General features: G+C 39.8%; 46 protein-coding genes, 6 pseudogenes and 1 other annotated feature. Of the genes and pseudogenes, 29 read left to right on the top strand and 23 right to left on the bottom strand.

Going from position 1 to position 56,672, the window contains the following annotated elements; all coding sequences use genetic code 11:
* Both H5058_RS18500 and H5058_RS18495 read right to left on the bottom strand, forming a co-directional pair.
* Positions 1 to 158 (bottom strand): annotated as a pseudogene (locus tag H5058_RS18500) (group II intron reverse transcriptase/maturase); the annotation flags it as partial.
* 650 nt (positions 159 to 808) lie between these two features.
* Positions 809 to 1,509 (bottom strand): annotated as a pseudogene (locus H5058_RS18495) (IS3 family transposase); the annotation flags it as partial.
* Positions 1,510 to 1,572: 63 nt separating this feature from the next.
* Here H5058_RS18495 and H5058_RS11910 point away from each other — a divergent pair.
* The 7 genes and pseudogenes from H5058_RS11910 to H5058_RS11880 all read left to right on the top strand — a co-directional run.
* A pseudogene (locus H5058_RS11910) lies at positions 1,573 to 2,655 on the top strand (cellulose synthase subunit BcsC-related outer membrane protein); the annotation flags it as partial.
* A 256-nt stretch (positions 2,656 to 2,911) separates the two neighbouring features.
* Complete coding sequence (locus H5058_RS11905; RefSeq protein WP_182678376.1) at positions 2,912 to 4,402, top strand: peptide MFS transporter; 1,491 nt, start codon at positions 2,912 to 2,914, stop codon at positions 4,400 to 4,402.
* Positions 4,403 to 4,577: 175 nt separating this feature from the next.
* Positions 4,578 to 7,318 (top strand): annotated as a pseudogene (locus tag H5058_RS11900) (metallophosphoesterase).
* Positions 7,319 to 7,637: 319 nt separating this feature from the next.
* On the top strand, positions 7,638 to 8,684 hold the full coding sequence (hppD, locus tag H5058_RS11895) for a 4-hydroxyphenylpyruvate dioxygenase (protein WP_011328825.1): 1,047 nt from the start codon (positions 7,638 to 7,640) through the stop codon (positions 8,682 to 8,684).
* A 212-nt stretch (positions 8,685 to 8,896) separates the two neighbouring features.
* Entirely contained in the window at positions 8,897 to 10,210 is a 1,314-nt protein-coding gene (gene fahA, locus H5058_RS11890) for a fumarylacetoacetase (protein WP_089368605.1), read from the top strand.
* A gap of 142 nt (positions 10,211 to 10,352) precedes the next feature.
* The gene (locus tag H5058_RS11885; protein ID WP_182678374.1) at positions 10,353 to 11,516 is read left to right on the top strand and encodes a M23 family metallopeptidase; all 1,164 of its coding nucleotides are present in this window, start codon (positions 10,353 to 10,355) and stop codon (positions 11,514 to 11,516) included.
* Positions 11,506 to 11,988 carry a polymer-forming cytoskeletal protein gene (locus tag H5058_RS11880; RefSeq protein WP_182678372.1) on the top strand — a complete coding sequence of 161 codons (483 nt, stop codon included), beginning with the start codon at positions 11,506 to 11,508 and terminating at the stop codon, positions 11,986 to 11,988. Before H5058_RS11885 ends, H5058_RS11880 begins: the two co-directional genes overlap by 11 nt.
* On the opposite strand, the gene H5058_RS11875 is transcribed toward H5058_RS11880, so the two are convergent.
* On the bottom strand, positions 11,989 to 12,462 hold the full coding sequence (locus H5058_RS11875; protein WP_058373868.1) for a hotdog fold domain-containing protein: 474 nt from the start codon (positions 12,460 to 12,462) through the stop codon (positions 11,989 to 11,991). It lies immediately after the preceding gene.
* 380 nt (positions 12,463 to 12,842) lie between these two features.
* On the opposite strand from H5058_RS11875, the gene H5058_RS11870 reads away from it, so the two are divergent.
* The 3 genes from H5058_RS11870 to H5058_RS11860 are packed head-to-tail and all read left to right on the top strand — an operon-like array spanning position 12,843 to position 15,154.
* The gene (locus H5058_RS11870) at positions 12,843 to 14,036 is read left to right on the top strand and encodes a multidrug effflux MFS transporter (protein WP_182678370.1); all 1,194 of its coding nucleotides are present in this window, start codon (positions 12,843 to 12,845) and stop codon (positions 14,034 to 14,036) included.
* 2 nt (positions 14,037 to 14,038) lie between these two features.
* Positions 14,039 to 14,671: a LysE family translocator gene (locus H5058_RS11865; RefSeq protein ID WP_011328831.1), complete on the top strand. Its 633-nt coding sequence runs from the start codon at positions 14,039 to 14,041 to the stop codon at positions 14,669 to 14,671.
* An 18-nt stretch (positions 14,672 to 14,689) separates the two neighbouring features.
* Positions 14,690 to 15,154, top strand: coding sequence for a methylglyoxal synthase (locus H5058_RS11860; RefSeq protein WP_011328832.1), 465 nt, complete (start codon positions 14,690 to 14,692; stop codon positions 15,152 to 15,154).
* An 11-nt stretch (positions 15,155 to 15,165) separates the two neighbouring features.
* Here the strand turns inward: H5058_RS11860 and yegD are convergent, their stop codons facing one another.
* From yegD to H5058_RS11835, 5 genes are all read right to left on the bottom strand, one after another.
* Positions 15,166 to 16,530, bottom strand: a complete 1,365-nt coding sequence (gene yegD / locus H5058_RS11855; protein ID WP_182678368.1) for a molecular chaperone — start codon at positions 16,528 to 16,530, stop codon at positions 15,166 to 15,168.
* A gap of 82 nt (positions 16,531 to 16,612) precedes the next feature.
* On the bottom strand, positions 16,613 to 17,455 hold the full coding sequence (locus H5058_RS11850) for a DNA ligase (protein ID WP_182678366.1): 843 nt from the start codon (positions 17,453 to 17,455) through the stop codon (positions 16,613 to 16,615).
* Positions 17,456 to 17,487: 32 nt separating this feature from the next.
* Positions 17,488 to 18,144: an HAD family phosphatase gene (locus H5058_RS11845; RefSeq protein WP_182678363.1), complete on the bottom strand. Its 657-nt coding sequence runs from the start codon at positions 18,142 to 18,144 to the stop codon at positions 17,488 to 17,490.
* 59 nt (positions 18,145 to 18,203) lie between these two features.
* Positions 18,204 to 18,503, bottom strand: a complete 300-nt coding sequence (locus H5058_RS11840; RefSeq protein ID WP_011328836.1) for a hypothetical protein — start codon at positions 18,501 to 18,503, stop codon at positions 18,204 to 18,206.
* Between the two features lie 63 nt (positions 18,504 to 18,566).
* Positions 18,567 to 18,661 (bottom strand) — a sequence feature (Trp leader region).
* On the bottom strand, positions 18,625 to 20,859 hold the full coding sequence (locus H5058_RS11835) for a TonB-dependent receptor (protein WP_182678361.1): 2,235 nt from the start codon (positions 20,857 to 20,859) through the stop codon (positions 18,625 to 18,627). Its footprint overlaps the feature before it by 37 nt.
* A gap of 391 nt (positions 20,860 to 21,250) precedes the next feature.
* Between H5058_RS11835 and H5058_RS11830 the strand changes: the two genes are divergently transcribed.
* Entirely contained in the window at positions 21,251 to 21,799 is a 549-nt protein-coding gene (locus tag H5058_RS11830) for an HdeD family acid-resistance protein (RefSeq protein WP_182678359.1), read from the top strand.
* A 59-nt stretch (positions 21,800 to 21,858) separates the two neighbouring features.
* Here H5058_RS11830 and H5058_RS11825 read toward each other — a convergent pair whose 3' ends face one another.
* Entirely contained in the window at positions 21,859 to 22,719 is an 861-nt protein-coding gene (locus H5058_RS11825) for a mechanosensitive ion channel family protein (RefSeq protein WP_011328839.1), read from the bottom strand.
* 189 nt (positions 22,720 to 22,908) lie between these two features.
* Between H5058_RS11825 and H5058_RS11820 the strand changes: the two genes are divergently transcribed.
* The 6 genes from H5058_RS11820 to H5058_RS11795 all read left to right on the top strand — a co-directional run bounded on the left by H5058_RS11820 (position 22,909) and on the right by H5058_RS11795 (position 30,071).
* Complete coding sequence (locus H5058_RS11820; protein ID WP_011328840.1) at positions 22,909 to 23,118, top strand: hypothetical protein; 210 nt, start codon at positions 22,909 to 22,911, stop codon at positions 23,116 to 23,118.
* 218 nt (positions 23,119 to 23,336) lie between these two features.
* Entirely contained in the window at positions 23,337 to 25,472 is a 2,136-nt protein-coding gene (locus H5058_RS11815) for a M3 family metallopeptidase (protein WP_182678357.1), read from the top strand.
* Between the two features lie 147 nt (positions 25,473 to 25,619).
* On the top strand, positions 25,620 to 27,047 hold the full coding sequence (locus H5058_RS11810; protein ID WP_086998837.1) for an amidohydrolase family protein: 1,428 nt from the start codon (positions 25,620 to 25,622) through the stop codon (positions 27,045 to 27,047).
* A 92-nt stretch (positions 27,048 to 27,139) separates the two neighbouring features.
* On the top strand, positions 27,140 to 27,994 hold the full coding sequence (locus H5058_RS11805; RefSeq protein WP_011328843.1) for a carboxylate/amino acid/amine transporter: 855 nt from the start codon (positions 27,140 to 27,142) through the stop codon (positions 27,992 to 27,994).
* A 41-nt stretch (positions 27,995 to 28,035) separates the two neighbouring features.
* Positions 28,036 to 29,277 (top strand): glycerophosphodiester phosphodiesterase family protein, encoded by a 1,242-nt coding sequence (locus H5058_RS11800; RefSeq protein WP_182678355.1) that lies wholly within the window; start codon positions 28,036 to 28,038, stop codon positions 29,275 to 29,277.
* A 59-nt stretch (positions 29,278 to 29,336) separates the two neighbouring features.
* A complete protein-coding gene (locus H5058_RS11795; RefSeq protein ID WP_182678353.1) occupies positions 29,337 to 30,071 on the top strand; it encodes a dienelactone hydrolase family protein in 735 nt (244 codons plus the stop codon).
* 58 nt (positions 30,072 to 30,129) lie between these two features.
* Here H5058_RS11795 and H5058_RS11790 read toward each other — a convergent pair whose 3' ends face one another.
* Positions 30,130 to 31,053: a LysR family transcriptional regulator gene (locus H5058_RS11790; protein ID WP_182678351.1), complete on the bottom strand. Its 924-nt coding sequence runs from the start codon at positions 31,051 to 31,053 to the stop codon at positions 30,130 to 30,132.
* Positions 31,054 to 31,196: 143 nt separating this feature from the next.
* Here H5058_RS11790 and H5058_RS11785 point away from each other — a divergent pair, with 143 nt between their 5' ends.
* The 6 genes from H5058_RS11785 to H5058_RS11760 all read left to right on the top strand — a co-directional run bounded on the left by H5058_RS11785 (position 31,197) and on the right by H5058_RS11760 (position 36,017).
* Positions 31,197 to 31,880 (top strand): type 1 glutamine amidotransferase domain-containing protein, encoded by a 684-nt coding sequence (locus H5058_RS11785; RefSeq protein WP_182678349.1) that lies wholly within the window; start codon positions 31,197 to 31,199, stop codon positions 31,878 to 31,880.
* 113 nt (positions 31,881 to 31,993) lie between these two features.
* Complete coding sequence (locus H5058_RS11780; RefSeq protein WP_011328848.1) at positions 31,994 to 32,587, top strand: rhomboid family intramembrane serine protease; 594 nt, start codon at positions 31,994 to 31,996, stop codon at positions 32,585 to 32,587.
* 72 nt (positions 32,588 to 32,659) lie between these two features.
* Positions 32,660 to 33,499: a glutathione-dependent disulfide-bond oxidoreductase gene (gene yghU, locus H5058_RS11775; protein ID WP_011328849.1), complete on the top strand. Its 840-nt coding sequence runs from the start codon at positions 32,660 to 32,662 to the stop codon at positions 33,497 to 33,499.
* A gap of 308 nt (positions 33,500 to 33,807) precedes the next feature.
* Positions 33,808 to 35,337: a cryptochrome/deoxyribodipyrimidine photo-lyase family protein gene (locus H5058_RS11770; RefSeq protein WP_182678347.1), complete on the top strand. Its 1,530-nt coding sequence runs from the start codon at positions 33,808 to 33,810 to the stop codon at positions 35,335 to 35,337.
* A complete protein-coding gene (locus H5058_RS11765; RefSeq protein ID WP_182678345.1) occupies positions 35,327 to 35,464 on the top strand; it encodes a DUF2256 domain-containing protein in 138 nt (45 codons plus the stop codon). Before H5058_RS11770 ends, H5058_RS11765 begins: the two co-directional genes overlap by 11 nt.
* Positions 35,465 to 35,588: 124 nt before the next feature.
* Positions 35,589 to 36,017, top strand: coding sequence for an OsmC family protein (locus H5058_RS11760; protein ID WP_089368627.1), 429 nt, complete (start codon positions 35,589 to 35,591; stop codon positions 36,015 to 36,017).
* A 62-nt stretch (positions 36,018 to 36,079) separates the two neighbouring features.
* Here the strand turns inward: H5058_RS11760 and H5058_RS11755 are convergent, their stop codons facing one another.
* Positions 36,080 to 37,573: a dipeptidase gene (locus H5058_RS11755; RefSeq protein ID WP_182678343.1), complete on the bottom strand. Its 1,494-nt coding sequence runs from the start codon at positions 37,571 to 37,573 to the stop codon at positions 36,080 to 36,082.
* Positions 37,574 to 37,748: 175 nt separating this feature from the next.
* Here H5058_RS11755 and H5058_RS11750 point away from each other — a divergent pair, with 175 nt between their 5' ends.
* Positions 37,749 to 37,919 carry a DUF2986 domain-containing protein gene (locus H5058_RS11750; protein WP_182678341.1) on the top strand — a complete coding sequence of 57 codons (171 nt, stop codon included), beginning with the start codon at positions 37,749 to 37,751 and terminating at the stop codon, positions 37,917 to 37,919.
* Between the two features lie 29 nt (positions 37,920 to 37,948).
* Here H5058_RS11750 and H5058_RS11745 read toward each other — a convergent pair whose 3' ends face one another.
* On the bottom strand, positions 37,949 to 38,905 hold the full coding sequence (locus tag H5058_RS11745; RefSeq protein ID WP_182678339.1) for a TDT family transporter: 957 nt from the start codon (positions 38,903 to 38,905) through the stop codon (positions 37,949 to 37,951).
* Between the two features lie 120 nt (positions 38,906 to 39,025).
* Between H5058_RS11745 and H5058_RS11740 the strand changes: the two genes are divergently transcribed.
* Positions 39,026 to 39,910 carry a LysR family transcriptional regulator gene (locus H5058_RS11740; protein ID WP_182678337.1) on the top strand — a complete coding sequence of 295 codons (885 nt, stop codon included), beginning with the start codon at positions 39,026 to 39,028 and terminating at the stop codon, positions 39,908 to 39,910.
* A gap of 61 nt (positions 39,911 to 39,971) precedes the next feature.
* Here H5058_RS11740 and H5058_RS11735 read toward each other — a convergent pair whose 3' ends face one another.
* Positions 39,972 to 42,098 (bottom strand): TonB-dependent siderophore receptor, encoded by a 2,127-nt coding sequence (locus H5058_RS11735; RefSeq protein ID WP_182678335.1) that lies wholly within the window; start codon positions 42,096 to 42,098, stop codon positions 39,972 to 39,974.
* Between the two features lie 366 nt (positions 42,099 to 42,464).
* Here H5058_RS11735 and H5058_RS11730 point away from each other — a divergent pair, with 366 nt between their 5' ends.
* Positions 42,465 to 43,667 (top strand): MFS transporter, encoded by a 1,203-nt coding sequence (locus H5058_RS11730; protein WP_179807885.1) that lies wholly within the window; start codon positions 42,465 to 42,467, stop codon positions 43,665 to 43,667.
* A gap of 60 nt (positions 43,668 to 43,727) precedes the next feature.
* On the opposite strand, the gene H5058_RS11725 is transcribed toward H5058_RS11730, so the two are convergent.
* The 4 genes from H5058_RS11725 to H5058_RS11710 form a co-directional block, all read right to left on the bottom strand.
* Positions 43,728 to 44,774, bottom strand: a complete 1,047-nt coding sequence (locus H5058_RS11725; RefSeq protein ID WP_179807884.1) for an NAD(P)-dependent alcohol dehydrogenase — start codon at positions 44,772 to 44,774, stop codon at positions 43,728 to 43,730.
* A 158-nt stretch (positions 44,775 to 44,932) separates the two neighbouring features.
* On the bottom strand, positions 44,933 to 45,646 hold the full coding sequence (locus tag H5058_RS11720; protein ID WP_182678333.1) for a DUF1499 domain-containing protein: 714 nt from the start codon (positions 45,644 to 45,646) through the stop codon (positions 44,933 to 44,935).
* A gap of 83 nt (positions 45,647 to 45,729) precedes the next feature.
* A complete protein-coding gene (locus tag H5058_RS11715) occupies positions 45,730 to 47,070 on the bottom strand; it encodes a DUF1501 domain-containing protein (protein ID WP_182678331.1) in 1,341 nt (446 codons plus the stop codon).
* 10 nt (positions 47,071 to 47,080) lie between these two features.
* A complete protein-coding gene (locus tag H5058_RS11710; RefSeq protein WP_182678329.1) occupies positions 47,081 to 48,988 on the bottom strand; it encodes a DUF1800 family protein in 1,908 nt (635 codons plus the stop codon).
* Positions 48,989 to 49,158: 170 nt separating this feature from the next.
* On the opposite strand from H5058_RS11710, the gene H5058_RS11705 reads away from it, so the two are divergent.
* Positions 49,159 to 49,374: a hypothetical protein gene (locus H5058_RS11705; RefSeq protein ID WP_182678328.1), complete on the top strand. Its 216-nt coding sequence runs from the start codon at positions 49,159 to 49,161 to the stop codon at positions 49,372 to 49,374.
* Positions 49,375 to 49,510: 136 nt separating this feature from the next.
* On the opposite strand, the gene H5058_RS11700 is transcribed toward H5058_RS11705, so the two are convergent.
* Positions 49,511 to 50,641 (bottom strand): S-(hydroxymethyl)glutathione dehydrogenase/class III alcohol dehydrogenase, encoded by a 1,131-nt coding sequence (locus H5058_RS11700; RefSeq protein WP_220485822.1) that lies wholly within the window; start codon positions 50,639 to 50,641, stop codon positions 49,511 to 49,513.
* 135 nt (positions 50,642 to 50,776) lie between these two features.
* Positions 50,777 to 51,103, bottom strand: coding sequence for a multidrug efflux SMR transporter (locus H5058_RS11695; protein WP_179807881.1), 327 nt, complete (start codon positions 51,101 to 51,103; stop codon positions 50,777 to 50,779).
* 167 nt (positions 51,104 to 51,270) lie between these two features.
* On the opposite strand from H5058_RS11695, the gene H5058_RS11690 reads away from it, so the two are divergent.
* Positions 51,271 to 52,137, top strand: a complete 867-nt coding sequence (locus H5058_RS11690) for a LysR family transcriptional regulator (RefSeq protein WP_011328872.1) — start codon at positions 51,271 to 51,273, stop codon at positions 52,135 to 52,137.
* Positions 52,138 to 52,212: 75 nt separating this feature from the next.
* Here the strand turns inward: H5058_RS11690 and hrpB are convergent, their stop codons facing one another.
* Both hrpB and H5058_RS11680 read right to left on the bottom strand, forming a co-directional pair.
* A complete protein-coding gene (gene hrpB / locus H5058_RS11685; protein WP_182678326.1) occupies positions 52,213 to 54,639 on the bottom strand; it encodes an ATP-dependent helicase HrpB in 2,427 nt (808 codons plus the stop codon).
* 149 nt (positions 54,640 to 54,788) lie between these two features.
* Positions 54,789 to 55,202 carry a group II truncated hemoglobin gene (locus tag H5058_RS11680; RefSeq protein ID WP_011328874.1) on the bottom strand — a complete coding sequence of 138 codons (414 nt, stop codon included), beginning with the start codon at positions 55,200 to 55,202 and terminating at the stop codon, positions 54,789 to 54,791.
* A gap of 265 nt (positions 55,203 to 55,467) precedes the next feature.
* Between H5058_RS11680 and H5058_RS11675 the strand changes: the two genes are divergently transcribed.
* Positions 55,468 to 55,665, top strand: a complete 198-nt coding sequence (locus H5058_RS11675) for a CsbD family protein (protein WP_011328875.1) — start codon at positions 55,468 to 55,470, stop codon at positions 55,663 to 55,665.
* A 72-nt stretch (positions 55,666 to 55,737) separates the two neighbouring features.
* On the opposite strand, the pseudogene H5058_RS18700 reads toward H5058_RS11675, so the two are convergent.
* Together H5058_RS18700 and H5058_RS11670 are read right to left on the bottom strand one after the other, a co-directional pair.
* Positions 55,738 to 55,863 (bottom strand): annotated as a pseudogene (locus H5058_RS18700) (IS256 family transposase); the annotation flags it as partial.
* A pseudogene (locus tag H5058_RS11670) lies at positions 55,842 to 56,339 on the bottom strand (hypothetical protein); the annotation flags it as partial. The pseudogenes H5058_RS11670 and H5058_RS18700, both read right to left, overlap by 22 nt.
* Positions 56,340 to 56,672 lie beyond the last annotated feature (333 nt).

Genomic DNA, 56,672 nt, shown 5'->3' with positions numbered 1-56,672 from the left:
ACGCCAGGTGTTTTGGCACCTTTTGAAGAAAGCGTTACTTCAGCCGCTTGGCAAAGCCATTGTGGGTGACTGATAAGGCGCAGTAATCGATTAACGCGACGCGCTTTATCGGTTGCTGTCCATGTTGCTAATTTACGTTGCAGTTCGCTGATTATCAAAGGTCTTCACCTCATTAAGGTCAGGTAATTTGCTTGCGCAAATCAATTAAACTGCGCCCCTTCGCCATGTAATGGGCTTTCCCCATCTCAGAATACTACGAACGCTCCGCCAGCTTGTTTGTCATCGGGGTCGTGCTCCCTTAGCATTCAAACAAACCTTCCCCGGTTTACCTATCTGAACTCGAACATATTGGGGTGGATGCCGATCGCAGTCTTTAACCTTATCGTGCTGTAAGGTGATAATACTTAAACGCTGAATTGTGATTTAGCGTTTATCCATTGATAAATACCTACGTGTGATTTATCAAGTCGGCAATAATACTCATACATTTAGTATTATTGCCTGTTAATTCGTGTAGGCAATGGCGACGTTTCAGCCCATAGATGCGGGTTAATCGGTTCATGTACTTCATCCGTCCAATACTTAGTCTAGAAGAGCATCTTGGCGTAACGAATTCGCCTCACTCCCCGTTGTCAGCGAGTTCCATCACCTTATCAGCATACGATAAGTCACTGCCGCTCAGACTCAACTATCTGCACAACCAGATAGTGCCATAAACAATTTGGCTCCTACCGTATTGCTCATGTATTTCAGATAGACTCGTGGTTCATTAAAGCATTCCTTGCTAGTGCTGAACTCCGGGCACACTGTAAGTAATATCACCTACCCAATGCGTGTTATGTGTCTTCGGGTTGAATTGTCGTTTTAAAAGGTTTTGTGCATAGTGATGCTCATCACCTGAGTTTGGGTAATAATGTTTTTTCTTTGGCACAATGGCGTGTATATTCAATTTGTTCATCAATGACGCCGTTTTATATACTCCTATTGTGTGATCAAGTGCATTCAGTTCAGCGTGTATTCTACGCCTGCCATACGTATTACCCGAGTCCTCAGCTATCGATTCAATTAAATCCAAAAGCACCTGCTCTTGTTCATCGGGTTTGGCAGGTTCATAGTAATAGCTACTCATACTAACCTCTAAAACACGACACAATTCAGTGATAGTGTAATCTGCGTTTGCTTTCTTCAATTCTTTCATTACTTTAAATTTTGATTGTCGCGAATGAAGAAAGCGGTGGCTTTTTTTAATATGTCATTATCCTTTAAAGCACGCTTCAGCTGCTTCTCTAGTAATTGAATACGCTGCTGTTCAGGTGTAAGTGCTTGTACATTTTCAGGGCTCTTACCATCTAGTTCAGATAAATATTGTTGCTTCCAACGTGATACTGCTGACTTTCCAGCGCCAGACATTTCTTCAATTTGTTTATTAGTATAGCCTTCTTCTAACATTAATTTGGCATATTCGAGTTTCTGCTGTGCACTGAGTATTACTTTTGATTTTCTGGTCATATTGATACCTTTTCGGTTTAGCTCATTTTACGCTATAAACCTCTCCAGTTTCATTAGACCATTACACTGGGAGCTGGCTTAATGCCTATGGAAGCTTATTTTCCGCTTTGGCAAGGCCAAGGGTTTATTAAAGTCGACCCTACAACTATAAGCGCACAAACAACACGATTTGATGAGCAATTTGCAGGTAGTCGCTATGGACAAGGTGCATTGTGTATTTTTACCTGTGCATTAGATGAAGTAAGCCCTGAGGAAAGTGGCGTTGATATTGGTATAGGTTGGCAAAATGAAAACTGGCGTGTTGATATTGGCACTACCCCACTTGGTTTTTTAATTGAAGACATTGTGTGGGGCATAAACTACGCAGACGATTTTGGCGACTTTGGATACAGCCTAGAACTTGAAAAACGTCCTGTTACCAGCTCGGTACTCTCCTATGCTGGTTTAACCGATATAAACTCAGGTAAAGTTTGGGGTGGCGTGCGCTCAACTGGCCTAACCGCCAATTTATCGCACGACTTGGGTGGTAATTGGGGGTTTTGGTCAAGTGCCGACTTTCAATTATATAAAGGTCAAAACGTAAAAGACAATCAACGTTATCGGCTAATGGGTGGCAGTTACTATCGCGTTATTAGTAACCAAGAGCGTGAATTTACCGCAGGTGTCAGTTTATTGCATTGGTCTTATAAGTTTAATTTAAGCGAAGAAACCTATGGTCATGGCGGATATTACAGCCCGCAAAACTATATAGGTATTTCATTACCATTAAGTTATGACGCACGTTGGGGAGATGATTTTGTTTATCGAATTAAAACCGGTATTTCTTACTCACAAACTAAATCGAACGCGATTGACTTTTTCCCAAACGATCTCAACTTACAAGCCCAAGCATTCGCAAGCCAGCTTGAAACAGGCGTCGTTCCTGCTTTTAACGGTGATACTAGCGCCGGTGTTTCGTATAACTTAGAAGGCAGTTTTGAGCACCGAGTAACCCCGCATTGGTTTTTTGGAGGCTACTTAGCAATTGACCGCTCTGACTTTTATGAGCCTAACTTTGGACAACTTTATGTACGTTACTATTTCAATCCTGTTTACGGCACATTAGCATTCCCAGGTAAACCTATAATACCTTATGCTGACTTTTAACAAGGTTTATTGTGTTTAAACCATAAAGCTTAACACTTCCCCTCGCACTAAGGTCTATGTATACTAATGCGCAATTGTAGCTAGGATAAGGGTGTGACTCTTACCTACAGCTTTACTACCTTAACGGCAAACCATTACCTTAGCTGCATTAAACAATACTGATGGTCGAGCATTTAGCGTGTAATACATGGCGCTAAATAGCTAAAGCAAAAATATATAAGGCCATTACAACAATACTTAAAGTTAGGAAGTAAATATGAGTTCAGCTCCAGATAGTGGTTGGTTTGGCCACCCTAAAGGACTTTCAACCTTGTTTTTCACCGAAATGTGGGAACGAATGAGTTATTACGGTATGCGAGCTATGCTCGTATTATTCATGACAGCAAGCTTACAACAAGAAGGCCTTGCTTTTACTGTTGCTTCAGCTGCTGCTATTTACGGTTTGTACACAGGCGCAGTATACTTTTTAGGCTTACCTGGTGGTTGGCTAGCTGATAGATTATTCGGCGGTCAAAAAGCTGTTTGGTATGGCGGTATTATTATTATGTGTGGCCACATTATTTTGGCTATTCCACATGATTACTCATTTTTTATTGGTTTAATTTTTGTAGCAACGGGTACCGGCTTACTAAAACCAAATATCAGCGCCATGGTTGGACAACTATACAGTGATGCTGATGAACGTCGTGATGGCGGGTATGCTATTTACTACATGGGTATTAACTTAGGTTCATTAATTGGTTATTACGTTTGTGGTTACTTTATGGAAAATTTAGGTTGGCACTGGGCGTTTGGTGCTGCAGCTGTTGGTATGGCTATTGGTTTAGTGCAATACAAGCGCTCACTTAAAAACTTACCTGAGCATAGTGCTCTACCAGCTAATCCATTAGGTCCTAAAGGTACTGCTCGCGCATGGGGCAGTATTGCTATATTTATCATTATAGCGGCTGCAATCACTCTAGCCGCGATGACTGGCGCTATTATTATTAATCCAACGGTAGTTGCAGGTTATACTGCGATTGCATTCACTATTATTTTCTTTGTTTATTTTGGTCTTATCTACTTTAAAGGTAAGTTAACCGATGCTGAAAAACAAAGAATGTGGGCACTGTTTTTAGTATGTATAGCTTCAGCCTGTTTTTGGTCTGGCTTTGAGCAAGCAGGTTCATCATTAAACTTATTTGCACGTGATTATACTGACCGTCTTATTGGTACTTTTGAAATCCCTACAACTTGGTTTCAGTCATTAAACTCGCTGTTTATTATTGCGCTATCACCATTTTTTGCAGCGCTTTGGATCAATATGTCAAAGCGTCTTGTTTCACCATCTTATAGTGCAAAATGTGCTGTTGGTTTAATTATAATGGCAACAGGTTTCTTAGTTATGTTTATGGCAGCGCATTATGCGGCTGAAGGGCTAAAAGTAGCACCTTACTGGCTTGTTACTACCTACTTTTTACACACTGTGGGTGAGCTTTGTTTGAGCCCTGTGGCATTAAGTGCTGTAAGTAAGTTATCGCCTCGTCGCTACACAGGCCAAATGATGGGCGTATTTGTATTAACTTATTCTATCGGTAATATCATTGCAGGATTACTTGCTGGTAACTTCGATCCAAATAATGTTGATGAAATACCTAACTTATACCTACAAATAGCATTATTTAGTATTGGTGTTGGTGTTATTTTAGTACTAATGACCTTTAAATCTAAAGTGTGGGAAAGACAGGGACTAAGTGAGGAAGCCTAGTAGTTAAAGTATTTAATTAAAATATTTGTTAATTAAATATCTATTACCCAACTTTTAATTACTTCCCCATAGCAGTATGGGGAAGTTTCCTCTTGATAATCTTTTATTGCTTAGTTGTTAACTGGTATTATTTAGCCAATTGATTACTGATTAGATTTTTAGGGATAGCGGGTAGATGCAATTGTTCACTTTGTATAAAGTAATTTTAGTTGTTTTTTTCATTGGTTTTTTATCTGCTTGTGGTGGCGCTGGCGATCAAGTCACTCCTAATCCTAATAACCCTTCCACTCCCCAAGCTAACGTATTACTTATTACTGGTGCAGGTTTATCTGCCACTATTAACGATAACTTTAAAATTGAAATTCCTGCCAATAGTGTTAACTCTGATACAGAGCTTACTTATATTAGTATTGAGCAAGACGAAACGCCGCAAACGCAAAATATTATTTCTAATCTACATAGCTTAACTCCCGCAGGGCTTTCACTTAGTAATCCTTTTACAATTTCCTTAAAAATCCCTGACGATTACGCATTAGGCGGCCAACTTTATATTGCCCGTTTAAACGCTACAACTTGGGAAACTATAGAGAACTCTCGTGTTTTAAATGGTTTTGTTACAGCTCAAGTTAATCAGTTAATCAGTTAGGCACATATGCCATAAAAATGCAGCGTAAAGAACGCACTGCCAGTATAGGCCCTACCTGTGATGTAAACAGCACTGAGCAATCTATTCGCTTTGTACATATTGCCGACTTACATGCTCGATTTGGTTATCAAGAGCAATTTTTTAGCCGAATTAAGGCATATCATAAAAAGGCTTTAAGCGAATCACCTTATACTTTATTTACCGATGGTGGAGATGATTACGAAAAAGGCACTGTAGCTGAGCAAATATCACAAGGTTTAGCGACCGATGAAGCCGTAAAAGCAATGAAGTTCGATCTTCGTGTAATAGGTAACCATGACTATGCTTGGGGGCCTGAAAAATTATTAGGCTTCTCAAAGGATGACAATGCCATTGTACTTGCCAGTAATACACGCTACGAAGGCGAACAAACACAAGATTTTGCAGCAGTAGGTTTTGCTAAAGTACAAGTAGGCTGCATTACACTCGGTGTATTTGGTATGACATCGGTCCCGTGGAACGAGCTAGATAGACCACTACAAGATGACCCTATTCCTGATTTTATCAAACAATTTAAAATGAGCTGGCAATGGCAACAAATAGCACAAAGTATTGTTAGTCAGTACAGTGATGAAGTAGATTATATGCTGATGTTAAGCCATTTAGGTGAAGGCCTTGATACTAAAATCGCACAAAGTGTGAGTGGTATTGATTTGGTTTTAGGCGGTCATACCCATGGCGGTGAGAGCTTTAATACCCTTGATAATGGCGCTATTGTTATTCAACCTAACTTTTACGCTAAGGGCATAACCGACTTAAACTTAACGTTCGACACTAGTAATAAAACGCTCAAAAATGTTGACTACAAAACAGTAAAAACCGACACCATTACTGAGCGAGACACAACCACACAACAAGCCATCGACACAATTATGGGCCATTATGCTCCCGATGCACAAACTGAAATTGCAATATCAGAAAACTACTTAAATGCAATGCAATTAGCAGCAGTAACCGCTGCAGCCGCTCAGCACTCAAGCAGCACTATTTCAGCAGCTTTACTCAACCCTGAGTTAGTGCAAAAACGTTGGACCCCTGGCGCCCTAACACAAGAGGACTTTCATAAAGCTTACTACGTAGAAAGGCAGCCATCTAACACCCCAGGCTTTAACTCTTTATATAAAGTCACGGTTAGCGGCAATGATTTAAATGCTATGTTAGCCAATCAACCTGATTGGTTTTTACTAGCGCCTGAAAATATTCAAGCATCAAATAACTACAGTGTCGCACTTTTTAAAGGGGCAGCTCTTAATCCTGATTTATTTTTTAATGGGGTTACTTTTAATGATGTAGCACCGATAGCCGAGGCTTGGTGGCTTCTGGATCAATACGCACGTCATAGAACCACTCAATGCTTACATATTGATACAAATACGCCACTCAATGCCTGCCAAGACATTGCTAATATCACTATTTGGAACTTTGATGATGTTAGCGATCCGCTTAAAGCCGACTTAGGCCCATCAACTCTTAGTTACTTTGATCCTGACAATAAAGGCTGGGGTCCTAAAAAGACCACCTTTGCTAGTACTAGCACATTTAATATTAGTGATTTAGCTGATGGCGCATCAACTGTAATGGCATTTACCGATCACTCTCCTAACGAAGGGCTAAAGATTGAGTTAAATACCGCGCCAAATGGGGATTTTGCAAACCAAGGAATGGTGTCTGACTACACTTTAGTGATGGACATTTATTGGCCTTTTGCAGCAAAAGAAATATACAGAGCACTAGTTCAAACCGATGCAACAAATGATTTGAATAACGACGCCGACATATTTATTAATCCTATTGGTGGGTTAGGTGCATCAACCAGCGACAGTGGTTATTTTGGCACATCTGAGCCTGATACCTGGCACCGTATAGCTTTTGTATTTTATACCGCACCAAGCAATGGCGTATTTGAAGTGTATATTGATGGTGAATTTGCGGGTGTTAAAAGAGACGGTGAAATAGGTAAACGCTGGGCACTCGATCAAGCCGTATTATTATTAACCGATAATAACTACGAAACCGAACCGGGTTATTTAAACGCACTGCTTTATGCTGGTCGCGCAATGACTCGCAGTGAAATAAAAAGTATGGGTAACGCGCAACAAAAGCTGACTTTTAAGCAAACAACCCGAGAGCTCAATCAAAGTGTTGAACGCCATTACCAACTTGCACCCACAATAAAACCTAATTTATGGTTAGAGCAACGTAGCAAGTTCTTTAACAATAGCAAACCGTAAACAATTAAATACAAAAAACCTTGTTTTTACTACAGTAAAAAAAGAGATTTAAGTTAGCTTAAATCTCTTTATAAAAAATAAACAACAACAAAATCAATAGCTAAAACTTAAAATGCCGCACTTATTCAAACGTTTTCATACATACGCGTATTTAAAGCACTCAGCAAAAAAGTAACTTACTGCTAACCGTCCTATAAAATTTACACACGCGCTGTTTACTAAATAACAACGCCCCCTTCCCCAAAGTACAAATTTAGTTAATCATCTACAGCAATACGACAACAAATAATCGCAGTGCTTAATTGCGGGAGTAATGATAATGAGTGAAGTAAATAACCCTTTAGGTTTAGTTGGTATCGAATTTACCGAGTATGCGACACCTGATGCAGATTACATGGATAAAGTATTTACCGACTTTGGCTTTTCAAAGCTAAAAAAATTCAAAGGTAAAGACATTGTTTATTACAATCAAAACGATATTCATTTTTTATTAAATAACGAGCGTGATGGCTTTTCGGCACAGTTTGCTAAAGATCATGGCCCGGCTATTTGTTCTATGGGTTGGCGAGTAGAGAATGCACAAAAAGCATTTGAAGCAGCGGTAGAGCGCGGTGCAAAACCAGCAACCGACTCGGCAAATAAAGATTTACCTTACCCTGCAATTTATGGCATTGGCGACAGCTTAATTTACTTTATTGAGCAATTTGGCGAAAAAGGCTCTATTTACGCACAAGACTTTGAAGATCTAGCCGAGCAAAACGTGGTTGACGATAAAGGCTTTATTCGCATCGACCATTTAACTAATAATGTTTATAAAGGCACCATGGAAAAATGGGCTAACTTTTATAAAGATGTATTTGGTTTTACAGAAGTTCGCTACTTCGACATTAAAGGCCAAAAAACAGCGTTAATTTCGTATGCGCTTAAATCGCCTTGTGGCACTTTCTCTATTCCTATTAACGAAGGTAAAGGCAACGATAATAACCAAATCGATGAATACCTTGGTGAATACAATGGCCCTGGCGTACAGCATTTAGCATTTTTAACTGACGACTTAGTAAGCTCACTTGATAAGCTTGATAAATCGACTATTGCAACTTTGGATATTATTCCTGAGTACTACGATACTATTTTTGACCGTGTACCTTGGGTTGCTGAAGACAAAGAAAAAATTCGTGAGCATCAAATTCTAGTAGATAGCCAAAGTGAAAACTGTTACTTACTACAAATTTTCTCTAAAAACCTATTTGGTCCTATTTTTATTGAAATGATTCAGCGAGTTGACGATGGTGGCTTTGGTGAAGGTAACTTCCAAGCACTATTTGAATCAATTGAACGCGACCAAGAGCGCCGTGGCGTTTTATAAGTAGTTAGCATTTATATTTTAAAAGCAGCGTAACTCGCTGCTTTTTGTCGTTTTACGCTGATATTGAGTAACAATTCTACTCTGTCTGTTTAAATCGTGCTATTCATCACCATATAAGCTGTTAATAATAGATGTTTTTAATCTTTATATGCTTATTTAATAAATTGATATTTATACTGATTAGCACGACCAACTAAACCAAAGGAAATGTAATGAGTTTAATTAACGAAACCCATGATATAAATTTAACAAGCTGGGTAGCCTCTGCAAACGTTGCAGATTGCGACTTCCCTATTCAAAATCTACCTTTTGCTGAAGTTCGTCGTAAAAATAGCAACGAAGCTTTTCGTGGCGCTGTCGCTATTGGCGATCAGGTTATCGATTTAGCAAAACTAAATGAACTCGCTATTTTTAGTGGTGATGCGCAAACAGCCATTGCTGCTGCAAGTAACACAACATTAAATGAATTTATGAGCCTTGGGCAGCAATATTGGTCAGCACTGCGTTTAGCATTATCTAAAGCGCTGCGTGAAGGCTCTGAGCATCAGACTAAATTAAGCGAAGCGCTTATTGCACAGGCTGATATTGAGTTTGCATTGCCGTGTCGCATTGGTGATTACACCGACTTTTACACCTCTATTTACCATGCAACTGCTGTGGGTAGCTTGTTTCGCCCAGACAACCCACTACTACCTAACTATAAATGGGTACCTATTGGTTATCATGGTCGCTCATCATCTATTGGTGTATCGGGCCAACAATTTCATCGCCCTAAAGGCCAAACCAAAGCGCCAGATGCTGAAGTACCATCGTTTGGCCCGTGTAAACGCCTTGATTATGAACTAGAAGTAGGTATTTACTTAGGTAAAGGTAACGCGTTAGGTGATGCTATAGCGATTGAAAATGCTGAAAACCATGTATTTGGCTTTTGTGTCTTTAACGATTGGTCAGCACGTGATTTACAAGCGTGGGAATATCAGCCGTTAGGGCCGTTTTTAGCTAAAAACTTTGCATCAACGGTATCTCCTTGGATAGTGACAACTGAAGCGCTAGCACCATTTAGAACAAGCTGGACACGAGATGAAAACGATCCACAACCATTGGATTATTTAGAATCTAAAGCGAACCGTGAACAAGGCGCGTTTGATATTCAAATGGATGTAAAAATTCAAACTCAGCAAATGCGTGATGAAGGTCATACACCAACGCGTGTATCAACCTCAAGCTTTAAGCACTCATACTGGACAGTTGCGCAAATGGTAACGCACCATACTGTGAATGGTTGTAACTTTATGCCAGGTGATATGCTGGGCTCGGGTACGCAATCTGGCCCAACCCATGAAGAAGCGGGTTCGTTACTTGAGCTTTCTCGTGGTGGTAAAGAAAAAATCACGCTGAGCAATGGCCAACAACGTAGCTTTTTAGAAGACGGCGATAACGTTATTATGCGTGGCTGGTGTGAAAAAGAAGGTTACGCACGCATTGGTTTTGGCTGTGTAGAGAGTACTGTACTCGCTGCAAAATAATTTAAAGAATAAATTTTTTTGCTAAAAAGGATGGCATTTATTGCCGTCCCTTTTTATTAATTCAGTCATAGTTACAATTTTTTCTAGCTTTTTAAACTCAAATTGCTATCTTAGCTTGGTTAATAGCCAGTATTTATGTGTCATGCCTATATTTATAAAGTCTTTTTTTGAACAGTTTTTTCCCTCTCGTCAACTACTTATTCGCCAAAATGGTGAAGTTAAGCATGTAGTTTTGGCGCCTTGGCTGCAAGTTTTTATCGTATTACTTGTATTAGTTACTCTTAGTTGGGTAAGTATTTCGAGCTTTCGGGTTTACTCACAAACTACAAAAATATCAGATATTGAGCAAACTCAACTCGATGAGCAAAAACAATGGCAACAGCAAGTCAGCGAGCAAAAAACACGCCATGACGAACAAATAGCACAATTAGCTGAGCTTGAACAAAAACAAGCTTTACTCCAAAGCATGATCGAATCTCTTCCTGCTTCTCTTAGTAAAGATGTTATAAAGCTGGGTGACGAACTTGAATCTCCTATTGAAGAAGAGCAAAGCGAGTTTCATGAACCTTTAGTCGATGACAGCGCTCAAAGTAAACAGGTGCAAAATACGCTCCCTAGTACATTCGCTGCTCGCTATGCACAGCTAAATCAATACTACGAGCAAAATTTTTTATCGCTTGAAAGTCAAATTACCCAACGTCATAACGCCATTTTAGCCATGCTTAAAGGTGCAGGGCTAGAGTCTGCATTAGCGCAACATTTAGCATTAAGCGAGCAAACAACCGCTCAAGGTGGTCCGTTAGATGTATTCGATGAAGCAAAAATTCCTGGCACATTTTTAGCTATTGCCGATAAATTATTACTACTAAATAATTTAGAAAACTTTTTAAATGAACTGCCTAATACCTTACCGCTGCCAGCTGCAAAGTATTATATTTCTAGCAACTTTGGATTGCGAAAAGATCCAATGAACAGTCGCCGCGCCTTTCATAAGGGCGTTGATTTAGCCGGCTGGCATAAAACTGAAATATTTGCTCCTGCCGACGGTACTGTACTGCGCGCTGGGCGCAATGGCGGTTATGGTAACTTTATAGAACTTGAACATAAAAATGGCTTAGTCACTCGCTTTGGTCATTTAAATAAAGTTAAAGTAAAAAAAGGCCAAGCAGTCACTAAGCACGATGTAATAGGCTTAATGGGCAGCACCGGCAGAAGTACCAGCACTCACTTACATTATGAAGTGCTTATTGATGGCAAGCATGTCAATCCTCTTAAAATAACAAAGGCGCTCTCTCGTGTTTGGTAAAAAAAAGCAAGTAACAAATAACGCTTCATTAAAACGCGTTAATCACGCTCCTTCTATTATTTCAGAAGATATGCGCCTTACCGGGTCAATAATAAGCCAAGGTGAAGTGCAACTTGATGGCCGCATTGATGGCGACATTAAAGCTACTCATTTAGTAATTGGCACTACAGGCGTAGTTGAGGGTATTGTTGAAGCGACAAGCGTGATTGTTAAGGGCAAAATAATTGGTTCATTAAATGCCAGTGAAGTTAACATTAAAAATAACGCTCATGTGCATGGTGATATTTTTCACGATACGCTTAGTATAGAAGCTGGTGCAATTATTGAAGGTAATTTAAAACAGCGCTTTGAAAAAGAAAACTTAACACTCATTAATGATGAGTCAAAGCCGGTGAGCGATGTAAAACCATTAATTAACGAGGACGATATCGGCTTGTCATTCGTAAATAAACAAGCCCCTAATAAAAGCTAGTTACTTTTTAGCTGTAATGTACATAGTAATATCTGCAGTGAATACTAGTTCATTGCGGGTATTATATAATTTTACTGGCACCACTAAGTCTTCTTTATCTAGCCACTGGTGCGGTAAATCAATCTCTGCAATAGCGGTTACATCGGTATCTACTTTAGCTAAATACCGTACCGTCATACCTTTTGGGATCCAACGGTGAGTTTTAACCGGTACCGTGGCATCCACCATCACTCCAGCACATAACTCGGCCAAATTACACTGCGCTATTGCATGTATTGTACCTATGTGATTATGAACCCTACGCCGGTTTTTAACCCGCGCACTACAATGTCCTGCTTTTAAATTAAGTATGTAAGGCTTCATCGAGCCAAAGTATGGCGCTTTAAAACAGACTATTTTAGTAAATAGCCAGTGCCCAAAGGGTAGCTTTTTAACAATGCGCCATGCTGTTAAAACTGAAGATTTATTGCTCATTATTATTTTCCATCGTTTATTCTTTTGTAAAAGTAACACATCAGACCAGTTTGAGGTAGTGTCTTTAAAAGTCCCTTTTAGCTATTTAACCTTAACTTTGGTGAAGAGATTTACTAACGTATTGAATCATAGTTATATTTAAATTTATTTTTTCTAACCAGTGATTTTCAGTGACAATAAGGCGAATTTACGCGTCAACTGCTGATCTATTGCAAGTAAATTCAGCGCAGTTAGCGCTGAAAATATCTGCTTGAGATAAATTTATTACCCAGAGTTCATGTTATTTAAATTAAAAAATATCAATGTCGACGATACTAAGGGTCATAAGCCCTTTCTTTTTTATTAGTCCCCCCCTAAAATACGCGACAAAAGGAGAACTAATGCAAACACAGCCCGCTAAACCAAACTTAACTTTATTACTTATATTAGCGTTACTCGTTATTTTTTGCCCTATGGCTATTGATATTTACCTACCTGCATTTCCAACTATTGCTGATCAATTTGCTGTTTCAGAGCAGCAAGTACAACAAAGTGTTGCTATTTTTATGCTCACTGTAGGCTTAGGGCAATTAATTGCAGGCCCCCTTGCTGATAAGTTTGGTCGTAAACCGGTCGCTGTCATTGGTATTAGCCTGTATGCGGGCTCTGCCTTGTTAGCCTATTATGCTCCTTCATTTAATATATTGCTGCTCGCGCGTGCTTTACAAGGATTAGGAGCATGTGCCACTTTTGTGGTTGCTTTTGCCATAGTACGTGATAAATACGGTGCACAGCGAAGTGGGCAAATGATCACTTATTTAAATGGTATTATTTGTTTTATTCCAGCATTAGCGCCCATTTTAGGGGCATGGTTAACCGTGCAGTTTGGCTGGCGGATGAATTTTTTATTTTTAACTTTTTTTGCTATTTTTGGCTTAGTTATAACCTTATTATTTTTTAAAGAAACACGCCCAGCAGACAGCTACTATCAAGGCCATATTTTAGATTTACGCCGTTTTATGCCCATTATTAGCACTCCTATATTTTTATTTAATAGCTTACTTTGTATGGTCGCAATGTCGGCAATACTGGTGTACGTAACACTTGCGCCGGGTTGGTTAATTACTCACTTAGGCGGTACAGTTGCTGACTTTACTTTTTGGTTTACACTCAATGCGGTATGTAGCATTGTGGCGAGTTTTATAGCGCCTATGTATATTAAAAATAATAGCCAGCGTGCTTTGCGTCTTGGGGTTGGTTTATTGATTTTTTCGGGGTTATTAATGCTTGCGCTTAGCACCATACAAACCGCGCTGGCACTTATGTTACCTATGCTTATTGCTGCACTTGGTTTTGCTTTAAGTTTAGGCTCTGCAGCTGGTATGGCACTTTCTCGCTTTGCAAAACAAGCCGGAACCGCTTCAGCGCTACTTGGCGCAATGCAAATGAGTGGTGCGAGTATATTAGTGTTTGCAACACAGTTTTTAGGGTTAACTACACCATGGCTAATAGCCTTTCATTTACTATTGTTACTTCCTCTTTGGCTTATTTTAATAAGTAAAAAAGGACATGCTTTACACCCAACTCAAGGCTGATCATGATAAACCCTGATTTTTTAGTTTCTTTTTTACTGGCTAGCTTTTTAATTGCGGTGGCCCCAGGGCCTTCTAATGCCTTTTTAATGGCACAAACCTTTGCTAATGGCCGTACGGCAGGAATGCAAAGTGCGTTTGGTTTTGCCCTCGGTGGAGTAGTACATACATTTTTTGCTGTTGTTGGCTTAACCGCCATACTTAAAGCCTCTGAGGTAGCTTATAGTGCAGTGCAATATGCAGGCGCTGCTTATTTGTGCTACTTAGGGATAATGATGCTTAAAAGCACTTTTATAAAAGAGCCTATTGAGCAATCAGACAAACCACATATAACTACGAAGAAAAGTAAAAATGTAATGTTTCAAGCCATGATGACCGAAGTACTTAACCCTAAAGTAGCATTATTTTTTATCGCGTTTATTCCACAATTTGTTGATCCAGCACTTTCTTCGGCTACTTTTCAGCTCGCCTTTTTTGGTTTGCTGTATCCGCTTTTTGCTTTTCCGATTGATTGCGCTTATATTTATTTTGGCGATAAAATTGCGCGCTTTTTTAGAGATAACCCAAATAGCCAAACTTGGATAGATAGGATCACCGGCATTGTTTTCATTGCCCTTGCTATTAACTTATTACTTTAACAATAAAAAGAATTTTTTATGGACCAAAAAATACAATCGCTACCGGCTAAAAAAAATATTGCACTAGTAGCGCACGATGGTAAAAAAGCGGCTTTAAAATTATGGTGTATAAAACACCTAAACGCACTGAGCGAGCATACATTATATGCCACAGGCACCACAGGGCATTTAATCAATAAAACCACAGGGCTAGATGTAATTCAATTGCTTAGCGGCCCAATGGGTGGCGATCAGCAATTAGGGGCTAAAATTGCTGAGCATGAAATACATATGCTGGTGTTTTTTTGGGACCCGCTGGCATCGCAACCCCACGACCCAGATGTAAAAGCACTACTACGCTTAGCGGCAGTGTGGAACATACCAGTAGCCTGTAATGAAGTAAGTGCTGACATGCTCCTAAGCTCGCCATTAATGAATGTTGAGCTTGAACGCACCTTGCCAGATTACGAAAAGTATTTAGCAACCCGACAAATAGATATTTAATATTTAATGGCTTAGCTGTAAAGCATGCTAGCCCATTTAGTTAAGCCGGCGGTTACACTACCAAAGTGATCGCCATTAACCATTTTAATATCACCTAAATGTTGGCTAAGCGCCGCTTTAATAAGAGGCGACTGTGCACTTCCACCGGTTAAATAAATAACATCGGGCGTAGTATCTGCATCATTTATAGCTTGCTTCGCTAAAGTGACTATTTGGCTAATGCTATCATCTACCGCTAATGCTAAATCACTGACTGAAACATCTTTACTTAATGACGCATCTAAAAAGCTAAGATCGCAGTTATAATTAGTGGCTGAAGTTAATGCTATTTTAGCAGCCTCAGCTTGTTGTACTAATTGATGCCCTTGCCTATTTTGCTGCAAATGTATTAATCGTTTAAATAGCTCTGGCGCGCTTACATCACGCAATTGTGCGCTAAGTTCTCTATAATGGTTAGCACTATAAAATTGGCTTTGTAAGTTTACATCGTTAATTTTACAGGCTTGCCAAAAAGCTTGATTAGGCAAAGGTAGCCCTGATTTAAACGTACTGCCTAAGCCTAAAAGCGGCATCAAGCCATAGTAACTTAAAGCTATGTCTAAATCGTTTCCACCAATACGCTTACCGCTGTGAGCTAAAAAGTCAGCGTCACGGTCACTTTTATCCCGAAAGCTTGGCCCCATTTGCACAAACGAGCAATCGCTGGTACCGCCACCAATATCAATAACCAGTACTTTTTGGTTTTGTGTTAAGTTGCTCTCGTAATCAATACCGGCCGCCAGTGGCTCGTATAAAAATGCGACTTCTTTAAAGCCGGCACGTTTTGCAGCGCGCTCTAAAATACCAATTGCTTGCTGATTTGACTCCTCACCGCCTACCGCCTGAAAGTTAACCGGACGACCAATAACGGTTTGGGTTAACGTTTTGCTTAGTGATTGCTCAGCACGTTGTTTTATTTTTAAAATCATTGCGGTGGCAATGTCTTCAAAAAAGTTAATTTGTCCTTGTTTTAAACCTGTAGCGCCAAAAAATGATTTTGGTGATTTAACAAAATAACCCTCTTCAGGAAATTGCACATACTCGCTAATTGCTTCGCGACCAACAAATAAGGTTTCGTCTGTGGGGTGTAAATCTAAGTCAGATTTAATTCGTGGTAATGAATTTAGCAATGCTTGGCGCTGGGTTTTAAACGCAAGCTCATCGCTGCTACCTTGTAAATGCTTGGCAACATAGTCAACTACCAACGCACTATGGTGGGTATAAAGTGTTGAAGGTAGGTAATGTTTTCCTTGCTCTAACGGCACTAATTGAACGTTACCCTCGTTCATTACACCCATAGCACAATTAGAACTACCATAATCAAAACCAACAAACATATATCACCATACATCACTAAAAAGGCCGCGCAATTTAGCATACCTAGCAATAAATATATACTCATATAGGGCTGAATAACTGTTAGAGTGACTCTCTCACGCGTAAAAAACTAGCAAAACGAGGTAAGCCATTTTTTGTTAAACCATGGAATCGATAAGTAATGGTGCTACCCAATGCTGGCGGGCTTTCGCGCTCGGCATCGCTAAATCCGGTGCCAATTGAAAACAGTTGCCCTTGCGCTGTTTTTACTCTTAACGCTCCTAACATGCCTTGGTATTTACCTTTACCCGGTAGGTATGCAATCACTATTGCTTCAGCATCTAAGTAGGGCTTTAATTTTAATAGCGCATCGCTGCGCCCATCGGCATGTTTTGCGCTTGCTAAATGCAGCATAACGCCTTCGCCACCTTGCGCTGTTATATTTTTAAAATAGTTAGTTAATAATTGGTTATTAGTAAACTGATGCTGCTTTATAGCTTTTATATGAGGTGAATTTAAACCAGCAACAAGGTGGCTGTAATTGCTGTAGCGCTGGCTAAAAGGCACGTTTGCATCAGGCATATCAAATACTTGATACGTAATACTTTGCCAATCATGATTATTGGGAGTTTTAGTGCGCACAATGCCACTGAGCACCGCAAAGTGCTGATATTTAGTCCACAGTTCACCATCAAGCCATACTTTAGGTAAGGGTGCTGTAAACCATTCAGGCGCGTTTATTACATTACCTTGTCGGGTAACAAACTGTTTGCCTGTCCAAATAGCCCTTACACCATCAAACTTTTCACTAACTAAATAGTTACTTACATCGCTGTGCTTAGTTTCATCATACACTTTAGCAAGCAGCACCTTGGGCAATGTTGCATTCACAATAGAGCTAAAAAGTACTGCTGTGATTAAAGTAATTAATTTTATATAAAACATCAGCGCGTCCAAGCAAGGTAATGTGGCTTAAACTATAGTTGAGATTGCAGCCATTGCCAAAACTCTTGCAGATCATCCATACGGTAACTGGCTTGGCTAAAGTCATGGTTTTGCGTATGGCTATTAGCAATCGCCACAACACTTACAGCGGCGTTGTTTGCTGCAGTTACTCCGGTAAAGGTATCTTCTACTGCAATGGCATCTTTAGCAGCTACATTTATCTGCTTGAGTGCTAATAAGTAAGGATCTCCGGCTGGCTTTGGATTAATAACATCATCTTTAGTGACTACTGCGTCAAATAGATCATAAAAGCCAAGCCCTTTTAATATTGGTTCTGCTTCGTGGCGAGCGCTGCCTGTTACTAACGCCATTTTTAAGCCGCTGCTTTTAACCGCTATTAATGCTTGTTCTGCAAAAGGCATTAGTGCTGGTAAATTGGTTTTTACATATTGTGCAAATAAACGGTATTTTTCATCGGCTAAATAGTCACTGCTAACCGATAAGTTATGCTGTTGCTTTATTTCACTTGCAGCTTCGAGCGTTGGCCGCCCCGAAAAACGCTGACAAAACTCACCCTCTTCGTAGTTTACATTAAATGGCGCAAGTACCTGGCTCCAACATGCAAAGTGCATGCTTTCAGAATCGACTAACGTGCCATCCATATCAAATAATACTGCTTTTAAAGTCATTTTTATTCCTTATCACAGCGCTAAAAAAGACGCCTAAGCGCCTTTAATATGTTTATAAATTACTCCGTTAAACCCGCCGGTGGCTCACCAGTGGCCTCTTCACCTGTTTCAACATCAACCAACTCATAACCACGCGCTTTACGCGCCACTTTTAAAACAGGTTTTTCAAACGCTGTTTTTAATCGCTCAGAATCAGCTTTTAATTCATCAAGCGATGTACCAAAAGGAGCAGCTCCGGTTTCAGACCAATTAGTTACTTTACCATTAAGGTTATATTCTACTTCATGTATTTGATACTGCGCTGCTTCATCTTTTGTGGCTTCACAAAAAATCACTCGGTAGTTCCAAAATCCAGCCATTTTTCATCTCTTTATTTTGCAAATCAATTAACGCTACTTTAGCAGTAATATTAATGAATATAAACGAAAAAGCCCGCTATAAAAGCGGGCTCTGTAGTATTTTTACTATTAGTGTTTAAGCTTAAAAGAAGTTAACTTTAAACTCTACACCAACGTAACGCTCTTCATTAACCATTACAGTATTATTGTTGAAGTCTACGCCACCAATAGATTGTTGCTCGTCAAATAAGTTACGCACAAATGCTGACACTTGGTATTCATAGTCACCATCTGCCCATGCGTAACCGGCACGTAAGCCAGTTTCAACAAGCGGCTTACCTTCAAACTCAACTGATTCATATAAGAAAAAGTTAATTTTGCTACGATAAGAAACATCGCCATAAGCAAAGAATTCACCATCAGCTAGCTCTTTGGTATAACGTAATGTGAAGTTAGAAATCCACTCTGGAGCATGCGGTAAGCTGTTACCATTTAACACAGCAAGACCTGAACCATTGATAGGGTCAGTTACCGTACATTGTGCACACACAGCTACAGCTAAATCGTTATCTTTAAGCTCAGTTTTGTTATAACTTAAGTTGAATGTAGCATTTAGTTCATCACTTAACACCCACTCAGAATCTAGCTCAAAACCATAACCTGTGGTTTTATCAACATTTAACAAACGGTTAAAGTTAGCGCCACCACCTACAGCTGTTAACTGTTGGTCATTCATTGTGTAGTAAAAAACAGTGGCGTTAACACGGCCTTGACCGTCTAGTACGTCTGATTTAATACCTGTTTCGTATGAAGTTACTGTTTCTGATTTAGCTGTGGTTACTTCATCACCAAATAAAATACGCCCTTGTAAGCTAGGTGCACGGAAGCTATTAGCAATACGTGTGTACCAGTTTACGTCATCATTTACTTTATAGCTTGTTGAAATATCCCAGCTAATATGGTCATCACTTACATTGATGAGTCCACTAGATAGCGGACCAGCACCAATTGGGCTTTGAGTACGGTTTGCAGAAAATTCTTTTTCATCGTCTGAATAACGCAGACCTGCAGTTACTTTTAAATCATCGCTAATCGTGTAATCAACTGAGCCAAATACCGCCCATGCTTTTGTATCTTGTTGCTGTATTACATAACCGGTTTGATTACCTGCAGGTGATGAAAACGTATCATAGCTGAAATTTTCAATTGTCAGCGCTTCATCAAAGTAAAACACACCTACTTGGTAGTTTATATCGCCAGCAAAGTTGCTTGATAAGCGTAACTCTTGGGTATACTGATCATGATCTGGAATACCATCAGCACTTTCTGCTGAGCTAAAACCTGTCTCATAAGCGCCGTCAATGTCTGCACGAGAATATATTTCTGCACTTTCCCACGCCGAAATAGAGGTTAATGTGTGATTATTAAAATCCCACTCAAGCTTTAAGCTCGCACCTTCTGACTCAACTTGCTGCGTCGCACGTGATGCCGCATCGTGGTAAACCACGTCATTTTCAAAGCCATCAACTAAATCGTTAGTACCTGGCTTGATAGAATTACCAAAGAAGGCAATTGGTTTACCGTCCATATCACGCACGTGGTAGTTAAATAAACCAGTGAAGTCATCGCCTTCGTATAAAAACTGAATACGGGCTGCTTTATCTGTGTAGCCGCCTAGCGCGTCTTTTTGTTCAAACCCTGGAGCACGACTATCAATGTAATCGTCTTTATCTTGCCACAGTACTGATACACGCGTTGATAAACGGTCAGTTAAACCACCGCCTACCGCACCTTCAAAATCTACAGCGCCACGGCTACCGTAAGATACCGAGCCGTAACCTTCAAATTCTTGGCTTGGTTTTACTGAATCAAATTTAACAAGGCCCGCAGGCGTGTTACGCCCAAACAAAGTACCTTGTGGTCCACGTAGTACTTCTACACGTGAAACGTCAAATACTGGAAAGCCTTTTAAAATAGCGTTTTCTTGTACTACTTCATCTACAACCAATGATACCGGTTGTGATGCGTTTAAATCGAAATCTGTATTACCTAAACCACGTACATAAAAGCGTGGGAATGAACGACCAAATGAAGACTCAATTGATAAACTTGGGATTTTCGCATTCATAAAACGAATATCCATACCAGCAGAGCTGTAAGCATCCAAGCTATCGCCTTGCAGTGCAGAAACAGCTACTGGTACTTCTTGTGCATTTTCTACACGTTTACGAGCAGTAACTTGAATAACTTCTAATTGATTTTTCTTTACCGCTGGCGCTTGCTCAGCAGCAATAGTAGAAAATGAAGTGCCTGCTACGGCAGAGAGTAACGCTGCATTTACTAGGGTTGCTAACGTAGATCTTTTCATTGCTTTCATGTCGGGGATTAACCTTTTTAGTGCACTCTTGTTCAACGGTTGATGTGTTGCGCCACTTACAATAGCGGACTCAGGCAATTTTTCGCGATACGCTACGCGGACCTCTTTCTCGAGAGTGCAAAACGAATTAAAGAGGCTGAATGAGTGGTTAATATTATAACACCCTGACGCTCTTTTACTGCATAAAAGAAACATAAAAAAAACAATTTGTGCAAAAAATACATCTCTTAAAATAATTAAAAATAAACCCTTTAAAAAACAAAAATAGCGGACATTTGACCTGTTTCAAATTAAAGTTATGCTATATAGACTTGATATTAAACTTGTTTGACCCTGCTAATAACAATAGCTACCTTATCTGGGCGCTCATACTATTTACTTAAGGATTAAAATGAATCTTACGAATACACTCACCAAAAACTGGTCGTTACTTTTACTTCGTGGTGTTATAGCCATACTGTTTGGTTTAATAACCTGGTTTGCACCTGAGGCGTCGTTGCAAGTTATGTTATTAGTTTTTGCTGGCTACTTTTTATTTGATGGCATATTAAGAGTTTGGGTTGCCATAACATCAAAAAAATCAAATCCCTTTTGGATGCTATTATTAATTGGTGGCTTACTGAGTATTATTGCCGCTTTTGTCACTTTACTTGCACCAAACCTTACCGCCTTATTGTTACTTTATTATGTTGCTGCGTGGGCGATTGCAATTGGTGTAGTAGAAATATTTTTAGCCCAAAAGTTACGTAATGAAATTAGTAACGAATGGATTTTAATTATTAGTGGTTTTATTTCTATAATATTTGGACTGTACTTAGTATTTAACCCAGGTTCAGGCATTTTAACCTTGCTTTGGTTAGTTGCTGCATACGCTATAGTATTTGGCGCGCTTATAGTTGGTTTAGCGCTTAAATTAAAAAAATTAAATCAAAGCCGCTAATTCAGTTGGCTTAGCACCAAAATGCTAAGCCACTTTTCTTTATATTTAATGGGTGCTAATTACAGTGGCGTATTGAATTTTTTATCATCAATATGAATAATACGTTGTGGTAAGGCAATTTTAATATTATTTAACTTAAACTGCTTATAAAGACTAAAACGAATATCGCTGCGAACTTGGCGCAACATCGTTTCAGACTCTGCATACACCCAAAAATAAGCACTAAACATCATCGCGCTTTCAGCAAAGTCATCTAACAACACCGCTTTTGGTAAGGTGGGTAATATTGCCGGATGATCTGCAAGCACTTGTTGCATCAGTTTTTCAACCAATTCAACATCTGAGCCATACATTACACCCACATTAACCGAGGTACGTGCATTACGATCAATTAGCGTCCAATTAGTTACTGTGTTTTCTAATAATTGGCTGTTTGGTACTAGCATATGTACGCCATCGTTACGGCGAATACGGGTTGAGCGAGTGTTTATCGTTTCAACTACGCCCTTAGCATTGCCCACCTCTAAAAAGTCACCAATACGAATTGGTCGCTCCCACATTAATATCCAGCCACTAATAAAGTTATTAATGATATTTTGCGCACCAAAACCAACACCTATCGCAATAGCACCCGATACAAAAGCAAAAGCGGTAAGCGGTATATTTAACACCTCTAAAGAAGTGAAAATTAAAATTGCGATACTTAAAATAAAATAAATTCGCGTAAACAATAGCACCGCATCAGGGTTCATTTTACGTTTAAGTAATGATTTTTTTATTAACTTACCAATACGAGTAACCACAAACCACATAGTAAATAATATCAATGGGATCTGAATTACTTTTACCACTGTAATTTGCACATCGTTGTAACTAAAAAGTACAAAAGCAAGCATTTGATTTAATTGTTCTAGTGTCATTTATTATCCAAATAAGTAAGAAGATACCGCTCTATAAACGTGTGTCTAAAATAAAAGTAAAACTGGTTCAGGGTTCGCTAAGTTTAGCACGTCATAATATTAGGGGAATAAAATCAATTTATACAATCAACTAACCTTTTATGGTACTTAGTGCTATATAAATAGTGTACTTGCACTGGAGATAACATTATGACGCAACTAACTTTAGCTCAAAAACTAGCAACCTTGCAGCCGCAGGTTGACCTTAATTTATTTGAAACTAGCCTCGAATACCGTAATAAAATTTTATCTTTACTCGCTCAACAAGAACAAGCACTGGCAACTATTAATCAAGAATTTGGCCAACAGCAACCGGTAAACTTTAGCTCTGATAAAAAATTTGTACTAGGTTACAATTAAAATTTGGATACTTTTTTTGCTTATTTACTTAACTAAGTAGCTCAAACGTTTATATTTAGAGCTACTTTTACCCACCTTTTCCTCTATTATTCGCTAATTTGCGTTTAAATCCCGCTTAATACCGATAAACATGATTGTATATAACTCTAAATTTGATAAGTTAACTGTGTTTTTCGACTCGCACAGCCTATTTCGGCTAATATTTTTATGGAGTTACTATGCGTAAAACATTGATCGCCACTACTATTGCTAGTGTTTTAGTATTATCTGCCTGTACATCAAACGATTCAAACAACATGGCAAAAGAGAGCGCTACACAAGTGCAAAACATTAACGCAAACAATGTATTGTTCAAATCAAGCCCATTACAATATATGGCACCAGAATTTAATAAGTTCTCTACTAAAGATTACGAAGCTGCTTTCGATGCCGGTATTGCTCAGCATAAAGCACAAGTATTAGCAATTGCTAACAACCCTGCCCCAGCTACATTTAAAAATACGTTAGTTGAAATGGAGCTGTCGGGTGAGTTATTAAATCGCGTATCTACTGCATTTTATAACTTATCAGGATTAATTTCTGACAGTGAATATCAACGTATCGATGAGAAAATGGCGCCTGTACTTTCAGCGCACTCAGACGATATTTACTTAAATGGCGCATTATTTAAACGCGTACAAACTATTTACGACAATAAAAGCAAACTAAATGCAGAAGATCAGCGTCTTGTTGATTTTTACTACAAACAGTTTGTTAAAGCCGGTGCCAAATTAAACGACGCTGAAAAAGCAAAAATGCGTGAAATTAACTCTGAGCTTGCTAAGCTTTCAACGGCATTTTCGCAAAACGTTTTAAAATCGTTTAAAGAAGATGTAATTGTTGTTACCGATAAAAGTAAATTAGCCGGTCTTTCTGAAGGCGAAATTGCAAGCCTAGCCGATGCAGCTAAAAAAGCAGGCAAAACCGGTTACATGATCACTTTAGTAAACACCACGCAGCAGCCAATTTTAAGTAGCCTAGAAAACCGCGACTTACGCGAGCAAGTGTTTACAGCTTCAACTAAGCGTGCGGCTAAAACTAACGGCCCTATTATTATTAAAGAAACCAACCTTCGCGCTCAAAAAGCAGAGCTTTTAGGCTATAAAGATTGGGCTTCTTATGTAATGACTTCGCGTATGGCGCGAACCACTGAAAATGTTTACGGCATTTTAGATGACCTTGCACCTAAAGCAGTTGAAAAAGCAAAAATTGAAGCTGCAGCAATTCAAAAAGTAATTAACGATTCTGGCGAAAGTTTTGAACTTAAACCGTGGGATTGGGCTTTTTACGCTGAAAAAGTACGTGCTGAAAAGTACAACCTAGACCCAGCCCTAGTTAAACCTTACTTTGAATTACAATCGGTAATTCATAATGGTTTATTCTTCGCTATGGAAAAACTATACGGTATTACTTTTAAAGAACGTAAAGATCTGCCGGTTTACCACGAAGATGTAACTACCTTTGAAGTATTTAATGCTGATGGCAGTGCAATTGGTTTATTTTACATGGACCCATACGCACGTGAAGGTAAGCGTGGCGGTGCTTGGATGAGTGCATACGTAGGACAAAGTGGTTTAAAAAATACTAAACCTGTTATCTACAACGCGCAAAACATTCCAAAACCAGCAGCAGGTCAGCCTACATTATTAACGTTTGACGAAGTATCTACTTTGTTCCATGAGTTTGGTCATGCGGCGCATGGTTTATTCTCAGATGTTAAGTACCCAAGTCTAGCGGGCACAGCAACAGCGCGTGACTTTGTTGAGTTTCCTTCTCAAGCAAATGAAGATTGGATGATTGAACCGACTGTATTAGCTAACTACGCTAAGCACTACAAAACTGGTGAGCCAATTCCACAAGACTTGCTTAACAAAATGTTAGAATCACAAAAATTCAACCAAGGCTTTGGTACTACTGAGTACTTAGCTGCGGCATTGCTTGATATGGAATGGCATTCATTTGGTTCTGATAAAAAAATAGCTGATGTAGAAGAGTTTGAGCAAAGCGCGCTAGAAAAACATGGTATTGCTTACTACCCTGTACCACCGCGTTATAAATCAAACTACTTTAGCCACACTTTTGCCGGTGGTTACTCTGCAGGTTACTACGCGTACCTTTGGACTGAAGTATTTGCAGCCGACGCCTTTGCCCATATGGAAAACAACGGTGGCTTAACGCGCAAAAATGGCGATAAGTTCCGTAAAGAAATCCTATCTAAAGGCAATAGCCGCGACTTAATGCAAAGCTACATTGAATTTAGAGGTCAAAAACCAACTACCGACGCACTTCTTAAGCGCCGTGGTTTAGTAGACTAATTAGTTAACTAATTAACACCTTTTAAAGAGCCCGCTTGCGGGCTCTTTTATTGCCATTAACTTAACCCACTTTTATAACCTTTTAACTCAAAGAAAATACCACTTTAAACAACTATGTTAATCTGAATAAAAAATTCAGGTGCCGCTATGAAACTCATATTAATACTCCCCATCACGCTTATTTTAGCTGCTTGTAACCAAGTGACTCAAAAACAACAAGCCGACATTATTATTAACCACGCCAATGTAATTAATATGATGACAGGGCAAATTACGGCTAATCAATCCATTGTTATCAAAAACTCTACTATTGTAGCCCGCGGCGGCAATGAGCTAAATTTACGTTACAGCGCTACGAGTCAAATTGATGCCAGTGGTCAATATGTAATGCCTGGGCTTTGGGATATGCATGTACACTTTGGCGGCGGTGAGCAACTAATAACAGAAAACAAACAGTTACTGCCGTTATATTTAGCCTATGGCATAACCACAGTGCGCGATGCAGCCGCTGATTTAAGTGAATCGGTATTACAATGGCGCGAGCAAATTAATCAAGGCACATTAATAGGCCCTACTATTTATACCTCAGGGCCAAAGCTAGAAGGTAAAGACTCAATTTGGCCTGGCGACTTAGAAGTAGAAACCAGCGCAGAAATGCACGCCGCCATTGATAAACTTGAGGCCATGAATGTCGATTTTATTAAAATTACCGACAGCGCTTTAACGCCACAGTTATACTTACAAGCAGTAAAAGAAGTTAAAAAGCGCGGTTATCAAATTTCGGGGCATATTCCTTTTTCGCTTTCGGTAACCGATGTGTCAAACGCAGGGCTTGATGCGATTGAGCATATGACCTACATGTTAAAAGCCGCCGCCGATAACGAACAAGAAATTTCTGCTAAGGTAAAATCAGGTATACTGAGCTACTCCAGTGCGCTGCCAATTATTACTGAGCATGTTGACAAAGCCACAGCAATGAAAAAATATCGCGTACTCGCAAAAAATAATACCGCTGTTGTGCCTACCTTAATTGGCGGCCAAATTACGGCCTACATTGATGAAAACGACCATCAGCAAGACGAGTACCTAAATTATTTAGGCAAAGGATTAAAAGCCACCTACCAATGGCGAGTTGATCGCGCAAATAAAGATACCCCTGAGCAAATAACACAACGCAAAGAGCGCTTTATAAAAACGGCAAAATTACTCCCTTGGGTGCAGCAAGCTGGCGTATCAATTATTGCAGGTACCGACGCCGGTTTTTTAAATTCTTATATTTATCCGGGATTGTCGTTGCATCAAGAACTCGCTATTTTTAGTGATTATGGGCTTACCCCGTTACAAACACTACAAAGTGCCACAATAGCTGGGCCTAAATTTTTAGGAAAAACGCAGCAATTTACCAGTTTAGAGGTAGGTAAAGTGGCAGATATTATTATTTTAGCGCGCAATCCGTTAGTTGATATTCGTAACACGCAATCATTACAAGGCGTTATTAGCCATAACCGCTACTACAATAAAAAAGCGCTAGAGCATTTAAAACTACAAGCAAAGCAATTTGTAAGTTCACAATAGTTACTTTTTAGTCCACTTATTTATCAAGTGGACTATTACCCTTTTTTATTATCTAGGTTAAACTCGTTGTTTTATTTGGAGTTATAAAAACCATGGCTTACTTGTTTGCCGTCACCCTATTATGGGCGTTCTCGTTTAGCTTAATTGGTGTGTATTTAGCAGGCCAAGTTGATGCATGGTTTAGTGTGCTAATCCGCATTGCACTGGCTGCATTAATCTTTTTACCGTTTTTAAAGGTTAAACAGACTCCTAAACCATTGGCGTTAAAATTAATGCTTATTGGTGCAGTGCAACTTGGTGCTATGTACAGCTTTTACTATCACTCATTTTTATATTTAAGCGTGCCTGAAGTACTACTATTTACAGTGATGACCCCGCTTTATATCACCCTACTAAACGATGCTTTAGAAAAACACTTTAACCCTCGCTTTTTTATTGTTGCTATTATTGCCATTGGCGGCGCGGTAGCCATTAGGTATGAAGGCATAAGTAGCGACTTTTTGCTTGGCTTATTATTAGTCCAAGCGGCTAACCTGTGCTTTGCCATTGGCCAAGTGGCCTATAAACGCTTAATGAGTAACAGTACTCTTGAGCACAAATCGGTGTTCGGTTGGTTTTTTATCGGCGCTTTGTGCGTTGCTTTAGTGTGCTACCTGCTGTTTGGCAATACCGATAAACTACCGACAACCACAACTCAATGGAGCGTGCTTATTTATTTAGGAATCGTAGCGTCTGGGTTTGGTTATTTTGTTTGGAACAAAGGGGCTACCTTAGTAAATGTGGGGGCGCTGGCGGTAATGAATAACTTACTGATCCCTGCTGGTATTATTGTTAATGTGCTTATTTGGAACAGAGATGCCGATTTATTCAGGCTAGCTATTGGTGCTGGAATTATTTTAGCTGCATTATTGGTGAATCAATACTTTAATAAAAGTGCCATAAAATAGCGCTACACTTACATTATCTTAATAATTTAAAGTTGTTTTAAATGCTCGATAAAATAATTTTAGTCGCCTGTTTTATTTTTATAATTACTGGCTGTAGCAATACACTAATTAACAAACAAAATACTCAACTGGGTACGCGTCCTTATTATTTAATTAACGATATGGACGCTGGTGATTTAAAGGCACAATTAGAATCGTGTAGTGAAGGCCCTTTTTATCGCACCGACTTTTCAATTGGGCATCGCGGTGCGTCTATGCAGTACCCTGAGCACACTAAAGAAGCCTACACTGCTGCAGCAAGAATGGGCGCAGGTGTTGTAGAGTGCGATGTTACATTTACAAACGATAATGAGCTTGTATGTCGCCATTCACAATGCGACTTACACACCACAACCAATATTTTAGCCATTCCTGAATTAGCTGCTAAATGCAGCGAACCATTTATCCCCGCCGACGCTAAAAATGCAGTAACCGCCTCTGCAAAGTGCTGTACTAGCGACATTAGCTTGAGCGAGTTTTTAACGCTTAAAGGCAAAATGGATGGTGCAAACATGCAAGCAACTACTGCTAAGCAGTATATGCAGGGCACTCCCAATTGGCGCACCGACTTATACGCAACTAATGGCACATTAATGACGCATAAACAAAGTATTGCATTATTTAAAGCACTCGGGGTAAAAATGACTCCTGAGCTTAAATCACCAGAAGTTAGCATGCCTTTTAAAGGCATGACACAAGAGCAATACGCGCAAAAAATGTTAGATGAATACACTCAAATGGATATACCGGCGTCGCGAGTATACCCGCAATCATTTAATCTTGATGACGTAAAATATTGGATAAACAACAATCCTGATTTTGCTGATCAAAGTGTCTATCTTGACGGGCGCGATAGCGATGCTGGGTTCGATCCTAGTAATCCACAAACATGGCAACCTAGCATGGATGAACTGGTTGCTAATGGGGTGAAAATTTTAGCCCCACCTATTTGGATGATGTTAAAAATAGATAAAGAAAGCAATATTGTGCCATCACAATACGCAATTGCCGCTAAAGCTGCAGGCTTAGAGCTTATTGCATGGAGCCTTGAGCGATCAGGTCCACTTAACCAAGGTGGTGGCTATTATTATCAATCAATTGCTGATGTAATAAATAACGATGGCGACATGATGAAAGTAGTTGATGTACTTGCGCAAGATGTTGGCGTAATGGCTATATTTTCCGACTGGCCAGCAACCGTAAGCTACTACGCAAGTTGCAATAAAATGCCTGCTAGTCTTTAACTAGTCGTATATTTTATCGCGCTCAGTTACCATATAAATTTATATAACTGAGCGCAATTATGATCATCGAACAACATAACGCCGACTTGCCTACCCCTACAGGGTTAATGCGAACCACTATTTACCGCCCTCAAGCGCAAGGGTTGTTTCCTGCACTTATTTTTTACTCTGAAATTTTTCAGCAAACCGCCCCTATTGCCCGCAGCGCCGCTATTTTAGCAAGCCATGGCTTTGTAGTATTGGTACCTGAAGTATTTCATGAGTTAAATCCTATTGGCACTGTGCTCGCTTACGACGACGCAGGTAAAGACAAAGGTAATGCCGACAAATGGGCTAAACCTTTAGAGCATCACGATAGCGATACCCAAGCCATAATCGACTTTGTAAAACAACAAAACTATTGCACAGGTACGCTTGGTGTAATGGGTGTGTGTATTGGCGGGCATTTAGCATATAGAGCCGCATTAAATCCTGAGATTAAAGCCGCATTTTGTTTATACGCAACCGATATTCACAGCAATACATTACCAGCAAAAGCAGGTAATAATTCATTTGAACGTATGGCAGATATACAAGGCGAAATTCTCTTTATATGGGGTAAACAAGATCCACATGTGCCGCAAGAAGGCCGCACTAAAATTTATCAGCAATGCGTTAATACGGGTATAAATTACCAATGGCAAGAAGTAAACGCACAACATGCCTTTATGCGCGACGAAGGTGAGCGATACGACGCAGCGCTTGCAATAAGTATGTATCAACAAGCTGTGGCATTATTTAACCGCACTTTATAAATTAGATGTTTAAATTAATCCAAACGCTGGATAATAAATCTTTTAACCAGCGTTCATGTTAAATATTTTTTAGCATGCCTAAAGCAGTATGTTGTTTTACAAAGTAGGCTTTTAAATAATCTATAAATAGCCGCAATTTTTTAGAGCCTGCTGCGCCTGGCGGAAACACCCCATAAAGCTCAATATCTTTGCTTTTGTAATCGTCTAATATAATTTCTAGCAACCCTGCTTGCACTTTAGGCCACGCATCGTACAGCGGTATACGGCCTATGCCATGCCCGGCTTCAACAAAAGCAGTACGGGCAGCAGCGTTATTGGTACTTAAACCGCCTTGCATTGTAATGTCGTATTTTTTACCTTCTTTTGAAAGGGTTAACGTTTTACTGCCCAATTGATACACCACCCATTGATGCTGAGCTAACTCAACAGGGTTTTTAGGTTTGCCAAAATGAGCAAAGTAATCTGGCGAGCCACAAATACAGGTACTCATTGTTGTGAGTTTCGTTGCTTGTAAATTAGAGTCGCTTAGCGCCACCCCACGAATGGCAAAATCAAAACCATGCTTTATAATATCAACTACATCATCGCTAAGTTGTAGGTCTATGTTAATTTTGGGGTATTGGCGTTTAAAGCTATTAATAGCAGGCACTATTAATTGCATCCCTACATTTACCGGACAACTAATTTTGAGCAGCCCCTGAGGCTCACTTTTTATATTTTCTATTTGTTGATTTGCCGCATTGGCTTGCTCAGTAATTATTCTGCAGCGCTCGTAATACGCCACTCCCGCCTCTGTTAATGCCATAGTGCGTGTTGAGCGATTTAGTAGGGTAATTTCAAGTTGGGTTTCTAATTTTTTTAAATGGTAACTTGCCACCGCACGCGTTAAACCTAAATGCTTAGCCGCAGCGGTTAAACTACCCTGCTCTACAATTTGTGCAAACACCACCATACTTTTTAACTGCTCAAACGACACTTTCATAACATCTCCTAAATCCACTGTATTATTGTATCAATTATTAAATCAATAAAGTTAAATTTATCATCGTTGTTTAAAGTATTATTAGTGCATATAGTAGTTGGTAGCAAAGTTAACTAATTTAAATCATCAAAAGGAATATTCTAATGGCTAAAAAAATACTTATGGTTTTAACCTCACATGCAGAATTGGGCAACACAGGTGAAAAGACAGGTTTTTGGGTAGAAGAATTCGCAGCCCCTTATTACGCATTTAGAGATGCAGGCGTTGAAGTCACTCTTGTATCGCCAAATGGCGGCCAGCCCCCGATAGACCCTACAAGTACTCTTGCTGATTTTCAAACTGATGCAACTAAACGCTACGACGCAGACAGCGCCGCACAAGCATTAATGGCCAATACCAAAGTGCTTAGTGAAGTAAATTCGACAGATTTTGACGCGGTATTTTACCCAGGCGGCCACGGCCCACTATGGGACTTAGTAGAAAACACCGACTCTATTGCACTTATTGAAAGCTTTATTAAAGAGCAAAAGCCAGTAGCGGCTGTTTGCCATGCCAGTGCCGTATTTTTGAATACTAAAGATGCCGATGGTAATGCACTTGTTGCTGGTAAAAAAGTAACTGGTTTTACTAACAGTGAAGAAGCGGCAGTACAACTTACCGACATAGTGCCGTTTTTAGTAGAAGACGAACTGATTAAAAAAGGCGGCGACTATCAAAAAACAGATGACTGGGGTGTACTTGTACTCGAAGATGGCCTAGTAATTACCGGTCAAAACCCAGCAAGCTCAGAACTTGCTGCTAAAAAGCTACTAACCAAACTAGGTTAATAACGATTTATAAGTAAAAAGCACAGCATTTAATGCTGTGCTTTTTTAATTGCTTTGCATTAGCAAATACAATTCCTATACTGGCAACTATTAAGCTCAACTAGGACGATTATATGGCAACCAAGCCAACCACACGGTCATTACTAACAAGCAAACGCTTCGCTATTTTTAGTATTGTTACAATTTGCTTTGTGTTACAGCTAATTAATAGCTTACCTGGCATTAATCTTAATGGTTTTGGCATTTATCCGCGCAGCATTAATGGCTTAATTGGCATACTGAGCGCGCCATTTTTACATGGCAGTTGGTGGCACTTTGCCAGTAACATGCTGCCTTTTATGGTTTTAAGTTGGTTGATTTGCCAATACAGCGTTAAGCGTTTTTATAACGTATTTATTTTTACCGCATTAGTAGGTGGTTTTTTAGTATGGGCACTTGGTCGTAGTAATATTCATGTTGGTTTAAGTGGCGTTATATATGGGTTGTGGGGTTTTATACTTTGCTATGGCGTAATTAGACGTTCATTTAAATCCATTGTTATTGCTGTTGTCGTTGCCCTACTTTACAGCGGATTTGTTTGGGGTGTACTACCACAGCGCTTGCATATTTCGTTTGAAAGCCACTTATTTGGAGCATTGAGCGGATTGTTTTTAGGCTATAAATTAGCAAAATCCGACAAACTTAAAAGTCAAAAAACTCGCCTTTAATTTATTTTAATGGCCATATTTATTAATACATATATTTTTTATATGTATTTCATTTAAACAGAGGTTATTTTTATGAGTGATCAAAATCAATACACCCCACCCAAAGTTTGGACATGGGACAGTGAGAGTGGCGGTAAATTTGCCAGCATTAATCGCCCCATTGCCGGCGCAACTCATGACAAAACCTTACCTATTGGCGAGCACGCATTTCAGCTTTATTCGCTTGCTACACCAAATGGTCAAAAAGCCGCTATTATGTTTGAAGAGCTGTTAGAGCTGGGCTTAACCGATGCAGAATACGACGCATATTTAATCAGCATAGGTGATGGTGATCAGTTTGGTTCTGACTTTGTTGATATTAATCCAAATTCAAAAATTCCAGCGTTAATGGATCATTCAACCACGCCGCCAACGCGTATTTTTGAATCGGGCTCTATACTGCAATACCTAGCAGAAAAGTTTGATGTGCTTATACCTAAAGATTTAAAAGCTAAAACTGAATGTCGTAACTGGCTATTTTGGCAAATGGGCTCAGCGCCGTACTTAGGTGGTGGCTTTGGCCACTTTTATAGTTATGCACCCACTAAAATGCAATATCCTATTGATCGTTTCACCATGGAAACCAAGCGCCAGCTTGACGTGCTAAACCGCCATTTAAGTGCAAACGAATACATGGCAGGAGATGAGTACTCAATTGCCGATATCGCAATTTGGCCTTGGTATGGCTCTTTAGTGCTTGGCGACATTTATGATGCAGCTGAATTTTTAGATGTTGCCTCATACACTCACGTTGTACGTTGGGCTAAACAGGTTTCAAAGCGCCCTGGCGTAAAACGTGGTCGTCGCGTTAACCGCACATGGGGACCTGAAGAAGAGCAACTAGCAGAGCGCCACAGTAGTAGTGACTTTTAATCAAATCGCCTCCCCCCTTTATATAAATAATTATAAAGGGGTTTAATTCAGCCTACCTTGAATCATAGTTATATTTATTTTCTCTAGCTAGAGGTTTTCAGTGAAAACAAGGCGAGTTTACGCGTCAATAACCGGCCTATTGCATGAAAGTTCAACGCAGTTAGCGCTGAAAATAGCAGCTTGAGATAAGTTTATTGTTCGAAGAATAGGTTATATTACATAGCGTAAACTAATCGTATTTATAATTTATTACGTAATGGAGTGAGTAATTAATAATGAGGCTAACTCGTTTTTAGGGTTAGTATTTTATGCAAAACGATTTAAGCAAAAAAATAAACATAGTGTGGTTTAAACGCGATTTACGTCTTAGCGATCATCAACCATTAAAAAATGCATTTGGTAATGGCTTACCTACCCTACTACTTTATAACTTTGAGCCATTAATGCTTGAAGATGCACACTACAATGAGCGGCATTGGCGCTTTGTATATCAATCAATAGTTGAGTTAAATAATCAACTAACACGCTTTAATGCCTGCGTTTATATATTTAATTTAAACATGGGTGACTTACTTGAATCGTTAACGACGCAGTTTGAAATAGTTAATATTTTTAGCCATCAAGAAATAGGTTTAAACAATACCTTTGAGCGCGATAAAGCCATTAAAGTTTGGTGCCAACATAACCACATTAATTGGCAGGAGTCGCAAACAGGCGCAGTAATTCGCGGCAAAAAAAATCGTAATAATTGGAACGAGCGCTGGCAGCAAACAATGCAAGCACCTATCGCGGTTCCTAATTGGAAAAGTATAAAAACAATTACCCTCAATAATTACCAAGCACCTGAATTACCAAGCGCTTACACCCAAAATCACGACAGTTTTCAACAAGGCGGCCCGCTGCAAGCACGCACTGTATTACAGAGCTTTTTTGCCGAACGTGGTAAAGGCTATCAAAAAGGAATATCAAGCCCAAGTTTGAGCCAAGTACATTGCTCTCGGCTTTCGCCGTATTTAGCCTGGGGGAACATTAGCCTTAGGCAAGTGTACCAAATGGCCTTTGACGAATATCATTCAAAACATCCTGATAAAAGAGGCTGGAAGCGCCCACTTGCTGCGTTTGTATCGCGCTTGCATTGGCACTGCCACTTTATGCAAAAGTTTGAAAGCGAATGCTCTATGGAGTTTTTAGCACTTAATCCGGGTTATCACGTATTTCCGTATCGTGATGACGAACATGTAAAAAGCGATATTGAACGCTGGGCGCAAGGTCAAACAGGTATTCCAATTATTGACGCTTGCATGCGCTGTTTAAAAGCCACAGGTTATATAAACTTTAGAATGCGCGCCATGCTTGTAAGCTTTGTAACACATCATTTAAATATAAGCTGGCAGCAAGCAAGCTTTCCTCTTGCTAATTACTTTTTAGATTTTGAACCAGGAATTCACTACCTGCAAATTCAAATGCAAGCCTCGGTAACTGGCATTAATACTATTAGGCATTACAACCCAATAAAGCAGTCGGAAGATCAAGACCCAACTGGCGCGTTTATTAAAAAGTGGTGCCCCGAGCTTGAAAAACTCCCTATTGAATATTTACACCAGCCTTGGGAGCAAACTCCTATGGAAGCGCTATTTAACGATTTTAAGCTAGGGGAAGATTACCCCGAGCCCATACTTGATTTAACAGCAGCCTCAAAAGCAGCACGCGAGCGCTTATGGCAATACCGCGAGCGAGCAGATGTTAAACGCGCCATAGGAAGTATTCTTAGAAGGCACGTAGCAATTACAGCAAAAACAAGCCAAATAAAAAATAAAACCACTAACGATGGCTCATAAAAAGCAAAGCTTACCTCAAAAAACATGCCCCATTTGCAATAAACATTTTACGTGGCGTAAAAAATGGCAACGCGACTGGGACAATGTTATTTACTGCTCAAAGCGCTGTAAGTGCAATAAGCAATAATAGCTGGCGCTCATCTTGCATTAACCTTATAAATACAACGCTTTTTAGCTATTTTGTGATTATTTTTGCAAATAACACTCACCTAGTATGAAAAGCTTACCGCCAATGCAATAAGGAGAAGATGATGACAATTAAAAAATCTGCAAACTCAAAATGGTCTGGTGATATTAAAACAGGTAAAGGGAGTATTTCTACGCAAAGTGGCGCGCTTAATAATCAACCCTACGGATTTAATACCCGCTTTGAAGATAAACCCGGCTCAAACCCTGAAGAATTAGTAGCTGCGGCGCACAGTGCATGCTTTAGTATGGCATTATCGTTAGCATTAGGTGAAGCAGGGTTTACCGCCGACAACATTGATACCAAAGCGGTAGTTAGCTTAGATGAAGTAGACGATGGTTTTGCTGTTACCCACATTGCGCTTGAAGTTAATGCTAAAATTGCTGATATTGCAAACGAGCAGTTTCAAGCTTTATGCGATCAAACCAAAAAAGGCTGCCCTATTTCTAAACTAATGAATGCTGAAATATCACTCAAGGCTGAGCTGAACTAACTATTGTAAATACATTATTAAAACGCCGCATTTATTTGCGGCGCTATATTACATGCGTTTAGTTACATATTACCTAGCTCTATCATCATCGCGGTGTACATGCGCAAGTTAAGCTTTAGCTGCTCAAGGGTAATAAACTCATGCTCAGAGTGTCCGGTGTAACGCTTACCTGGCATTGATGGGCCAAACGATACCGCATTATCAAATAACTTAGCGTTAGTACCGCCGCCAATAGAGACAAAGCCGGCTTGTTGATCACCCGTAAAATGCTTAAAAATATCAAGTAATTTTTGCGCATGCGGCGCGCCATCAAGTAGCATAGGCGTACCAATAATAGTTTTAACATCATTTAGTGTTACATTGTTAGTGGCTTGCCATTTTGCTAGTGCACTGTCTATTTGCTGCTTTAACACCAACTCTTCTTTGCCCATAGGACGGCGCGCATTTACACTAAGCGTTAGGGCATTTCCCTCTCGTTCAATCACAGTGGGTGCCACTGTCATTGGCCCCATAAAATCATGTTTATAGGCAATATCGCCAAACTGTTTGCCATGAATATCTAAACCAATCAGCTGATTTACAAAGTTAATTAACTGCCCATCACTATTATTTTCAAGCGTTTGGCCTTTAAATATTTCGGCTAAATAAGCAATTGCATTAACACCCGACTCTGGCTCTGATGAATGCGCCGACACGCCTTTTACACTAATTGCGACAGCTGTATCGTCTTGCTGAGTAAAGCTAAACTCTACTTGCTTAAGCGTAATGGCTTTGGCTTTTAATTGAGTAAGTAACTTATCATCAGCATTATGCAGTACTAGGCTAGCGTCTTCAGGTATTTGGCTTACAAATGCACCACCTGCAACATCGCTAACATAAACACCTGTTTTTGCTGAGGTAGCATTGAACGTTGGCGCAATTAAACTCCAACCTTTTTCGGCCACCACTACTGGGTATGACGCATCTATTGTTACTGCGTACTTTGGCTGCTCATAGGTTTTCATAAACTCAGTAAGCGGGCCCCAGTCAGACTCCTCGGCCAAATAAATCATTAACTCAATACGGTTATTAAGCGTTATGCCTTTATCTTTAATGGCCTTCATGGCGTAAAGTGCGGTGGCAATTGCGCCTTTATCGTCCTCTGTACCGCGGCCAATTAAGCGCCCTGGCTCTGATGTTGTATCAATAATAAATGGGCTTTGCTGCCACTTACTTGCATTAGCTGGTTGCACGTCGCCGTGTGTTACTACGGTTACTTTATCGCTTTGCTCCCCAAGCCCTATTAATACTGTGTAGCCTAAATCCTGATAATCTAAACCCAGCTCAGCCGCTTTCATTTTTAGTAAGGCTTTAAAACCAATAAAGTCGGGATTTTGTGGTGCGCTAATATCGCTTTTATTCACAGTAGGAAATGATACTAAATTGGTTAGTGTATGTACCTGTGCGCTTTGGTAGGTATTTACGGCATAATCGGCAACACTATCAATATTTTTATTTAACTGTGCTTGAGCACTAAAGGCAAATAATGCAACACTGGCTAACGCTAACTTTTTCAAAACATTTCCCATTTAATTAATCACTAAGAAACATAATTATAACCTTGTGCACCTCACACAAACAGCGCTTTGCGGTAAAGTCACATAACAACCAGTGCAATTAGTTAAATATTTATATAGTTGCTTTTATACTTGGTGCTATATAATGCGCGCCTTAAAATTATGAGTATTAAAAATGAACCGTCGCAAAAAAATAGTTACTAAATTTCAAAAGAAAGATAAGCGCACCAATGCCAAATTACATAAAAGCAAAAAACCGGGTTATGTATCAAAAGCTGAGCGCGAAAAACTTGCTGCACAAGAAGTAGAGCAAGTAATTATTGAGCCAAATTTAGAACAAGAATAAGCGCTATTAATAGCGCTTATTTAATCAGCTTATTTAGCCTTAAAAGGGCTGAAGTGGTACAGGTAACGGGTAGCAACATAACCCACTACTGCTGTAGCAACAATTAATTCTAATACCGCTAAGTTATGTATTTTCTCAATGTATTGAGTATCTACTTGTTTGATTAGCATCCAAGAAGACATTTTAAATAAAGCGGTTGCACCAATTACCATGGGAAACGTAAAAGCAGCGTATCCTGGGCAAAATGGACGACGTAGTAGTTTAAAAAAAGCCACATAAATAATAAATGTCATCAATACGGCTATCCCAAATAGTAGGCCTACAATTATTGGTGATGGGTTAGTTTCTATAGTGAAATACCCAGCTAACGATAAGCTTGCCGGCGCTGCTAAAATAGCGAGGGTTGGCTGAGCCGCATCGGGTATTTGTTTAGCAAATATTATACGGTAAATCATCATAGGTAGCATGACAGCGTATATTATCATGCCAAAAATAAGGGCACCTTCTGCCAACCAAGCCAATGCAGGGTTACCTGAAAAAGCGACATCAGCAACAATAATGCCTACAGGTGGTACAAACCAGCTAGGTACCATATGTTCAATTTTAAAGTCGCGAGCACGATGCCCTACAAAGCTAATAAAAAAGCTTAAGTGTAACAAAAAGGCTAGTACCCACAATGCATCTCCTGCAATCGCATTTAGCTGCCCTAAAGAGTTAGAAACAACCATGGTAGCCATAGCAAAGGTAGGTACTACACTGCCCACTACCGGATGTGCTAAATCAGCTTTTAATAAATTAGGGTGTAATATAAATTTTATGCTCAATAGTACTAACAGCACACTGGCCAAAGCAGCACCTAAGTACTGACTGTAACCATTAAAATTTATAAAGCTTTCCCATGCCCAACCAAGGCTTGCAATACCTAGTGCTAATCCGCTCATTGGGGTCGGTGCCGCCATTACTTTTGTTTTAATACGATTAAACATGATTCAATTCCAAACTACCCTGCTTTATTTAGGTGAAGTATAGGCTTGCATTACGTTAAGTTAAATATGATTATATAAAACACCTGTTCAATAAAACTAAACACTTATGGCTTCATATATATGGCTTCACATATTTCACTAAAACAACTTAGCGTATTTGTTAGTATTACCCAGCATATAACACTAACAGCGGCCGCCGAAGCGTTATTTCTCTCTAAAGCGGCAGTGAGTATGGCACTTGCTGAGCTTGAAAAACAATTAGGCCACTCTTTATTTGATCGGGTTAATCATCGGCTTATTTTAAACCAAGAAGGACAAAAGCTGTTACCTTTAGCTGATGAGTTACTTAATAGGGCAAGTAGTATTGATGCTTTATTTACCGATAATGCTCAGATAGCAGGAACATTAAAAATAGGGGCCAGTGATACTATAGGGAATCATATTCTCCCCACTTTACTGAGCGACTTTAGAGAACAAGAAAAGCATTATTCACAGCAAATTTTTATCTCAAATTCAGCACTTATTTGTCAAAAACTCATCGATTTTGAGCTCGATATTGCGCTTATTGAAGGCCAAGCTCATCATGGCGATCTAATATCGAGTGTGTTTAGTCAAGATGAAATGTGTATTATTGCGCCATTATCACACCCACTTGGCACTAAAAAACAGATTAATTTTAGTGACTTAACTAATAGCCAATGGGTTTTAAGGGAGCCTGGGTCTGGTTCGCGTAACTTTTTTTTGCAGTCACTTGCCAATAATATTGAAAATTGGACCCAAAGTTTTGAGTTAAATACTACTGAGTCGATAATTAACTGTGTATCGGCAGGGCTAGGGCTTGGCTGTTTATCGTCACTTGCGGCGCAATATGCGCTTAAAAATGACCGCGTTAAACGCCTCCCCTTATCTAGCCCAATGCACAGGCAGTTTTGGCTTGTTATTCATAAAAGCAAATACCAAAGTCCACTGTTAAAGAAATTTATGGCATTTTGCCAGCAACGCTAAAGCCGAGTCGATAAAAGGGCCATAATAAATTACCATGGCCCTTGTTATTAATAATTAAACTTTAAAACGCGTAGCTCAATACTAGGTTTAATGATCTTCCCTGCCCTGCTAATTGCTCAAAGCCGGTTGCGTTATTTTTTTTATACTCAGCAATGCTAACCCCACCTAATGGTAGTTGATAGTACTGATCAAATAAATTTGTTACCTCAACACTGAGTGTAAATGCATTCCACACTGCTTTAGAACTTAAATTAACTAAATGGTAGCTATCGGTTTGGTTTTCAAAGCGGTTGTTATCTACTCTTGTTTTAGTATCGACCCATTGCCATAAAAGCGAGTTTTCAACATTGCCAATTTGCTGGCTAATACCAAGCTGGGTTTGCAATGGTTTAATTTGATAAAGCGGCTGAGTGCTAGAGTTACCATCGCGTTTGCCACGGGTGTTAGTTATATTTGCTTTTAACTGCCACTGACCTAACTGTTCAGATTGATAAATACTGGCACTTAAATCTACTTTAGCGCCATATAAAATGGCGTCTACATTAGTAAACTGCAAAATATTGCGACTATTACCGTCAATGCCTGAACTATTAAAGTTCCTTACTATGTCAGCATCAATATAATCACTCACATCGGTATACCAAATATTAGTGCTTACACGCCAGCTGTCGTCTTTTGCCAATTTAGTATAAGTAGCACTCATTGTATGTGCGGTTTCAACGCCAAGATCTGGGGTGCCAATATAACCATTACCATCGCCGTACCAGCCAATCATGGTGGTTGCCATATTGCTAACCCCCCAACTGTATCGCTCGTATAAGTTTGGCGCGCGATTTTTACGAGCAATACCAAGTTGCAGTTCATCAACGTTAGTTATTTGGTAATTAATTAATACGTTTGCATCAACTACAGTATCGGTTTTATTTCTACTCCCTGCATTAAACGTATTTGCTGCCATAGCGTCACTTGGCCCTATATGCATACCGCCCATGTGCATACCTGTGTTATATGCCTGTACTTCACTTACTTGGGTATTTATATTTTCAATACGCACACCCGTGTTTAACCATAGTTTTTTACTATTTTGGCTTTCATATTCTGCAACAAGTGCAATGCGTTCACGCTTTCCATTATTAATATTTTTATAGTCGTTTGGCCCCATCATGGCCGAGCCTGTAATACTTGGCCACCAATCATCAATACTATAATGGTAATATTCTTGAGCTAGCAATATGCTGCTATCGTTATCTAAATTTATACGCCATTTTAACTGGCTGCTTATATCTTCTGCGTCGGTTTTCATTGGCATCATGCCGATTTTTTCTGCGCTAAAAAATCCCATATCGTGTTTTACGCTATGCCAATTTACTTGTCCTGCAAACTCGCTGCTCGCAAATGCTCGCTTGTATTGCGCTGTAACCCCGTAACTGGTGTTATCTGTCATATCCATATACTGATTAGCAAAGCCTTGATACGGAATTTTTTGATGACTAAGCTTAACTACAACCTGCTGTTTATCGTCGCGTATAGCTGCGGTTAAACTGTGATTTTGGGCGCGATACAACGTATCAAGCACTACATCGCCGTTACCGTCTTCATAGCTGTTTGCATCACTAAACGAGCCCTGATAATTAACGCTAAGTGTATTACTTGCTAAACGTGCACCTACTCCAAAATTACGACCATTGTCAGCAGTGCTGTACTTTGCCGATACATAACCAGAATGCCATGCTAAATCGCTATTTTGAGTGTATTGCGGTGCAATAGAGTTAACACTTATTACACCTGCTATATTATCACCACCTGCACTTACCGGTGATACACCGGCAACCACATGATAAGACGTAACTTGGTTCGCCGAAATGTAAGACAACGGCGGATTCATTTGATTAGCGCATGCCGCCGTTATTTCTGCGCCATCAACTAATACTTTTACTCTGTCGCCCATTAAACCATTTAAAATAGGTAAATTAGATACGCCACCAGCAGCTGAAAAATCGACACCTAAATCACTTAATAGCGACTCTGTAGAGCCAAGTACTAAATGTTTATTTTGAGCATCCCCATGTACTTCAATCACTTCTAAAGATGTATCGTCGGCAAATACTAAAGGAGATAAAAGCCCACTTGTTAAAAACACTAAAGGTGAGAGTAAGTAAGGTGTACGGTATATTATTTTATGCGCCATTATTTTATTCTTTGGACTGCTATTATTAATGACGTAATTATACTGGATTCACCTTACTTGCATGCGCGACATAATGTCGCACTTTATTAACTATAATCAGCATTTTTAGCCAAGCTTATCTTTTTATATTAGGTTATTTGCCTCTCTAAATTAACCACACGACATTAAGATTTTATTAAAGTAATTAATTTACCTTTAACGGCCAGCTAATAGATGACGCCCTATGTTATTTGGCTTAAAATGGCCGCCTATTTATTCCCAGCATTTACAACAACACTTCTTTTGCTTTTTTCGCAGCAACAACACTTTACAGTTTGCTTGTTGCCCTAGTTTTTATGAATTAAACATTAATCTCAAAGGATTTTTATGACCGCTAATGTAGCGCCGCCATCTAATCAACTTAACCGAACAGCTATATTAATCGTGCTTGCGCTCGGTACTTTTATTTTAGGGTTATCTGAATTTTCGATGATGCCTATGCTGCCACTGATCAGTGAAACTTTTGGCTCAACGCCTTCGCAAAGTGGCTACGCTATAAGCGCTTATGCTTTAGGTGTTGTTGTTGGTGCGCCCATTTTAATGTTAACTACTGCAAACATGAGAAAACGCAAAGCGTTGCTTATATTTTTAAGCTTAATGTGTATTTCTAATAGCTTAAGCGCTTTTGCAACGTCACTTGAGCAATTGGTATTGTTTCGCTTTTTAAGTGGCTTGCCCCATGGTGCTTATTTTGGTGCAGCTATTTTATTAGCCTCTGAAATTGCCCCTGCAGGTAAGCGTGCAAGCTTTATGTCGAAAGTTTTTATGGGTTTGACCATTGCCACCATTGTTGGCGTACCTGTGGTAACTTTAGTAGGGCAAAACTTAAGCTGGCGTTACTGCTTAGCCGGTGCAGGTGTTTTAGCTTTTATTGCTTTTATTTTTGTATATAAAGTTGTGCCAAATATTGAAAACACTAAACCATCTAATTTACTTAATGAGTTTGGAGTATTAAAAAACAAGCTGGTTTGGTCTATTTTGGGTATTGTAATTATTGGTTTTGGTGGGGTATTTTGTATTTATACCTATGTTGCTGATACTATTTTAGAAGTAACCGAAACAGCGCCCTACACCATTTCGATTGCTATGGTGATGTTTGGTATTGGCTCAACATTAGGCAATTATGTATTAGGTAAAGCGGCAGATAAATCTGCAATTAAAACGACTGGCTTAGTACTGGTTTGCACTATTGTATTTGCCTTTGCTTATGTAACCGCAAGCCATAACATTTGGCTGCTTTATGGGGTTATATTTTTTATTGGCTGCAGTTTAGGTTTAGCAACGCTAGTACAAACCTTACTAATGGATGTGTCTCCTAATGGGCATGCCATGATAGGCGCGTTAGTACAGTGTGCTTTTAATGTTGCTAATGCAATTGGCCCTTGGGTTGGAGGCATTGCAATTGCGCAAGGTGCCGCGCCAAATCAAACAGGCTATGTTGCCGCTGCTCTTTTTGTTGGTGGGTTTATTATGTGGTTACTTAGCTACTTACAAATGAGCAATAAATCGTTTGTAGCAAAAGAGGCTTAATAGTTAACTAAAAAGAGCCGCTAATTTGCGGCTCTTTTTATTTTTAATTACTAAGTGTAATTAAACACTTAACGATGCCATATCAATAACAAAACGATAACGAACGTCAGACTTTTCCATTCGCTCATAAGCTGTATTTATTTCATCAATATTGATCATTTCACATTCGGGTAAGACATTATGCTCGCCACAAAAATCAAGCATTTGCTGCGTTTGTGCAATACCACCAATAAGTGAGCCTGCAATACGGCGACGCCCCATTAATAATGGCACTGTGCTTAGCTCATCAACCGGGCCAACCTGACCAACAATAACCAGTGTACCATCAATATCTAGCAGTGGTGTGTAAATAGATAAATCGTGCTTTACCGGTACGGTATCAATAATAACGTCGAAGGCTGACTGCGCACTTTTCATTGCATCATCGTTTGACGACACTAAATAATGCTGGGCACCTAGTTTAACCGCATCGTCTTTTTTAGACTCACTACGGCCAACTACCGTAACGCTTGCGCCCATAGCGACAGCGTTTTTAACCGCCATATGACCAAGCCCACCTAAACCAACCACAGCAACACGACTGCCTTTTTTAACGCCCCACTTATGTAATGGCGAGTAGGTAGTAATGCCTGCACACAACAGCGGTGCAACACGCGACAGCTCTAAGTTTTTAGGTACTGAGAGTACGAACTCTTCACGCACTACAACATGTTTAGCATACCCACCTTGGGTCATATCGCCGTTAACACGATCTGTTCCTGCGTATGTGCCTACCATGCCTTCACGGCAAAACTGCTCTTCGTTATTATCGCACTGATCGCAACTTTTACATGAGTCGACCATACAGCCAACAGCAACCGTATCGCCTTGCTTATATTTTGTAACGTCGCTACCTACCGACATAACCTTACCAACAATTTCGTGTCCGGGTACTAACGGGTAGCGACTACCGCCCCAATCATTACGTACCGCGTGCAAGTCTGAATGACAAACTCCACAGTATAATATTTCAATTTCTACATCGTTATTTCGTAAATCGCGGCGCTCAAAAGAAAACTCGGTGAGTTCTGAACCTTGGCTTTTTGCTGCATATCCTACTGTTTTCATAATAACTCCATAGTATGTTAAAAATATAAATACCAAATAAGTATACTTGCTTAGCTGTGAACACTAACTGATGATAAAAAACCCAAGCCGTACGCTTGGGTTCCATTTGATTGCTGATAACTTAATTGTTAGTAACTTAACATTTAGGTTTGCCCTAATTATTTTGCCAGTACCGCGTTTAATTCATCTACAAATGTATGAATACGCTCTGCATTTTTACCTAAATCACTGCGACCAATACGCGACTTACTACGAATATCAACAAAACGCTGAGAGCCTTCATCTTTAATACGCACCACTATATCGTCTTTAAAACCAAACCAGGTGGTGGTCTCGGTTGCTTCAACAATCCCTTGGCTGGCATCGCTATTAACTAACTCCCAACCCAAATTTTTAATCGCTTGCACTGTAGCCACTACTAGCTCACTTTTTGGGTAAGCATAATTAAGGGTAGTCAGTTCTGGGTAAGCTTTAAGCTGTTGCGCAGCCGTTTCTGCCCCGGCATAAGCCACTGGGTTTGGCGCATCGGCACGCAGTGGTGCAATAGCTACAAACTTTGGTGGATTAACTACGTCTGTCGAAATATCATGAATTGGCGGCACACTTTTCGCTTTATCCATCATATTAAGCGGCATAAAAATAGCAATACCCGCAAATACAACGGCCACTATAGTACTACTTACAGTGGCTGTTTTACGCATAAATATAACCTGCACCAAAAGTAATACAAGCGCAGCTCCCCCCACGTAAACACCAAACCTAAATCCAGCAAACGCAGTGCCTAATTCAACAACGCCAAATTTATATAATGGCCCGGGCAATACAACCATTAAAAAGGCGATTAAACTCACCAAACTTACTAAAACTTTCATTAATTTACTCCATTACATGAATTTTTTATTCGCAAACAGTTTTATACTGTTTGCGATGGAATTTGGGTTACATTAATAACGAATTAAACCATAAAATCTAATGTCGACTGATTAAAGTATCTTAAGTTTGGAAATATATCACCTAATTCTGATGCAGGAACACCAAACCACTTAGCTAGTGTGGCAAAATATTGCTCATTTGCAACACTTGGTATTAATCGCCCTCGGCCGGTATCTTGTGGTCCGCCTAAATGTTGAGTTAATAACTCCCCATATATATTGGCGCCTTTAACTGCGCCTCCCATAACGATTTGGTTTCCTGCCCAACCATGATCCGTGCCATCGCCATTAGATGTTAGCGTACGGCCAAAGTCCGACATAGTAAACGACGTTACTTTGTCAGCCATATTCAGCTCATTCATCGCACTATTAAACTCGTTAAGTCCTTGTGCTAGTGTGCTAAGCAATGCAGGGTGAGTATTCAATTGATTATCGTGTGTATCAAACCCTCCCATAGAAACAAAAAACACTTGGCGCTGCGTACTTAACTTTGCTTGCACACTAATCGCCTTAGCTACCGCAGCTAGTTGCTTCGACAACCCTGTATCGCTAAATGAGGTAATAAGTTCAGGGGCGGCTTCAAGCGCACTATTCATTGTTTGGGTATTTCTAATCGCTGAATTAAAACTATTAGCGTAAGCACCCGTTAATGGATGATTCGTATTACCCATTATACGGTTCATAATATTGGTTACATGCTCAGTTCTTGGCTGATAACCGCCAAAAGCGTTTACTTTACTTATACCGCTTTTATTAAGCGAAAACGCCTTAGTTTGCGCGCCTGTTTGCCAAAGATTGGTGCCATCGAGCGATATGTTTGCAGCAAACTGATCTTGCTGATTTAAGCGCTCTAGCAAACGCGCTCCCCAACCATTATTTAGCGATTCCTTTTCACGACCATACATCCACGCTGCTTGTTGATTGTTATGTGAAAACAAGTGTTGAGGCAGCGGTACTGCTTTATTTTTATAATCGTCAAGCGTGGTTGGTGCAAGCAAAGTACCTACTCCGCCAACAAATGCCAAGTTAGCCGAATCAAACACACTTTGCATGGGTGCAAGCGCTGGGTGCAGCCCTACACCACCAGCAAACGACGAATTAGTATTAAGCGCAATAGGCGAAGCAACCGCCAAGTTTTGCCTGCTTTTTTCATACAAATTTCGTTGCTCGCCCTCTAACGACATTAGCATATTTAGTGAATCGTTACCGCCATATAAAAATATACATACTAGGGCTTTATAATCACCCAATTCAATAGCATTTGTTGAACCCGTTAATGCTTGAAGTTGTAAGCTGGTTAGCGCCGCTGCCGACACCCCGCCTTTTAAACATAATGACAAAAATTGCCTTCTATTTATGCTCATTATGCCTCTCCTAATACTGCAAATTAAATTCAGGTGAAATAGCAATCATATAAAGTAAATACGATACCCGCTGACGATCTTGATTATCAATAAAATAGGCACTTAAATCGAGTAACGCCTGGCGTGTTTCGTGGCTCATTGAACCGGCAAAATACAACACATTGTACTGATCAAGTAACGACTCTATGCCATAATTTTTTAGATGGTTCATATCGTTTTTAATATAGACGTATAGTAATTTTGGACTTAAAGATGTTTTTCCTTCAGCCGCATTCCACACTAAATCTGCAAAGTGCTTATTCATTATGCCAATTATTGTAGAGTCATTTGCTATTTGTAACTCTGGAGCAACTAAGCCATCACTACGTAAATAAACAGGTTGGTAATCGGGCCTGTAAAAGTTAAATACTGAGGGCGACTTCATTGGCCCCTGTCCATAGGTATTGTATAAACCCCACGTGTTGTAATAACCGTTACCGGTTTTAGCATCTAGATTTCGCCAAAACTGTATTGTGGTTATCAGTGGCTCTTTTAGTTTCCCTTGATAATTTAAAACACTGCCAAAATGGCGTGCCTCATCATCTAAATAAATAGCCTTTATTACCGCGGCTAAATCTCCTCGTACTCCAGCGCCGTTATCATTAAAAACACGAGCAACACGGGTAACATATTGCGGTGTTGGGTTTGAGGTAATTAAACGCTGTATGAGTTGTTTACTAATAAATGGCGCTACATTATTGTGATTAAATAGGTTATCGAGCGCTATTTGCAGTGTTTCTTCTGGTCCGTAGCCCTCGGGGATAATTTCGCCATTTAACAATGTTTTTTGTTTACTAGAGTGATACTCGCTAAACGCTTTCATTGGATTTACATAATCACGTTTTTTTTTCTTAAAAGTTTCACTAGCTGCAAATGTCCACCCAGTAAAAACGCGCGCAAATCCTTCTATTTGAGCCTGACCGTAGGTGGCAATTGTATTACCTTGCGCATCAAGCTTTGGAGTAGCGTCTAAATTTAACTCTTCAAGGCCTATTGTAAATAACTGCATTACTTCGCGGGCGTAGTTTTCATCTGGGCGAATATTAAGCTCATCATTTGCCTTTTCATTCCCTAAATGGCTTAAAAAAGTACCCATAATTGGCGACAGCGTTACGTCTTCTAGTAGCTCTCTATAGTTACCAAAAGCATGTTTAAGCAAAATATCGTAGTAAGTGATCATGCCCTCGGGCTGATTACCTACATTACTACTTGCATCCGATACAACCAATATTTGACTCAATGCAAAGGCAACACGTTGGCGTAGTTGATCGTCGCTATGCAACACCCCCTTCCACCACGCATCAATCCTATTAATATACTGAAATTTGTTTTCATCAGGGCTTTTCACTAAATAACCACGATGGTAGTTAATTGGTAACGCCATTTGTTGCTCAAGCCACTGCTGTTCGCTTAACCCTTGAGCTTGGCGTATTTCACTTAATGTGGGGCCCATACTGCCTTGCTGTAATATACGTGCGGCAGCAGTTTCATCCATACTATTACGCGCAACAAAACTCACAGTTTTAACGTTGGTAGCCCCTTCATTATCGGTTGCCGTTACGCTAAAAGCGTACTCCATTGCTGCATGGCTTTGCGCATCTGGTAAAGTAATAGTGATACTACTGGCATTTACAGGTGCATTAAGTACTTTAAGCCCCGCAGTTTGTTCCCACACAACACTACTGATAACGCCATCGGCATCGCCAACTGTTGCATTTAAATCAATAGTTTGACCTTTAACTATATCGTTTTTGATATTGGTTATTGATAGAGAGGGGATTTTATTTGTGCTTACAACTGGTGTCTCATCTGAGCCAGAGCCACCGCAAGCACTGATAAACAAAGCAGAGCTTGCTAGTAAAAAAGTTCTATAGTACATGTAAATTTGTTCTCACCTTTAATTAAAGCACAACAGTGCTTACTGCAATTAACACATCAATTGAAACATAAAAATTACATACTTACTCTTTATTTTTTGTAACCGAAACTTGACTAATTAGCAAAAATGCACAAACTACGGGGGTTAAACTAGCCAGAGCCTTATTATTTATGAAAACAGAAATTAGCTATCGTTTTGAATCTTCTCAAGTTGCCAACCGATTTATACATCTACTTAAAAATTGGCCCATTAATGATGTAAAAACAAAATTATTTAATGGCGGCAATTGCGTAAAGGTTAATTATGACTATGACGAGAGTGGTTTTGACTACACAGTTGCAGAGCTTGACGATTTAGCCGAAATACACGGCGGTAAAGAAATTTAAAAACAATGCTTATATATTTTGAAGTGTTTTTGGCTGGATCTACTTTTTTTAAAACTGATGGATTGTTGATTAGTAACTATAAATTAAACAAAAAAAGCACTATGGTTTAATTAAACCATAGTGCTGCTGTTTATCGTTATTTATCGAAATGAATAACAGTGCGAATACTTTCGCCTCTGCGCATTAAATCGAACGATTCGTTAATATCTTCAAGTCCCATTGTATGGGTAATAAAGTCACTTAACTTAAATTCACCCGCTAAATAACGTTCTACATAATCAGGTAATTCGCTGCGACCTTTAACCCCACCAAATGCTGAACCTCTCCATACTCTACCCGTTACCAATTGGAACGGACGGGTTGAAATTTCTTGCCCCGCACCAGCAACACCAATAACCACAGACTCACCCCAGCCTTTATGGCAGCACTCTAGCGCAGAGCGCATTAGGTTAACATTACCAATACACTCAAACGAGTAATCAACACCGCCATCGGTCAACTCTACAATTAAATCTTGAATTGGTTTGTCGTAGTCTTTAGGGTTAATAAAGTCGGTAGCGCCTAGTTTTTTTGCTAATTCAAACTTACTTTCGTTAATATCTATAGCAATAATTCGGCTCGCTTTAGCCATAGTTGCGCCAATAACTGCCGACAAGCCTATGCCACCAAGGCCAAATATAGCTACTGTTGCGCCTTCTTCAACTTTTGCAGTATTCATTACCGCGCCCATGCCGGTTGTAACACCACAGCCTAATAAACACACCTCTTCTAATGGTGCAGATTTATTAACTTTTGCTAACGAAATTTCTGGTAATACCGTGTATTCAGAGAAAGTTGAACAACCCATATAATGAAAAATTGGCTGTCCGTCTTTGTAAAAACGAGTGGTGCCATCAGGCATTAAGCCTTTACCTTGAGTTTCACGAATTTTTTGACACAAGTTAGTTTTACCCGATAAACAAAACTTACACTCGCCACACTCTGGTGTATATAAAGGAATAACGTGATCCCCAACTTTTACACTCGTTACGCCCTCGCCAACTTGCTCAACGATACCACCGCCTTCGTGGCCTAAAATAACCGGAAAAATCCCTTCAGGATCATCGCCAGACAAAGTAAAAGCATCGGTATGACAAACTCCAGAGGCAATAACTTTAACTAATACTTCGCCCTTGCGCGGCAGCATTACGTCAATTTCTTCGATAGATAAAGGCTGTTTTGGACCCCATGCTATAGCGGCTTTCGATTTTATAAACTTATCTGACATCTCGTTCTCTCTTAATTAATAAATTATTTAATATAAATGAACGTAAACACGTATTTTAGTTTAGTTCAGTTACCTTAATAATGCGCTGCTGCATATTATTTTTGGCTTAGAATTATGCTATTCATTTTAAAGCAATTAATGGCTATGCCCTTGTGATAGGTTAATCATTGCAATGCCTATGGCCACCAATGCCATTCCTAACCAAGTGGATAGTTCTAAATGCTGTTTATATACAAGGGTAGATAGTAGCGTAACGGTAACAATAGCTAATCCTGCCCACATCGCATGCACAATACCTACAGGCATGCCTTTCATTGCTTGGCCTAAAAAAACAAACGCAGCCAAATGGCCCAATAACACCACTATGCTGGGCAGTAACCTAGTAAAGCCATCTGTTTGTTTTAATGCCACATGCGACATTGCTTCTGCAATAACACCTAAAAATAAAAATACCCAACTCATATTTTTTCCTATTTATTTTGCGAGCTGTTGTATTAATGTCGATAACGTTATATCGACGATTTAACTTATTCACAGCATGTTTGTGTTGATGGCTGCTATTATATTTGTTTCTGTAAAAATGATAATATGCTATTTTTGAAATTAACTTGTACATATAGGTAACAATCATGCAGTGGGAAGGTATTAGTGAATTTGTACACGTTGCTGAAAATGCCAGCTTTACGCAAGCCTCAAAAAAAATGGCAATATCTACAGCGCAAGTAAGCAGGCAAATTAGTGCGCTCGAAAACCGGCTGAATGTGAAGCTGTTTTATCGCACTACGCGCAAAGTGTCGTTAACTGAAGAAGGCCGAGTGTTTTATCAGCATTGCCGCAGCGTGCTTGATGGCTTAGATGCTGCAGAGCGGGCTATAACTAATTTACAAACAACGCCCCAAGGTAAAATAAAGCTTACGGCTTCGGTAACTTATGGAGAGCAGCAAGTACTGCCTTTGGTTTCTGACTTTATGCTGCAATATAGTGAGGTCGCGGTTTCTGCTTACTTGAGTAATCAACAAATTGACTTAGTTGAAGGCGGATACGATTTAGCTATACGTATTGGTAAGCTGGCCGACTCGTCAATGATGGCAAAAAAACTCGGAACCAGAACCAGTTATGTGTGCGCATCGCCAGAATATCTGGAAAAACACGGCATACCACATGCAATTTCTGAACTGAGTAAACATAGTTGCCTACTAGGCACGCTTGATTATTGGCACTTTATGGAATCGGGAAAAGAAAAAAACATTCGCGTTGCCGGTAAGCTAAGATACAACAGTGGCTATAGCCTAGCGGATGCAGCATTAAAAGGATTAGGAATAGTACAACTGCCCGATTACTACGTGCAAAATCACCTGCAAAGTGGTGAACTAATTACCTTATTAGATAGCTATCGGGTGCCTGATGAAGGCATTTGGGCCATATACCCTCATAATCGTCACTTATCGCCAAAAATAAGGTTATTGGTCGACTATTTAGCAAAGCATCTTAGTTAGTATTTACGTACTTGAATAATATTAATCTCGAATTTAACTGTGAGGTTAATATTATTACTTCAACTAAGTACACGCTCACATTTTACTTTTCACTTTGTTAGTTGCAATACTGGTTGCAGGGCTATCGGGCCAAAAATGCTTGGGGTAACGCCCTTTCATTTCTTTTTGTACATCGCGATAACTGGTATTCCAAAAGTGTGCTAAATCTTGAGTAAGTTGCAACGAGCGTTTCCCCGGCGACAATAACTCCATCAGCAGTGGCAATTTCCCCTGCGCCAACAACGGCGTGCTGGTCATACCGTATACTTCTTGCATACGTACACTGAGCTTTGCAGGGCCTTCAAGCTGATATTCAATCCTAATATTAGAGCCGCTCGCTACCGTTAAACGCAGTGGCAGTAAGCTTTTTAAGGCACTTTGTTGTTGCCAGTCAAAACAATTTTGTAATGCCTCAAAGTAGTTAAACTTTTTAAGCTGCTCCAGGGTTTTAATATCTTGTAAAAATACACCTAGCCACTGCGGTGCCGTTTGAATAAGTTGTTGCTCGTTAATTTTCGGAAACTTTTCGCTCATTAGCTTACTTGCTAAGCTCATTCTAATTAATAGTTGCTCAGCGTCTTTTTGTTCATTAAACAGTGCAAAGCCATGTTTAGTAAATAAATTTAACCATGCTTTGGCGCGCTCACTTTTATCGAGTTTTTGCGCACTTGGCTGGCTAGTAAGCGTAATAGCGCCAAGTTTCACTTCGTCTTGATGGATAAAGCGTGCGGTTTTTTCATCAAACTCACAGCGAGTTTGCATGCTAAATAAATGCGGCAAATAGGCTTGCAGCTCAAATGGGCTAAGTGATGTGGCACTAAAAATACGCCCGCCTTTGTGCCCGCCCATAGTGGCAATTGCAAGGTAGTCGTCGTTATGCCAGTAATCGCGGTTTAGCTCAGCGCCTGCACCATTGGCAAGTAAGTAACCATTGCCACGCTTTTTCGCGATTCGATCGGGGTAAGCAAGCGCCACCAGCAAGCTTAAGTGCTCGGTATTTAAATCGCCATTTGACTCCTTTACTTTTAAGCGACTTTGCCAATATTTTAATTGCTGCTTGAATACCTGATGTGGCCGTTGTTGTTGGCTATGCAGCGCTAAGCTTAGCTCATTAGCAGTATTAACTCGGCTTTCAAGTAATGCCACCAAATAAATAGCGAGTCGATAAATACCGGGGAGTGCTTGCTCTAATGCCTGCGCTTTTAATAGCATATGCGCCAAACGAATATCAGCGCCAAAGCCTAACATTTTACTGCCAAGCGGTGTGAGCTTACCTTTGCTGTCTATGGCTTCAAGCATGCTAAGTAAGTTACTTGCCTGTATGCCTTGCTGCTCAGTAGGCTTATCAAGCAAGGTTAGCTCCTCAATGCTTGCCCCCCACTGCTTAGCTTCTAGCATTAGTTGGCTTATGTCTGATGTGAGTATTTCGGGATTCTCGTGACTATTACGGCGCTCAAAAGTTTGCTTAGAGCCAAGCCTATAAACCACACCTGGCTCTATTCGCCCTGCACGCCCTGCACGCTGCACTGCCGATGAGCGCGATATGCTTTGTGTTGTGAGTTCAGTAACACCGGTTTTTAAATTAAAGGTCGCGGCGCGGCGTTTACCGCTATCAATCACAATCCTTATGCCTTCAATGGTTAAGCTAGTTTCGGCCACATTGGTAGTAAGTACCACCTTGCGCATCCCTTCAGGCGCAGGAGCAATAGCTGCTTGCTGGTTGGCTTTATCTTGCTCGCCAAATAGCGTTGCCACTATACAATTGTTTGGTAAGTCAGTGAGTGCTTGTTGTACCCTGAGTATTTCGTGCTGCCCTGGTAAAAACACCAACGCGCTGCCTGTTTGCTCACTCAGTGCTTGTTTTATTATAGTGGGGATTGCATCAAGCCAGCGGCTTTCATCTTTTATGGGTATATATACTTCATCTATTGGATAGCTGCGCCCATTTGATTGAATTACAGGGCAAGCAAAAAACTCAGTGTAGCGCTGGGTATCAAGGGTTGCCGACATCAACATTATGGTTAAATCTTCGCGCAGCGCACTTTGGGTCTCTAACGCAAATGCCAATGAAGTATCGGCTGCAATAGAGCGCTCATGAAACTCATCAAATATCAGTAAATCAACAGCGCTAAGCTCAGGATCGTTTTGCAGCATGCGGGTAAGCATACCTTCGGTAACTATTTCAAGGCGCGTATTAACACTTACTTTGCTCTCACCTCTTATACGCAGGCCAACACTTTGGCCAACACTCTCGTTTTGACACTTTGCCAAGTAACTAGCAATATTACGCGCAGCTAAACGACGCGGCTCTAGCATTACAATACGTTTAAAGTGCCCATCACGCATAAGTTGCAGCGGCAACCAAGTAGACTTACCTGCACCCGGCGGCGCTTGCAGTAGCGTAATTGGGTTGCTTTGTAATGTTATTACGAGTTGTTGATATATGTTTTGAACCGGCAGCACAGCTATTTACCCTAAATTGCTTTACCGGCATTGTAACAAAAAACCGCAGCGTGACTGCGGTTGATGTTTAATAATTAATACTCTTTTACAAGCAACTAAGCTCAATAGGTTGCCCATTAGCTACCCACTTTCTACCTATTAACTCTCTACTAGCTACCCGATACCATTCTAATTCGCTCTGCGGGTACGCGCAATTGCTGCATTAAATACACTTTAAACGACTCTGCATAAGGCTGATCATCTACGGCTTTTTGCATGCATAATAGCCAAGCTTCACTTTCGGCAACGCCTACCGCCAAGTGTTTATGCGCCTGGGGAATGTTAATGCTGCCAAAATGCTCCGCGTACAGCTTAGGTCCGCCCATCCAACCTGACAAAAAGTAAGCTAACTTTTTACGCGACTGCGACAAGTCTTTACTGTGCATATCTCTTATGTGCTTAGCCTCTTTTAACTGTTGCATATAATCATAAAATGCATCAACCAGCTGGGTAATACCTACTAACTCCCCCGCCATTTTGTAAGAGCAATCTCCTACGCCATATTCACACACTTTAGTATCCATAACTCACTCATACCGTCTGTTTTATCGCAACATAATAACTTAAAACCTATATTGGATAAGCAATTATTACAAACTGCTATGTATATTTTGTATGCATTTAAAGAAGGACCACATAATTACACCCACCTTTTAGCCTTACTCTATTTATGATTGATATTAAGCTACTGATATTAATTACAAAAAATATTTATGCTTTTTTTTGGTATACGACTTGCTACTTTATAGTTGACTGTTAATTTCACTAATCTAAAGTAAGGAGCTACTTATGAACAGCGATCGTATCAAAGGTAATTGGAAAGAACTTAAAGGTAAAGCGCAACGTAAATGGGGCGACATAACCGACGATGATTTAGATAAAATTGAAGGTAGCCGCAAAGAGTTAGTTGGCAAAATTCAACAGCAATACGGTAAGTCGAAAGAAGAAGCCGAACGCGAAGTTGATGAATTTGAAAAAGACCATTAATTTTAGCTATTAGCTACTTAAAAATAACCGCCTTTGTTGAGGGCGTTCAGAATTCTGTGTCAGCTTAAATTGCTAAATATCTAGCACACCATCTAACCTACCTTCGAAGTGGATGGCCAATTGCGACAATGTCAGATTCCAGTTATGGATTGGCATTGTCCATTTCTTTGAGGCATTTAATATGCCTGCAACACATAACTATAACGACCATTTTTAAACGTATAATTATGATTGCCACCACTGCCTTCAAATGTAATATCGCCATTTAGTAAAACCATATCAGGCTTGTCGCTTGGCTTTTTATCAATACCCCATACTGCATAACGAAAATTATGATCGCCTAAATCATCAACACGAATATGGTAGTTAGCTGTTTTCCAATCAAGTACTGGCTTTTCAAAAGTATTGATACTTGCATGCAAAGATTGCTTACCTTGTTCTATTCAGCTTTTAGCAAGTGCCTGCTCTTTAGCGTTTTGGGTATTTACAGCAATAATTTTACCGTCGGTATCTACCCACATAACGCCGCTATTGAGCATAATGCCGCGCCAACCTACACTATCCCAATCGGTATCAATGTTTGAACTGGCAATAACTGCGGTGAGCTCATCATTAAATACTTCATCAAAGCGGTTAATAAGCTCAGTCTCATCTTTAATGTCTGGTATAGGATATAGAAACATAGAATGACACCCACCCTAATAATTAATCCCTTTGGTGTTTATCTAAATAAACATTGCTGAGCTTAAAATCCCCTTAGCTTTGACAATCTCTCTGCTTATTAAAATAATATTCAAATAACGCTGTTTTTATTCATTTTTAGGCATGCAAAATACTGTGCTTTCACAGAACATAGAATGACACCCACCCTAATAATTAATCCCTTTGGTGTTTATCTAAACAAACATTGCTAGGCTTAAAAGCATCCTTAATTTTTAAAATCCCTCTGCTTATTCAAATAACGCGTATTAAACTGCTTTTTTATTCATTTTTAGGCATGCGAAATA

The organism is Pseudoalteromonas sp. SR45-4 (genome assembly GCF_014163535.1).
Classification (GTDB): domain Bacteria; phylum Pseudomonadota; class Gammaproteobacteria; order Enterobacterales; family Alteromonadaceae; genus Pseudoalteromonas; species Pseudoalteromonas nigrifaciens.
The sequence above is the reverse complement of the archived record's forward strand: the minus strand, read 5'-3'. Positions and strand labels throughout refer to the sequence as shown.

Coding starts and splice junctions, on each gene's coding strand:
- H5058_RS11830 (WP_182678359.1), top strand. CDS start 21,251: ATGAATCTTACGAATACACTCACCAAAAACTGGTCGTTACTTTTACTT.
- H5058_RS11790 (WP_182678351.1), bottom strand. CDS start 31,053: ATGAAAGTGTCGTTTGAGCAGTTAAAAAGTATGGTGGTGTTTGCACAA.
- yegD (WP_182678368.1), bottom strand. CDS start 16,530: ATGTTTGTTGGTTTTGATTATGGTAGTTCTAATTGTGCTATGGGTGTA.
- H5058_RS11885 (WP_182678374.1), top strand. CDS start 10,353: ATGCCTATATTTATAAAGTCTTTTTTTGAACAGTTTTTTCCCTCTCGT.
- H5058_RS11735 (WP_182678335.1), bottom strand. CDS start 42,098: ATGGCGCATAAAATAATATACCGTACACCTTACTTACTCTCACCTTTA.
- H5058_RS11765 (WP_182678345.1), top strand. CDS start 35,327: ATGGCTCATAAAAAGCAAAGCTTACCTCAAAAAACATGCCCCATTTGC.
- H5058_RS11705 (WP_182678328.1), top strand. CDS start 49,159: ATGAAAACAGAAATTAGCTATCGTTTTGAATCTTCTCAAGTTGCCAAC.
- H5058_RS11720 (WP_182678333.1), bottom strand. CDS start 45,646: ATGAAAGTTTTAGTAAGTTTGGTGAGTTTAATCGCCTTTTTAATGGTT.
- H5058_RS11795 (WP_182678353.1), top strand. CDS start 29,337: ATGATCATCGAACAACATAACGCCGACTTGCCTACCCCTACAGGGTTA.
- H5058_RS11725 (WP_179807884.1), bottom strand. CDS start 44,774: ATGAAAACAGTAGGATATGCAGCAAAAAGCCAAGGTTCAGAACTCACC.
- H5058_RS11680 (WP_011328874.1), bottom strand. CDS start 55,202: ATGGATACTAAAGTGTGTGAATATGGCGTAGGAGATTGCTCTTACAAA.
- H5058_RS11825 (WP_011328839.1), bottom strand. CDS start 22,719: ATGACACTAGAACAATTAAATCAAATGCTTGCTTTTGTACTTTTTAGT.
- H5058_RS11785 (WP_182678349.1), top strand. CDS start 31,197: ATGGCTAAAAAAATACTTATGGTTTTAACCTCACATGCAGAATTGGGC.
- H5058_RS11840 (WP_011328836.1), bottom strand. CDS start 18,503: ATGGCTGGATTTTGGAACTACCGAGTGATTTTTTGTGAAGCCACAAAA.
- H5058_RS11770 (WP_182678347.1), top strand. CDS start 33,808: ATGCAAAACGATTTAAGCAAAAAAATAAACATAGTGTGGTTTAAACGC.
- H5058_RS11730 (WP_179807885.1), top strand. CDS start 42,465: ATGACCGCTAATGTAGCGCCGCCATCTAATCAACTTAACCGAACAGCT.
- H5058_RS11870 (WP_182678370.1), top strand. CDS start 12,843: ATGCAAACACAGCCCGCTAAACCAAACTTAACTTTATTACTTATATTA.
- H5058_RS11835 (WP_182678361.1), bottom strand. CDS start 20,859: ATGAAAGCAATGAAAAGATCTACGTTAGCAACCCTAGTAAATGCAGCG.
- H5058_RS11845 (WP_182678363.1), bottom strand. CDS start 18,144: ATGACTTTAAAAGCAGTATTATTTGATATGGATGGCACGTTAGTCGAT.
- hppD (WP_011328825.1), top strand. CDS start 7,638: ATGAGTGAAGTAAATAACCCTTTAGGTTTAGTTGGTATCGAATTTACC.
- H5058_RS11740 (WP_182678337.1), top strand. CDS start 39,026: ATGGCTTCACATATTTCACTAAAACAACTTAGCGTATTTGTTAGTATT.
- H5058_RS11800 (WP_182678355.1), top strand. CDS start 28,036: ATGCTCGATAAAATAATTTTAGTCGCCTGTTTTATTTTTATAATTACT.
- H5058_RS11810 (WP_086998837.1), top strand. CDS start 25,620: ATGAAACTCATATTAATACTCCCCATCACGCTTATTTTAGCTGCTTGT.
- H5058_RS11760 (WP_089368627.1), top strand. CDS start 35,589: ATGACAATTAAAAAATCTGCAAACTCAAAATGGTCTGGTGATATTAAA.
- H5058_RS11850 (WP_182678366.1), bottom strand. CDS start 17,455: ATGTTTTATATAAAATTAATTACTTTAATCACAGCAGTACTTTTTAGC.
- H5058_RS11865 (WP_011328831.1), top strand. CDS start 14,039: ATGATAAACCCTGATTTTTTAGTTTCTTTTTTACTGGCTAGCTTTTTA.
- fahA (WP_089368605.1), top strand. CDS start 8,897: ATGAGTTTAATTAACGAAACCCATGATATAAATTTAACAAGCTGGGTA.
- H5058_RS11905 (WP_182678376.1), top strand. CDS start 2,912: ATGAGTTCAGCTCCAGATAGTGGTTGGTTTGGCCACCCTAAAGGACTT.
- H5058_RS11745 (WP_182678339.1), bottom strand. CDS start 38,905: ATGTTTAATCGTATTAAAACAAAAGTAATGGCGGCACCGACCCCAATG.
- H5058_RS11820 (WP_011328840.1), top strand. CDS start 22,909: ATGACGCAACTAACTTTAGCTCAAAAACTAGCAACCTTGCAGCCGCAG.
- H5058_RS11695 (WP_179807881.1), bottom strand. CDS start 51,103: ATGAGTTGGGTATTTTTATTTTTAGGTGTTATTGCAGAAGCAATGTCG.
- H5058_RS11780 (WP_011328848.1), top strand. CDS start 31,994: ATGGCAACCAAGCCAACCACACGGTCATTACTAACAAGCAAACGCTTC.
- H5058_RS11700 (WP_220485822.1), bottom strand. CDS start 50,641: ATGTCAGATAAGTTTATAAAATCGAAAGCCGCTATAGCATGGGGTCCA.
- H5058_RS11860 (WP_011328832.1), top strand. CDS start 14,690: ATGGACCAAAAAATACAATCGCTACCGGCTAAAAAAAATATTGCACTA.
- H5058_RS11875 (WP_058373868.1), bottom strand. CDS start 12,462: ATGAGCAATAAATCTTCAGTTTTAACAGCATGGCGCATTGTTAAAAAG.
- H5058_RS11715 (WP_182678331.1), bottom strand. CDS start 47,070: ATGAGCATAAATAGAAGGCAATTTTTGTCATTATGTTTAAAAGGCGGG.
- H5058_RS11805 (WP_011328843.1), top strand. CDS start 27,140: ATGGCTTACTTGTTTGCCGTCACCCTATTATGGGCGTTCTCGTTTAGC.
- H5058_RS11675 (WP_011328875.1), top strand. CDS start 55,468: ATGAACAGCGATCGTATCAAAGGTAATTGGAAAGAACTTAAAGGTAAA.
- H5058_RS11710 (WP_182678329.1), bottom strand. CDS start 48,988: ATGTACTATAGAACTTTTTTACTAGCAAGCTCTGCTTTGTTTATCAGT.
- H5058_RS11690 (WP_011328872.1), top strand. CDS start 51,271: ATGCAGTGGGAAGGTATTAGTGAATTTGTACACGTTGCTGAAAATGCC.
- H5058_RS11815 (WP_182678357.1), top strand. CDS start 23,337: ATGCGTAAAACATTGATCGCCACTACTATTGCTAGTGTTTTAGTATTA.
- H5058_RS11750 (WP_182678341.1), top strand. CDS start 37,749: ATGAACCGTCGCAAAAAAATAGTTACTAAATTTCAAAAGAAAGATAAG.
- yghU (WP_011328849.1), top strand. CDS start 32,660: ATGAGTGATCAAAATCAATACACCCCACCCAAAGTTTGGACATGGGAC.